This window comes from Spirosoma litoris (genome assembly GCF_054776755.1).
This window is the reverse complement of sequence record NZ_BAAHBI010000020.1, coordinates 529,000-586,670: the sequence shown is the minus strand read 5'-3', so window position 1 is coordinate 586,670 and position 57,671 is coordinate 529,000. Positions and strand designations below refer to the sequence as shown.

Sequence of the window (57,671 nt, the reverse complement as noted above, 5' to 3'; positions counted from 1 at the left end):
GGTGCAATACAGCGTTGTAAATATTTTTGGTCTTCCACATCATCGTGAATACATTTTTGGTGTGATGTGGTGAGTGAGGATCTTTTTCGGTATCGCTGAACGCGTGGTGCATCCGGTGCAACACCGCATACGCCCGTGGGCTCAGGTATGATGAACCTTGCGATACATACGTTAAGGCATAGAAAAAACGCTCCCAGAATTTGCTCATGGAGAACATTTTATGGGCAGAATAACGGTGTAGGAAGAATGTTTGGCAAAACAGGGACAAATACCAATGTCCAAGAAATGCGGCTAGTACAATCACAAGCGTAACAAATTAAAAGGTGAACTAGACAAGTCACTAAGAATATTACTACAAAACTAACGATTTTTCGACCGATTTGGGTTTATATCCCCAAATAATACTTTAATTAATTTGTGGTCGTCGCATATTGTAACAGATTGGCGCCCATGCGCAAAGCCTGCTGACGAACGGGTTCGGGGTCATTATAAACACTCTGATCTTCCCAGCCATTGCCCAAATCGCACTCATAGCTGTAAAAACAGACTAATCTTCCCTGATAAATCAGGCCGAAGCCCTGTGGGGCTTTACCATCATGCTCATGCACTTTAGGCAAACCGCTCGCAAATTTGAACTTCTGCTGATAAACGGGATGGTTGAAAGGAAGCTCAACAAAATTGAGTTCGGGAAACACTTTCTTCATTTCCCGACGAATGAACTTATCCAGACCATAGTTATCGTCGATGTGTAAAAAACCACCCGACATCAGATAACGACGCATGTTCTGTACATCGGCATCGCTAAATGTAATATTGCCGTGGCCCGTCATATGAACAAACGGATAGCCAAAAAGATCGGGGCTAGCAGGCTCAACAATGTCTTCTTCCGGGAAGATATTCATCCGCAAATTGGCATTGACAAACTTTATCAGGTTCGGCAACGAGGTTTTGTTGGCATACCAGTCTCCTCCACCATTGTATTTCAACTTGGCAATTTTATAGGCGTATTGGCCCTGGGCAATGCATAATGAATAGTGAATAATGAATACTGTCAGCAATAGCTTTTTCATGCGTTTATAAAGTTCAATAGTTGGCAAGCCGTTAAAGCGGCTGTTTCGGTACGCAGTCGATTAGGGCCAAGCGTTACCATCTTAAAATTAGCCTCAATAGCCTGTTGAATCTCTTTTTCCGAAAAATCACCCTCAGGGCCAACCAACACGGTGTACTTCCCACCTACCGTTGCCACCTTAGCCAAATGCACAGGTGGTTCGTTAGCTGGCAAATGAGCAATAAATCGTTGCTCCTCCGAGATGGTTTTCAACAGCTCGCCAAATGGAATCGCTTCATCTAATATAGGCAAAAACGATTGCAATGACTGTTTCATAGCCGATATGGCAATCTTTTCAATTCGTTCCAGTTTCAGTACTCGCCGTTCAGAATGTTGCCCAAAAAAGAAACTAATTCGTTCAATGCCAATCTCAACGGCCTTTTCCACAAACCATTCGATACGATCCAGGTTTTTGGTCGGAGCCACACAAATTCGGATAGAAAATGGTCGCGGTGCTGTTGTTTGCGTTTCGGTTATTCGAAAGGCGCACCGTCGAGCATCGGCTTTTGTAATAACGGCCGCATAACGGTTTCCTTGTCCGTCAGTTACAGCAATTAGCTCGCCAATTCCAAGTCGAAGCGTTTTAATAGCATGACGCGAATCATCTTCGCTTAAGTACTCAGGCGGATTGGGGCCCTCTAACCCAGATTGATAGAATAAGTGCATACGTAGCACAAAAATACATACTCAATGGATGACAGCCGTTATTTACTGACAACATCGCTCCATAACCAACGCAATGATTCGGGCAGTATCGAACCGCCATGTTTACCGGTATGCCCACCAGTACCACCCACAAATTTGTAGTCGTACTTACTAAACTTCAGAGCGGCTTCCATTTGCAGGTTACTCAGCCACCAGTTGCCGTGGGCATTATCGAGATCATTACTCCCATCCTGTAAGAACACTTTGATATTTCGCTTTGGTGCCTTCCGAATCCAGGATGGATAGACATAGCCGCCTTTAATATTGGTAAAGCTACCGATCTGGCTTAGTACTTTATGGAAATAATCGGGACGTAACCAGGCTGCGGTAAACGCACAGATTCCCCCCGACGAAAGCCCACAAATAGCCCGCATGGTCGGCGAATCGGTTAGTTTATAGGTTTTGCTAAGTTCAGGAATCAGTTCGTCTATCAGCATCCGGGCATACTGATTCGTGATTGTATCGTACTCAAAGCTGCGGTTATCGGCTTTAAAAGGCTCTTTGGGTACCTCATCGCCGTGCTGGCCGGGATTAATAAACAAGCCAATAGTAACAGGCATGGCTTTTTGCTGAATCAGGTTATCGAATACGATCGGAACCCTAAAATCGCCGTCTTCTTTTACGTAGGTATGTCCATCCTGAAACACCATTAAAGCCGCTGGCGTCTTGCCATCGTACTGAGCAGGCACGTATATATAGTACTCGCGAATGGTATTGGGAAACACTTTACTTTTCCAGACATACTTTGTCACAACTCCTTTAGGAACGCCTTGCTGACGTTGCGAATCGGGCCCATACGTGACAGTTTCGCTAACGGGTTGCTGAGCCCAAACTGGCCTCGCCATTAAACCCATAATACTGCAAATCAGGATGATCGGTAGACTATGTTTCATACTAAAAGAAGCACTAAACCCATTAAACCTACCGACTCCCAATTTGAGTAAGGGAACGTAGCCCACCTTTTTTTTGTAATTTTGCAGGATATATTACTAGCTGTGAAAAAAGTCGCTTTCTATACACTCGGTTGTAAATTGAACTTCTCCGAAACCTCGACCCTGGCCCGCCTGATGGAGCAGCACGGTTACGAGCGCGTGGAATTCAACCAGCAACCCGACATCTTCATCATCAATACTTGTTCTGTGACCGACAATGCCGATAAAAAATGCCGGAAGATTGTCCGAGAAGCACAGAAAATAAATCCCGATGGCTATGTGGCTATTCTGGGATGTTATGCTCAGTTGAAGCCCAAAGAAATTTCGGAAATTCCAGGCGTTGATGCGGTTTTGGGTGCATCGGAGAAATTCCGGTTGCACGAACTCATGCCTACGTTTGAGAAAGTGCCGAGCGGTCAACCAGCGCAAGTATTCAACTCACCCATTGAAGAAGCGATTGAATACCATGCCTCCTACTCGCTCAACGACCGGACACGTACGTTCCTGAAAGTTCAGGATGGTTGCGATTACCCTTGCGCCTACTGTACCATTCCACTGGCTCGTGGCAAAAGCCGTTCCGATACGGTTGCCAACGTGGTTCGCGCGGCACAGGAAATTGCCGAACGAGGGGTCAAGGAGATTGTTTTAACCGGCGTAAACATTGGTGATTTTGGACTGGTCGATGGCCAACGGCAGGAAACTTTTTTTGATCTGGTACGGGCATTAGACGAGGTCGAAGGCATTGAACGATTCCGTATTTCAAGCATCGAGCCAAACCTGCTTACCGACGAGATTATTGAGTTTGTTGCCCAATCGAAGCGATTTGTGCCCCATTTTCATGTGCCACTCCAGTCGGGTAGTAACCGTGTATTGGGCCTAATGCGCCGTCGGTATAAACGCGAACTGTATGCTGATCGGGTACAGAAAATAAAGGATTTGATGCCCCATGCCTGCATTGGTGTAGATGTTATTGTTGGACACCCTGGCGAAACCGATACCGAGTTTAAAGAAACTTACCTGTTTCTGAACGAACTCCCCATTTCATACCTGCATGTGTTTACCTATTCTGAGCGGCCTAATACAACGGCAATCGGTATTAAGCCAGTAGTACCCGGTCATGTACGGGCCGAGCGATCAAAAATGCTTCATATCTTGTCCGACAAAAAACGTCGGGCCTTTTATGAATCGCAGGTTGGTCGGGACGCTACGGTACTCTTTGAGGAAGACATCGAAGACGGGAAAATGCAGGGATTCACCGAAAACTACGTTCGGGTAGTTGCGCAATACGATCCGTTACGCATTAACGAAACGCTGCCCGTACGGCTAACGGCCATCAACGCCGAAGGGCTAATGGAGGTAGAAGAGCCCGCTATGATATTGGAAAGCCACTGATTTTTAAGCAACTTGGGCCGGTATAACTACCGGCCTTTTTTGTTTCTCTAGACTCGAGTAAACCAACACTTCCTTTACCTCATGAAACTAGTTGCTGAAATTCTGATTGGCGTAGTTGCCATAGAACACATCTATATCTTATGGCTCGAGATGTTTGCCTGGACAACCCGAGGGCGCAAAACCTTTCGGTCGCTTCCCCAAGACTTGTTTGAACCCACCAAAGCGCTTGCGGCCAATCAGGGGCTGTACAATGGTTTTTTAGCTGCTGGCCTTATCTGGTCTTTATTGATTGACGATAGCGCCTGGCGTGTGAATGTTGCCTATTTCTTCCTGGGTTGTGTTATTGTTGCTGGTATCTATGGGGCGCTAACAGCTCAGAAATCCATCTTTTTCGTACAGGCGCTGCCTGCTATTCTGGCGTTAGTTGTTACGATTTTAGCTTAAATAGTACTTTTTTGGTGATTGCTTGGTATGACCCCGATGGGGTCATATGCTTATAGAAAGGTTATATTAGCTATAAACATTTGACCCCATCGGGGTCACACCCTATCTTACATTCTTATAGCTATTAAAGCTTGCTCTTTTATTTTCTCCGGGTTTTAACCCGGAGAAAAAACATCTTCCATCCATACTCACTTGACGAAGCCAAGCGAGTACAGAAGAACAAAGATCAAGGTCGCACAAGGCAAATATTCTTCATTTCTCGAATTCACTCCTCTATAAAATAGGAAACCGCTCCCAGGCGGGAACGGCTCCATGAGTACAACAAAACCACAGATAAAGCTGCCAGACATAGGCCAGACAGGTGCCTGTGGCTCTGTTGAAGTATCATTTACGATGTACGACTACGAGTTTTGATTTAGGCTGACGCATAGTAGATCAAAATTCGTAAGTCGTACATCGTAATTCTTTCTATGCTTCGATGAGGAATTCGTCGTGCTGGCTTACGTCCAGACCCGACTTCTCGTCTTCTTCAGTTACACGCAGTGGCAGAATCATATCGGTCACTTTCAACAGTGCATACGATAAGACGAAGGCGAATACCGATACACCTACCAGTGCAATCATGTGGTTTACGAACAGAGTTGTTTGGCCAAATGCCAGACCTTCATCAACAACAGCCGAGTTAACACCTTTGCTAGCGAAGATACCCGTCATAACCATACCAACCATACCGCCTACACCGTGGCAAGGGAATACGTCAAGCGTATCGTCCAAAGTTGATTTAGAACGCAGGTGAGCAATGTAGTTCGAAATTATAGAAGCAACCGTACCAATGAAGATCGATGTTGGGATCGTTACGAAACCAGCAGCAGGCGTAATTGCCACCAGACCAACTACGGCACCGATACAGAAACCAAGTGCAGATACTTTTTTGCCTTTAGCAGCATCGAACAGTACCCAGCCCAGACCAGCAGCAGCGGCAGCTGTGTTTGTTGTAGCGAAAGCAGAAGCAGCAAGCGGAGTAGCACCAACTGCCGAACCAGCGTTGAAACCGAACCAGCCGAACCACAGCAGACCTGTTCCTAACAATACGAATGGAATGTTTGCTGGTGGGAAATAGCTAGCTTCGAGGTGCGACTTCCGACGCTTCAGATACAAAGCACCTGCCAGAGCAGCCCAACCAGCCGACATGTGAACAACCGTTCCACCGGCAAAGTCAAGCACACCTAATTTGAACAGGATACCATCTGGATGCCAGGTCATATGCGCTAACGGTGCGTATACGAATAGGCTAAACAAGATCATGAACAGAACGTACGACCGGAAGTTGATCCGCTCAGCCATCGACCCCGTTACCAGAGCAGGTGTGATAACCGCAAACTTCAGTTGGAAGAAAGCGAATACAACCAGCGGGATCGAAGCGGCTAGCGACCATGGCTTACCGTCCAGAACACCTTTGAACATGAAGTGGTCCATTGGGTTACCAACAAAGCCACCGATATCTGAACCAAACGCCAGGCTGAAACCAACTACAACCCATAGAACGCTAATAACACCCATTGCTACGAAGCTCTGAAGCATCGTTGAAATAACGTTTTTGTTATTAACCATACCGCCGTAGAAATACGCCAGACCGGGTGTCATCAACAGAACCAGAGCAGTAGCGACAAGCATCCAGGCCGTATCGCCTGAGTTGATGCCTTCCGTTACGATTTGGGTCGGAACACCGTTGAAACCGGGGATTATGCCGAGCACGGCAACAATTCCCAACAGAATAAGAGGAATGTAATTGGGCTTTTGCATTGTAATCGAGGTTTTTTGTTGTACTGAAATAGTTAAAAATTAAATTAGGTTAAGAAAACGTGGTACGCGTATTAGAATTTAAAGATGGCAGCCATACCGAGGGTAGCTTGTGATTTTGACAGCGATCCGTCGTTTTTCTCGAATTTGTTAGCCGAATAGCTGTCAATTCGTAGTTCAGGCTTGAGGAGGACGTGACCATCTGCAGCTGTGATATTGCCCGTAACCGTGATCGAGTTAACGCTAGCACCGTTACCAGCAGCATCTGTCAGGGCACGCGCGCCGTTTTTGTTGTCGAATGTTTCGTAACGAACGCCTAAGCCAAACTTGTCGGTGAATGCATAGTTAGCATAACCAGCAACACCACCCCAGCTTTTCGACGTAACTGGACCACCTACACCTTGATAATCACCCTTTTGCGAACCAGCGGCAGCATTCAGGCCCAAGAAGAATTTCGAGGTAATCTGATACGTGGTTGTCAGGTCGAAGAGTTGATACATAGCATCATCAGCCGAAACAGCCACAGTGCCATTTGCGTTGGTAATGTCTTTCGATGCTTCGTTTGAGATAATACCGTTCAGGTAAACATTCCAGCCCGAAACTGGGGAGAAGAAGAACTGACCGATCAGACCTTTCTTTTTGTTGTTATCAACCAGATTATCAACGTTGTTAACCAAACCTAACATTAACGAAGCCTTATCACTGAATGCATATTGAGCTTTCAAGCCGATGTGATAGAAGGGACCGTTGTTGAAGAGGTTAGAGAGCGAGTAGTTATAGTTAATCGGAGCATCAATCACCTCATAACCGATATGCGTACCAAACTGACCAGCTGTGAACGACAGTTTATCGGTTGCTTTAAACACGATGTATGCCTGCTTAACGGCTAAAGCCGTTGAACCAGGAGTTCCAAGTAAACCTATGTTGTTACCATAGTTTCCCAGATCAGCGAATGTTCCGAATGTCAGGTCCATTACAGCATCAACTTTACTAGCCGAGTAAACTGCTTTAGCCTGAATCAAGCCAATTCCGAATTGACCAGCTTTCTGATCAAACGCCCGAGCATTTCCAACGCCTGAACCATTCAACCCTAAGTTCGACTGGCTCTTAGGATTATTAAAGTTCCCGAAATAATAGGTGTCCATGTAACCAGAGAAGGTGAACTTTCCAGGAGTGGCACTTGTAGAATCCTGCGCTTGAGCGGCAAAACCAAGAAACAAACAGTTAATAAGTAAAATTGCTTTTTTCATACTAATAATTTGGCGGGGTAAAGATCCGATGTAGGTTATATTTCTGAGCAAATGTTGTCATAGAAATTATTCTATGCAAGTTATAGTGCAAAAAAAACACCCATTTTTGTGTTTTTTAGTCAATATTATTGAAATTAGACTATTAATTCTATTAGAAATGCTGAAAATGACTTAAAATAAAATTTTTTAATTTATTTGGCTTATAAATCAATTTACCAAATATTATTCTTGTAGAAAATTATCAGATTTCGGGGCTATTATCCACGATTTGGAGCCAATAAACGCGTATAAAGCAGCAAAGCCCGATCAGCGGACTGATCGGGCTTTGCCAGATTTTTCTTAATCGACTATACTATTAAGCTTCGGCGTGTAACCATGCTTTTTTAGCTAGTAAGGTTTCTTCTTCCTCAACAACATCTGGATCGGGTACACAGCAATCTACCGGACAAACGGCTGCACATTGAGGCTCTTCATGAAAGCCTACACATTCGGTACACTTATCCGATACAATATAGTAGAATTCGTTTGAGACAGGCGTTTGGGGAGCTTTGCCGCTCACAACTGTACCATCGCCAAAATCGACTTCGGTTAATTCGGTTCCTCCACCCCAGGTCCATTCAACCCCGCCTTCGTAAATAGCCGTGTTTGGGCATTCGGGTTCGCAGGCACCACAGTTGATGCACTCGTCGGTGATCATGATTGCCATGAGCAGTCTGATTTATATACGCTAAAAATATGACTTCCTAAATTGAACAACAAATATAACTATTTAAAGGTTGGCGGCAAACTAATATTTCATTACATTAGTTGATGGTGTATTCCATTTGTTTATCTAATTCATGCTTCAATCAGAACGCCTGCAAACGTTCGTGGCTTTGGGCGACTTTCTTCGCTCAGCCAGTTCACAGCCCGAACTGGACGAAATTGCCCAACGGGCCTATCACAAAAATAATTTTTTCACGCCTGCCAACTCGTTAAATGCGCTGCGGGCTATTGCAGACCAGTTCTTGTCGGTGGATAAACTCACTGCCTGGATTGACCAGTATCCGTCGCTCAAAACAGAGACTTTAAATACGTCCGCCCGCACGGTCGGGGTTGTTATGGCGGGTAATATCCCGGCTGTTGGCTTTCATGATCTACTTTGTGTACTCATGAGTGGTAACCGGCTTTTAGCGAAGCTTAGCTCACAGGATTTTGTATTAATTCATTATTTAATACAAAAAATAAAGGAGATCAACCCAGCGTTCGACCCGTGGATTGAAGAAGCCGAACGGTTAAATGCCGCCGATGTCTACATTGCCACTGGTAGTAACAATACAGCCCGCTATTTCGAATACTATTTTGCCAAGAAGCCGCATCTGATCCGAAAAAATCGCACATCGGTCGGTCTGTTAATGGGTGAAGAGAATGAAGAAGAGTTTCTGAAACTTGGTCGCGACGTTTTAGATTATTATGGGCTTGGCTGTCGTAATGTATCCACCCTATTAGTTCCGGATGGTTACGACTTTGTCCCTCTTTTACGCGCGTTGGAACCGCAGGTATCTTTTTACCTCAATAATCATAAGTATCAGAATAACTACGATTACAATAAATCGATTTATCTGATCAATGCAGTTCCTCACTTCGATAATGGCTTTCTGCTAATAACTGAAAATCCGGGTTTGGTATCGCCTATATCTGTTCTTTATTTTCAGACTTACCAAACTCAGGACGATGCATCAGCCTGGTTAGCTGACCATGCCAGCCAGATTCAGGTCGTAGCTTCGGCAAAGGGATGGTATCCTAACAGCGTTGCTTTTGGGCAAACTCAACGCCCTGGCTTAAGTGATTATGCCGATGGTGTAGATACAATGGCCTTTTTATCAACGTTGTAAAGAAGGTTATCGAGTTGTGAAGTTTAAGTAAGCGTAACTTCACAACTCGATAACCTTATAACTTTATGAAAGGCATTTAATATCGCCAGCTTCTCAAATCAGCTCCTTTGGGGGCCGATGTTTCAATACGTTTCAGAATTTTATCCACATACATTGTATTGTAACGTAGACGACTAATATAATTTGGCTGAGTAGGGTCGCCATTCCAGCAGTGTTCAGCTCGGTCGCCATAGGCTACTTCGCTGTTGGCAGCAGGCTCTTTAACCGTTTTCAGGAAATCCTCCATCAAGTAAACTGCGTTGTTGAGATAGTAATTATCCATATCACCGCAGTAAATATGAATCTTACCGGCTACTTTGGGCCCAAGCGTTTTCCAGTCACGCTTCAAAATATGCATCAGGTCATACTGCTCACGCCAATAGACTGCCACAGTCGAATCAATTTCGCCCGTTAGTTTATTCCACACTCGTTTGGGGTATCCATCGTCGCCAACGGGTGAGTAAACGGCCTCCCAAATATCAAACTGATCGCCAGAGCGATTGTGCGTACCAATAGCCAACTCCCGATGGTTGGTTTCTTCCATCGTAACCTTTACCTGTCCAAGGTAATTACGCTGACTTGGTCGGGGTGTCCGGCGAAATGGCCCTTCCGAATAATAGGCGTTTTTATCTTTATAAAGGTTAAATACTGTATAAGCATCAAACGCGATGGGGTCTGGACAAGCGGCAAAACAACCATTGAACTCGTCGGGATAAAATACCTGTGCCGCTAGAGCCTCCCAACCACCCGTGCTACCGCCATACGTAAACCGAGCCCAACCTTGCCCTATTCCCCTGAATCGCTTTTCGATTTCGGGCAGGAGTTCATACATGATCGCATCGCCGTAGGGGCCAAGATTCTGAGAGTTTACGGCGTAAGAATCGTCATAATAAGGGTTGGCGTGTTGGATCTCTACAATTAACATCCGAGGAAAGTCTTTGCTTGTCCATTTTTTGTAGAAATCATAGGCTTCCTGAGCTACAATCTTTTTATAGCCATGGATATGAAACCGTTCGATGTAATCGGTAGTATCCATGTTGGCCGGTGGCGGGGTTTCGCTAAATCCGTCGAAATCAGCGGGAAAATGGCCATGAAACAAACAGAGCGGATACTTGCTTTCAGGGTGTTCATCAAAACCGGCGGGCAACAACACATTAGCCCCCAGATACATTGGGCGACCCCAAAATTCAGTCAGGCGTTTGCTCTGAATTTTGATATGCTTGATAAACTTTGTGTCTTTGGGTTCGGGGATGGCCGGATTTACCTGATCCATCACTACCGCAATACTTTGCTTAGTTTTCGCTTTTATACTGACTTTTAGCGGCTTACTAAATAAATTTCCGGGCGCTGTTCGCCAATTCTGGCCTTCTCCCCTATCCATTGGCAGTTTCACCGTGTGGCCATCGCTGCGCTTAAACGTTTCGTATTTATGTAAAACGGCCTGCACATAATAATCACCGGGCGCAAGGTCTTTCAAACTCCGCTTTGGATAACCAAAGGCACTGGCATCGACCACGGCTACCTGGCCGGGCTGTAAGCCATTCACATCCAGACCAAACAGTTGCGCCGTTTCCACTGCATCACTCACCTGAGACCGAGGTTCCGGCTTATTGGTTTTAGCCAGAATAAGCAATATACGCCCATCTAACGCGGCTTTACTCTGGGTATTCGGAAACGAAACAGAAAACGTTGTCGGGCCAGCGTTGGGTTGGGCATGGACGCCCGCACTGAGCAGCCCTAGTAAAAGAATAAGTAGCCGATAGCTCATGAGGAAGTTCAGGTTGATTTACAGCAGGTAAGATACTGAATTTGGCAATTCTTGACGCTGTTACCAAATGTATTTCCAGAAAATCAACTTGGACTTCCTTACTGATAAACCCGCACATAATCCACTTCCATACGCCGGGGCCAAATCGTCTCGTCAACGCCTTTTTGGCCACCCCAATTCCCGCCGACCGCCATGTTCAGAATCAAATAAAACGGTTGTTCGAAAGGCCACTGAGCCACATCACTGCCCAAAACAGATTTCTCAACCGTGTAGTATTTTTGATTGTCAACGAAGAAATCAATTTTATCGGCCGTCCATTCAATGGCGTATAGGTGAAAGGCACTTGTCGCATCTTTAATCGTTACCTGCTGTCCTTTTTGCGTACCTTTTACATGATTGTACGCTTCTGTATGTACTGTGCCATGCACAACGCCTTCGTCGAAACCCACATGTTCCATAATATCGATTTCGCCACCGAGCGGCCAGCCAGCCGTAGCAACCTTTTCACCTAGCATCCAGATAGCAGGCCAGGTACCACGACCGGAAGGCAATTTAGCCAGAGCTTCAATCCGGCCATGCTCCCATCTGGCTTTAGTCAGTAAGCGGGCCGATGTGTAGTTTTTTCCCTCGTAGGCTTCCTTACGGGCCTCAATAATGAGTTTACCATTTTCGATACGGGCGTTCTCAGGACGTCGGGCTGTATAATATTCCAGCTCATTATTTCCCCAACCATTTCCCCCTACTTCATAAGCCCACTTCGTTGAATCGGGTAGTCCCTCTTTCGTAAACTCATCCGACCAGATAAGTTTGTAACCAGCAGGTGTGGTGGTCGTACTAGTTGGAACAGCTAGCTCAGGACTTTTACACGCCAGCAAGGCAGCAATGACTAGTACCTTCATTATCAGCATGATTTTCATAGCAACATAACTACCAAATTTCTTTGATCGTGCGAACAAACCACTCTTTCACTCTTTCACTCTCTCGCTCATTGGAAATGCCCACGTCAGAAAATCAGGCATTATAGCACTCCATGTTTCTTGATTATGTTTGCCACCCTTGATTTCCACATAGCGAACATCAGACTGACGATCGTTATTAGTATCATAGCGATAGCCCTTTTTAACTAGTTCACTCATCAGGTCTAGCGTATCGTCGATGGCGTCGATAACACCGTTGTTATTGCGATCGCTGGTTTCATCTTCGGTGCCGGTCTCGAACCAAAACTTCAGTCCTTTGCTATAGTTTCCTTTCCGAACCAAATCGTGCATAATGCGGTCGGTTTCATCCCGATAGCCATCTGCTGTGCTTTTGCTACGCCACCAGAATGAACCCGAAAAAACGCCCGCCTTAGAAAACCGCTCGGGGTGATGAAAGACAATATCAAAGGCCGACAAACCACCCAACGAGAAGCCAGCCACTACAGACTGTGCAGGTTCAACGCTGATATGATACTGTTTTTTAATATACGGTATCAGTTCAGTTAATAGAAAATTGGTATACAAACCAGCTTTACTCCCCCGGTTCATATAATCAGCCTGTGCTGCTGTGCCGTACTCCTGAATTCGGTCGCCGGCATGGATCGCAATCAGCACAAATGGTTGAATAGCTTTTTTCTGATAAAGCGAGTCCAAGATAGTAATCATCCTCAGCCGTTCCAGATCCTGGCCGTCATTGAGGTATAAAACAGGATAGACTTTATTGGAAGCCTGATAATCAGGTGGCAAGACAATATCTAAATGAACGATTCGCTTGAGAGGAACAGAGAATAATGAATCGTCGTGCCGAACCGTTACGGTAGGTGGTTCAGTACAGGTTGAAGCTGGTATAAAGTCAGCCATAAGTACAAGAAATAACGAAATGATAATCTTCACAAACCACAAAGTAGGCATTTTTTTCGATTCATGAGCTTGTCTTTTTTGCCTGAGCCAGCTATTTGTTCTATTTTCAACCGAAATTTTCAACGTTTTCATCAACCAATTAACACCGTGCAGGAAGATTATCGCAAATGGTATTCGCATCACCTCGGCCGGGATATTGAGATGCTGGTTTACGGCAACTGGGGTTACCCTGTACTGCTGTTCCCGACCTCTATGGGCCATTATTATGAATACAAAGACTTTGGTTTAACCGAAACTGCACGTTGGTTTGTAGAGACGGGCAAAGTCAAATTGTATTGCATCGACAGCATTGATCGCGATAGCTGGTACGCCAAACACCTGCATCCCGGCACTCGTATCTGGAACCATGTTCTTTACGATCGTTTTTTACATGAGGAACTCGTTCCGGGTATTCAACGGGAGTGTAATGTGCAGAAGATTGGCGTTTCGGGCGCTTCGTTTGGTGGGTACCACGCGCTGAACTTTGCCTTCCGGCACCCAGAACAGGTTGGGCATCTGCTCACTATGGGCGCGGCCTTCAATATTCGATCATTTTTGGGTGGCTACTACGACGATAACGTTTATTTCAATAACCCACCCGATTTCCTGCCCAATGCGCATAACGATCAGTTCTACCACATGAATATCGTTTTGGGAACTTCGGAGTACGACTTCTGTAAAGACGACAATTATCAGATGTCGGGAATTCTGAGTCGTAAGGGAATCCGCCATCAGTTAGACGTTACGCCCTGGGGAAATCATGACTGGCCCGTTTGGAAGGATCAGTTCCCCCGCTATTTAAGCCAGATTTAGCTCTCCTTATAGTTTAGGCTAATTGGTTGACTACAAACCTATAAGGCCTCTAAAACCTTATAGGTTTTACTTGCACAATTGCTTACGCGGTTTCCATTTCTCATGCCTCCAACAGACACTCTAAGTAGCGCTCTCGATCGCCTGCGCGCTTACATTTACGAAGTGCCAGACCAGCTGAGCGCTTTATCCGAAAGCGAGTTAACCCAACATGCTCCAGGCAAATGGTCTCGAAAGGAGATTCTCGGTCATTTAATTGATTCGGCGATCAATAACCTGAAGCGGTTTACGGATGCCCAATTTGCGGATGGGCCCTACTTTATTCTACCCTACAACCAGAACAAATTAGTTGTTGTTAACCAATACCAACAGCTTCCTGTAACGCACTTGTTAACACTTTGGGTCAGCCTTAACACACAGATTTTGTATATTGTTGATGCAATACCTTCCGACACCTTAACAAATCCGGTTCAGATAAACAGCAACACTGTCAATAAGTCATTAGCATGGCTTATCGAGGATTATATTTTACACCTGGAACATCACCTAAAGACATTATTTTAAGCAATTTATATAGTAAAATACCTGATTTTAATTTATTTTTAATCTATTTGTATCAATAAACCGGTATAATAGTTGCTTGTTAGTCAAAAGACTTATGCATATTTTTTCCTCTATGTTAACTTTTTCACTTGTTCGAGCCAATTTTCGTACAACCCCTCAAGGGTTACACATGTACATCCAACACAGTAATGAACAAGGCTTCATATTAAGTCAATATGTATGCTCGGCATTTTACAATTGATTTATGTTCCAGATCATCACCCAGCCTCGTTAGTCATAAACGAGGCTTTTTGTTTTTCTGCCTTAACAACTGCAACTTGCCTTAGTTAAGTAATCAACTTGCTATCTTATTGTTTTACCAGCATCACTTTATTCAGCACTTAACTAATTCACTATGAGCACCAAAGCCAAAATAGGTATTTTATTCGGTCAAGAGAATACATTCCCACAGGCCTTTGTCGATCGAGTCAACGAAAAACAAAGTGCCTTTCCGGCCGAATTTGTCAGCATTGATCAGGTTGAACAAAGCGTGCCAACTGATTACGCCGTTATCATCGACCGGATTTCGCAGGATGTACCTTTTTATAAGGCATTCTTAAAAAACGCAGCGTTGACCGGTACAGCTGTTGTCAATAACCCATTCTGGTGGAGTGCCGACGAGAAATTTTTCAATAATGCCCTCGCCGTTCAACTCGGGGTTCCGGTTCCAAAAACCATTTTGCTCCCTTCTAAAGAACGACCAGACGACACCAATCACAATTCATTTCGGAATCTGAAACACATGGATTGGGATCGCATTTTTCAACATATTGGCTTCCCTGCCTTCATGAAACCTCATGCGGGCGGTGGCTGGAAAAGCGTCTATAAAGTCGATAATCCAGATGAGATGTTTAAAGCCTATGACGAAACAGGTCAGCTAGTTATGCTGTACCAGGAAGCCATAGACTTTACCGATTATTTCCGATGCTATTGCATTGGAGGCAAAGATGTACGCATTATGCCTTACGAACCTCGTAACCCGCATCACCTACGGTATGCTGCCGAAATGAAAACCACGGGCGACGCGGGTAAGAAACTCCTCGCCACCATGACCGACTACGTATTGAAACTAAACCACGGTCTCGGGTACGATTTCAATACAGTTGAGTTTGCCGTGCGCGACGGTATCCCCATCGCGATTGATTTCTGCAATCCGGCTCCTGATGCCGATATCCACTCGGTCGGGCAGGAGAATTTCGATTGGGTAGTCGAAGCTGCTGCGAATATGGCCATTGAGCGAGCTAAAAAACTACAAAAAGGCAAAGACAACCTGACCTGGGGAACATTTGTACGTGGATCGGTAATGAGCCAGGAGCCAGTAGCACCAGCTAAAGAAGCCAAGTCATCAAAAGGCCCTAAAACAACCGAAGCACCAAAAGCGGAGAAAGCCACAAAGGCAGCAAAAGTAAAAGAAGAGAAGCCAAAGAAAGCCACAAAGTAGGCCTCTCTCATTAACCATAGTATGCCGTGACTGAATAACGATCAGTCACGGCATTGTTATTTATCATCCAATCGATTTTAGATCAATGCCACTGTCACGCGTCGATGCTCGCAGGATAGCCAGCATCTCGATATAGCTAAATAACCGCCCGTCGATGTAATCTTGCTCCTTAGGGCGGTCCGACGTTTCGGCCTGCGAAGGTTTTCTTCTCTTCCAGGTCACGAATGTTGGCTTGAATTGAAATTAAAATGTCCTGAAAGAATTCTTCTAACTGTTGAGTATAAATAGCCATAGCCAAGGTCAAATTCCTTTGTTTTTACTGGAAAATAATAAATTACGTATGAGCAATTTTACCGAATAATATTGGGAATATTAGCTTACTAATGGTTCACCGTTTGTCACAAAATAAAACTTCTATATTAATCAGTTCACGTTTTTTAGCCATATTCGTGCTTTTTCCGGGAGTATATTAAGCTCTCTCATCAACAATCATCTTCTTCTGAGTACATGCAAAGACGAGATTTTATCCAGTTGTCTGGCTTAGGCATTGGTGGCCTGCTAACAGCTGGTGTCCCTGTGTTCGGCAATTCTGTATCAGCCGAGTACCTGCGTGAAGCCAGCGGCCGGGGCGTAGGCATCGATACAGCCGCCAAGAAACGCTTAGCCGACATCGCTCTTAACGCAGCCAAAAGTAAAGGGGCCACCTACACCGACGTTCGAATTGGACGCTATCTGCAGCAATTCGTTTTCACCCGCGAAACCAAAGTACAGAACATCACCAGCGCCGAATCATTTGGCGTAGGTATCCGGGTTATTGCCAATGGAACCTGGGGTTTTGCCGCCACCAGCAATGTCACGCCCGACGCCATTGCTAAATGTGCCGAAACAGCCGTTGCCATTGCTAAAGCGAATGCCAAACTCCAAACGGAGCCGGTTGTTCTAGCACCGCAGAAGGGTGTTGGCGAAGTAAGCTGGAAGACGCCGATCAAGAAAAACGCCTTCGACATTCCGGTTCAGCAGAAGATTGACCTGCTGATGAATGTGAATGGAGAAGCAATGAAAAACGGAGCGGCTTTCGTTACCTCAAACCTGTTTTTCATCAACGAGCAAAAGTATTTTGCCTCGACCGATGGCTCCTACATTGATCAGGATGTTCACCGAATCTGGCCAACGTTCACGGTATCGGTAGTTGATCGGGCCGCCGGAAAGTTTAAAACCCGCGATGCTATCAGTTCACCGATGGGCATGGGTTATGAGTATCTGGACGGACTGGATTCGGAAAAAATCAAAGCGCCTAACGGACTGGTTGGTTACCGGAACTCCTACGACATGGTTGAAGATGCCATTATGGCGTCCAAACAGGCGAAGGAAAAATTAACCGCCAAAACCGTCCAGCCGGGCAAGTACGACCTCGTTTTAGATCCCAATCACCTCGGCCTTACCATCCACGAATCGGTTGGTCACCCAACCGAACTCGACCGGGTGTTAGGTTACGAAGCCAACTACGCCGGAACCAGTTTTGCGACGCTGGATAAGTGGAAGACAAAAACCTTCAACTACGGCAGCAAATTAGTCAACATTGTAGCCGACAAAACGCAACCTTACACGCTCGGAACCGTTGGCTACGACGATGAAGGCGTTCCCTGCAAAAAGTGGGATCTGATTAAAGATGGCATTCTGGTGAACTACCAGGCTATTCGTGATCAGGCGGCTATCCTGGGCGAAAAAGAATCGAACGGTTGCTGCTATGCCGACAATTGGGATTCGGTACAGTTCCAGCGCATGCCGAACGTATCGCTACAGCCGGGTACTGAAAAACGCTCCGTATTCGACATGATCAAAGGTGTCGACAAAGGCATTTACATCATTGGTCGGGGTTCGTATTCTATTGACCAGCAACGCTATAACTTCCAGTTCGGCGGTCAATTGTTCTACGAAATCAAGAATGGCGAAATCGTTGGTATGCTCGACGATGTGGCTTACCAGTCCAACACACAGGAATTCTGGAACTCCTGCGCCCAGCTTTGCGACAAAGATGACTACCGCACATTCGGTTCGTTCTTCGATGGTAAAGGGCAACCCTCTCAAGTCAGCGCCGTGTCGCACGGTAGTGCAACCACCCGGTTCAACGGCGTCAACGTAATCAATACTGGACGGAAAATATAACTAATAGAAATTAGGAGAGAGTAATGAGGAGAGAGAATGGCTGGCGCAAGCCAATGGCTACCGGATGGATTCTCGCTCCTCACTCCTAACTTCTATCTACTCAAAAAAATGGCTACCATTTTAACCAAAGAAGAAGCAAAAAAGATAATTGACAAGGTACTCTCTTTCTCGAAATCTGACGAGATGAGTGTCAACTTGTCGGGAGGGCGTACGGGGAATATCCGGTATGCCCGCAACTCGGTTTCGACCAGTGGCGAAAGCACGAACTTGTCACTGGGCGTCACCGCCGTTTATGGTAAGCGTTCGGGTACAGCAACTATCAATGAATTTGACGACGCATCGCTGGAAAAGACTGTTCGGCGGGCCGAAGAAATTGCTAAGCTAGCCCCCGAAAACCCCGAGTACATGCCCATGTTGGGGCCTCAGACGTATTTGAAGACCGATCCGTATTCCGAAAATACGGCTAAAATGGACCCCGATTATCGGGCGCAGGCTACTTTCGAAAGCCTTGATCCTTGCCGGAAAAAGAATCTGACGGCTGCGGGTTATATGGAAGACTCAACTCGGTTCAACGCTATCGGAAATACCAAAGGGCTTTTTGCGTACAACCGGGAAACATCGGTAGAATTTTCGATTACCGTACGCACAGCCGACGGTATGGGCTCTGGCTACGCTACGCAGGACGTAACCGACGTATCGAAGCTCAGTACGAAAAACATGACCGAAATTGCCATGCAAAAGGCAATGGCATCGTCGAGCGCACGAGCATTGGAACCTGGCAAATACACCGTCATTCTGGAGCCCGCAGCCCTCGTATCGAACGTCGATGCATCGCTGATGGTGGCATTGGTTCGGTCGATGGATGCGCGGAATGCCGATGAAGGCCGTTCGTTTTTGAGCAAGAAAGGGGGCGGCACTCGGCTGGGCGAAAAACTTTTCGATGAACGCGTTACGATCTATTCTGACCCAACCAATCTCGAAGTACCGAATGGTGCGTTCAGCGGAGATGGTCGTCCGCAGGAAAAAGTAATCTGGATTGAAAAAGGCGTTGTCAAAAACATGCCTTACTCGCGCTACTGGGCGGAGAAAAAAGGCGTACACGCGACTCCTCCGGGCGGCAACTTCATCATGGAAGGTGGTACGCAATCGCTGGCCGATATGATCAAAAGCACGGAGAAAGGGATTCTGGTTACCCGACTATGGTACATCCGCCCAGTTGACCCACAAACGTTACTTTACACAGGCCTTACCCGCGACGGGACGTTCTACATCGAAAATGGCCAGATCAAGTTTCCGGTCAAGAATTTCCGTTTCAACGAAAGCCCGGTTATCATGCTCAACAATCTCGAAGCCTTGGGCAAGCCCGTTCGGATCGGCGGCAACTTAGTACCACCACTAAAAATCAGAGACTTTACCTTCACCAGCTTATCAGATGCGGTATAGGATACTGGTCAGGTATAGTCAAGATTTGTCAAAGGGTCAAGAAATTGTCTATCCATACTTGACAACTATTGGCTATATCTGACTACTTCTGACTATCTAACACTCTCTATTACCTCTGTGTTTAAAACACTTTTTCAATGAATCGTCGCGATTTTAATCAATTACTAGGTATGGGAGCCGCAGGCATTATGATGCCTTCTCTGCCTGCTTTTTCCCGTACAGTATCTGCCGAGGCTCTGCTGGAACCCGGTCTGGATGTGTCGGTAAAGAAACGCCTGGCCGATGCAGCCCTGAACGCAGCTAAATCGATGGGAGCCACTTACGCCGACGTGCGTATCGGTCGCTACCTGAATCAGTTTGTTCTGACCCGTGAAAACAAGGTGCAGGGCATTATCAATTCCGAATCATTCGGCGTTGGGATTCGTGTTATTGTCAACGGCTGTTGGGGTTTTGCGTCGGTAGGCGATGCCCGCGATGAAGCTGTCGTCGCGAAAGCCGCCAAAACAGCGGTATCTATCGCCAAAGCGAACGCCCGACTGTTAACCGAGCCGGTGCAGTTAGCCCCACAGAAAGGCTTTGGCGAGGTAAGCTGGAAAGCGCCTATCAAGCGAAACGCCTTTGAAGTTCCAGTCAAGGAAAAAGTCGATTTGTTGCTCTCCTGCAACGCTGCGGCTATGCAGAATGGTGCCAACTTCGTAAACAACGTACTGTTCCAGGTAAACGAGCAGAAGTATTTTGCCTCAACCGATGGTACCTATGCCGATCAGGATATTCACCGGATTGGACCAAGCTTCACCGTAACGGCGGTTGATCCTCAGAACGGAAAATTCTCGACTCGCAATTCGTTGAGTTCCCCAATGGGCATGGGCTATGATTACTTACAAGTAAACCCTGCCGACAAGCAAACTGGTGTTACAACCCGCTACAACAAGGGGTATGATATGCTCGAAGACATTACCGCAGCCGCCAAACAAGCCAAAGAAAAACTGTCGGCGAAGTCGGTTGAAGCCGGTAAATATGATCTCGTGCTAGATCCATCGCACTTGTGGTTGACCATTCACGAATCAGTAGGTCACCCCCTCGAACTCGACCGCGTATTAGGCTACGAAGCCAACTATGCCGGAACCAGCTTCGCTACCCTCGATAAGTGGCAGTCGAAAAACTTCAACTACGGCAGTAAAGAGGTAAATCTGGTGGCCGACAAAACACAGGAATACTCGCTGGGAGCCGTTGGCTGGGACGATGAGGGTGTAAAAACCAAAAAATGGGATCTGGTCAGAGATGGCATATTGGTCAACTACCAGGCTATTCGAGATCAGGTGCACATCATTGGCGAGAAAGAATCACAGGGTTGCTGCTACGCCGATAACTGGAGTTCGGTGCAATTCCAGCGCATGGCCAACGTATCGCTGGAAGCGGGTAAGAAAAAGCTTTCGGTCGATGAGATGATTAAGGATGTTAAAAAAGGCATTTACATCATCGGCGACGGTTCGTTCTCCATTGACCAGCAACGCTATAACTTCCAGTTCGGCGGTCAATTATTCTACGAAATCAAAGATGGTCAGATCGTTGGTATGCTGAAAGATGTGGCCTATCAGGCGAACACACGTGAATTCTGGAATTCCTGCGTAGCCGTCTGCGATCAAAGCGACTACCGGCTCGGTGGTGCCTTTAACGATGGAAAAGGTCAGCCACCACAATCGAGCGCGGTATCGCACGGCAGTGCAACAGCGCGTTTCAACGGTGTTAACGTGATCAATACAGCTAGAAAAATCTAACTATTCAGTAGTTAGGAGCGAGTAGTGAGAATTCTTCCGGTAGCCATTGGCTTGCGCCAGCCATTCCCACTACTCGCTCCTAACTTCTATCTACTCAAAGACATGGCCATCTTAACGAAAGAAGAAGCAAAAAAGATAGTAGATAAAGTACTCTCCTATTCGAAAGCCGACGAAATGAGTGTCAGCCTGAACGGGAATCGTACGGGTAATATTCGTTACGCACGTAACTCGGTTTCGACCAGTGGCGAATCGGACAATTTATCGCTGGCAGTAACCGCCGTATATGGCAAGCGTTCAGGTACGGCGACCATCAACGAGTTTGATGATGCCTCGCTGGAAAAGACCGTTCGGCGGGCCGAAGAAATTGCCAAACTTGCACCCGAAAACCCAGAGTACATGCCTATGCTGGGGCCTCAGACGTATCTGGAAACGGGAACGTACTCGGAAAACACGGCTAAAATTGATCCGGAGTTCCGGGCCAAAGCTGCCTTCGATAGCATTGATCCTTGTAAAAAGAAAAATCTGACGGCTGCGGGTTATATGGAAGACACCACTGGCTTCGCCTGCATCGGCAACAGCAAGGGGTTATTCGGGTATAATCGGTCTACCGGAGTTGATTTTTCCATTACCGTCCGTACCGCCGACGGCCTGGGTTCAGGTTATGCTAACCCAGATGTAAACGACGTTAGCAAGCTCAATACCAAAGCAACCACCGAAATTGCCATGCAAAAAGCATTGGCATCGGCAAGTGCGCGAGCGCTGGAGCCGGGTAAATACACGGTTATTCTGGAACCAACCGCTTCGGTGGAATTACTCCAGAATATGATGCGGAGCATGGATGCCCGGAATGCCGACGAAGGCCGGAGCTTCCTGAGCAAGAAAGGGGGCGGCACTCGTCTGGGTGAAAAACTCTTCGATGAGCGTGTTACCTTCATCTCCGATCCCATGAATCCCGAATTGCCGCTCTCGCCATTTGGCGGAGGAGGTGGTGGCGGTGGCCAGGGTCGCTTCGGTGGCGGTGGTGGCGATGGCGTACCGCAGGAAAAACGGACATGGATCGAGAATGGTGTTGTGAAAAATATGTACTATTCTCGTTACTGGGCTGACAAAAAAGGTGTTAAGCCAATTCCTGCTCCGGGCGGTTTCATCATGCTGGGTGGTACCCAATCACTGGCCGACCTGATCAAGAGCACGGACAAAGGTATTCTGGTAACCCGATTCTGGTACATCCGCGCTGTTGACCCACAAACGCAATTGTATACGGGCCTTACCCGCGACGGGACGTTCTACATCGAAAACGGACAGATCAAGTTTCCGATCAAAAATTTCCGGTTCAACGAGAGTCCGGTTATCATGCTCAACAACGTAGAAGCGTTGGGAAAACCCGTTCGGGCAGGTGGTAATTTGATCCCACCAATGAAGATTCGGGACTTTACGTTCACGAGCTTATCGGACGCCGTATAGACTTCGTTGATTCATTTTGTAAAAAAGTAAAGGCCATTATCGGGAGATAACGGCCTTTACTTTGGTTTTTTGTTTGGACTAAACTCTGGTCGTATCCTCAGTCTGTGAGAACACAGACTGAAGATACAGGCTCTAAGTAATTACCTATACACAAACACGTTACGTTAGATAACCTTTAATTCGAGCGGACATAAATTGCCGTTCAATTGAGTTTTACAATTAATTTCCCCTATTTTATCAATTAACAAATAATTAGTTGACTATATACATTAAATCAAAATTAATTATATGAAATTCATTTTTTATAGGTATTTAATTTCATAATTTAAATCGATTTTAAAATAAATCGATCTACATCTCTCCACTTCCATTGCTACTAAAGTCGACTACTCGTTTTTGCTCAATTTAACCATATAGGAGGATTACAACTTGAATCGTCGAGACTTTACTCAAACATTGGGGCTGGGTGCTGCCGGGCTTTTTTTGCCCAAAATGCCCGCCCTCGCCCGAACCGTCACCGCCGAAGAACTACTGGAACCCGGCTTGGATATCGCCATTAAAAAACGACTCGCCGATGCTGGTTTACACGCTGCCACCGCGAAAGGAGCCACTTACGCCGATGTCCGTATTGGTCGCTATCTGAATCAGTACGTTATGACCCGTGAAGACAAAGTGCAGAACATCATTAACACAGAGTCGTTCGGCGTGGGCGTTCGGGTAATTGCCAATGGGTGCTGGGGTTTTGCTGCTATTGGCGATACGCAAAGTGAGGAAGATGTAGCCCGAACCGCCGAAAAAGCGGTCGCTTTTGCTAAAGCTCATTCCAGGCTTATGAAAAAGCCTGTGCAATTGGCCCCTCAGAAAGGCTTTGGCGAAGTCTCCTGGAAGACGAAAGTGGAGAAGAATTCGTTTGAAATTCCGGTTAAAGAAAAGGTGGAGTTGTTGTTGACAGCCAATGGTATTGCCATGCAAAATGGGGCTAGCTTTATCAATAACACCTTGTTCATGATTAATGAACAGAAGTATTTTGCTTCGACCGATGGCTCCTACATCGATCAGGATGTTCATCGAATCTGGCCCAATTTCACCGTCACAGCGGTCGACAAGGCAAGCGGTCTCATGGCAACCCGCGATTCGCTGAGCGCGCCAATGGGTCGAAGCTACGATTACCTCCAAACAGCCCCTCCCGATCGGTTAACAGGCGTGACCACTCGCTACAATCAGGGTTACGATATGCTTGAAGATGCCGAAGCGGCCGCCAAACAGGCTCGTCTGAAGCTAAAAGCCAAGACTGTAGAACCTGGCAAATGGGATTTAGTACTTGACCCATCGCATACCTATCTAACTATCCATGAGTCGGTTGGGCACGCGACCGAGCTGGATCGGGTATTGGGCTATGAAGCGAATTTAGCTGGTACATCTTTCGCCACTATCGATAAATGGAAGTCCAAAAACTTCAACTATGGTAGTCCGGTCGTCAACTTCTTTGCCGACAAAACGCAGCCAGGTTCGCTGGGCGATGTAGGTTGGGATGACGAAGGTGTGAAAACCAAGAAATGGGATATTATTAAGGACGGCATTCTGGTCAACTATCAAGCCATCCGCGACCAGGTTCATATGCTGGGTGAAACCGAGTCGCAGGGGTGTTGCTATGCCGATAGCTGGAGCACTGTGCAGTTTCAGCGCATGGCGAATATTTCGTTGGCACCGGGTAAAGAGCGTCTGACGGTCGATGAGATGATCAAGGATGTCAAAAAAGGCATTTACATCATCGGCGACGGCTCGTACTCCATTGATCAGCAACGCTATAACTTCCAGTTTGGCGGTCAGCTATTCTACGAGATTAAAGATGGTCAGATTGTCGGGATGCTTCGAGATGTGGCTTACCAGTCCAATACACAGGAATTCTGGAACTCCTGTGTAAAAGTATGCGACGAACGCGATTACCGTATGGGCGGTACGTTCTTCGACGGCAAAGGCCAGCCCGCGCAAATCAACTCCGTGTCGCACGGCAGCTCAACGGCACGCTTCAACGGCGTAAACGTACTTAATACAGGACGAAAAATATAACTAACAGTAGTTAGGAGCGAGGAGTGAGAATACTTCTAAAGCCATTGGCTTGCGCCAGCCATTCTCACTACTCGCTCCTAACTACTATCGACTCTCAAAAACATGGCCATCATATCTAAAGAAGAAGCAAAGAAAATTCTGGATAAAGCGTTGTCTTTTTCGAAAGCCGACGAAATGAGTGTGAGCCTGGGCGGAGGCCGAACGAGTAATATTCGCTATGCCCTGAATAGCGTCTCCTCCGGTGGTGAATTCGACAACATGTCGCTGTTAATCACGGCTGGAATCGGCAAACGAATGGGTTCGGCAACGATCAATGAGTTCAACGACAAGGCTATTGAACGAACTGTTCGGCGGGCCGAGGAAATTGCCCGTCTGGCGCCCGAAAACCCCGAATATATGCCCATGATTGGGCCGCAGACCTATCTTGAAACACCCATGTATTCCGAAAATACGGCCAAGATGGATGCTGAATATCGGGCTCAGGTCGCTTTCGACAGTGTTGATGCCTGCGAACAAAAGAATCTGAGTGCCGCCGGCTTTATGCAAGACTCAGCGGGCTTTTCGGCTATTGCGAATAGCAAGGGGTTGTTTGGATACAATAAAGCCACGTCGGTCGACTTTTCGGTTACCGTCCGAACAGCCGATGCCACTGGCTCGGGCTATGTCACCCGCGATTTCAACGACATCTCAAAACTAAAGACCCGCTCGGTAACAGGTATTGCCATGCAGAAAGCATTGGCCTCGACAAACGCACGAGCCTTAGAACCAGGTAAGTACACTGTTATTCTGGAGCCTACGGCTATGGGCACTTTATTGCAGAGTATGATGGGTGGTATGGATACACGGCTGGCCGACGAAGGCCGGAGTTTCCTTAGCAAAAAAGGGGGCGGTACTCGTCTGGGCGAAAAAATGCTGGATGAACGTGTCACCATTTATTCTGATCCAATGAATCTGGAAGCCCCCAGTGAACCCTTTGCTGGCGAAGGCCGGAATCGTACAGGTTCCTTTCTCGGTGGAGGGGGTGCCGTTAGTGACGGACGTCCACAAGAGAAAATAACGTGGTTTGAAAATGGGGTAGTCAAAAATATGAGCTATTCCCGTTTCTGGGCCGATAAGAAGGGCGTTAAAGCGGTACCTCCGCCTACAGGTTTCATTATGGCAGGTGGTAATCAATCGCTGGCCGATTTGATCAAAAGCACGGATAAGGGTATTCTGGTAACCCGTTTGTGGTACGTTCGGATGGTCGACCCCAAAACGTTGTTACAAACAGGCCTCACTCGCGACGGGACGTTTTACATCGAAAATGGGCAAATCAAGTTCCCCATCAAAAACTTCCGCTTCAACGAAAGTGCGGTCATTGTCCTGAACAACGTGGAAGCCTTAGGTGCCCCAATACGAGTGGGGGGCAACCTGATTCCGCCCGTAAAAGCCCGCGACTTTACGTTTACAAGTTTATCGGACGCTGTTTAAATTTAACTACAGAGGTACGGAGAACAACTAGTAGAAAGATATCTGTGTTCTCTGTGCCTCTGTAGTTAATCTTTTCAAGGACAAGGGAGACATACTACTGGTGTGGCTCCTTTATTTTTTGCCTTGGATTACCGTTTAAATTAATCTTTTACCATCCAAAAATTAAGTCGGGCAACTTTTAATGATTTGGCTTTTATTCGCAATTCATCAATAACTATTGGTGATTGGCGTGAATTATGATGTTAAATTCTAGATTTCAGGCGTTAACCTGTATCTTGGCCGTGCTTTTAATTACGCTTCACTTAATTCAATAAATAGGAGAACCAAACATTGAATCGTCGAGATTTCAACCAACTTATTGGCATGGGAACCGCTGGTATCCTGTTGCCTAAACCGCCCGCTTTTTCTCGTACCGTCAGTCCCGAAGTACTGTTGGAACCGGGCCTGGATGTAGCCGTAAAAAAACGCTTGGCCGATGCGGCCATGAATGCGGCCAAAAGTAAAGGTGCCAGCTACGCCGATGTTCGGATTGGGCGCTATCTGAACCAGTACGTTATCACGCGTGAAGACAAGGTGCAGAACATCGTAAACACTGAGTCATACGGAGTTGGCGTTCGCGTCATTGCCGATGGCTGTTGGGGGTTTGCTGCCGTAGTTGACGCCAAAAGTGAAGCCGACACCGCTCAGGCGGCCGAAAAAGCAGTGGCTATTGCGAAAGCAAATGCCAAACTGATGAAGCAACCCGTTCAACTCGCTGCTCAAAAAGGCTATGGCGAAGTAAGCTGGAAAGCACCCATCAAACGCAATGCGTTCGAAGTGCCCATCAAAGAAAAGGTTGATTTACTGCTTTCGGTCAATGATGCCGCGCTAAAAAACGGGGCTAACTACGTCAATTCCGTTCTGTTCATGGTTAACGAGCAGAAATACTTTGCCTCGACCGATGGCACTTATGCCGATCAGGATATTCACCGGATCTGGCCAATTTTTAACGTGACAGCCATTGATCCGAAAAGCGGAAAATTTGAAACCCGAAATGCCCTGAGTGCGCCCATGGGCATGGGCTATGATTATCTGCAAGTAAATCCCGCCGACAAAGTAACGGGTATCACTACTCGCTACAACAAGGGCTATGACATGCTCGAAGATGTGACCGCAGCCGCCAAACAAGCGCGGGCCAAACATACGGCGAAGTCGGTAGAAGCCGGCAAATATGACCTTGTACTCGATCCCTCACATCTCTGGCTCACCATCCACGAATCAGTTGGTCACCCCCTTGAACTCGACCGCGTATTAGGCTACGAAGCCAATTTTGCCGGAACCAGCTTCGCTACGCTGGATAAATGGCAATCGAAGAATTTCAACTACGGCAGTAAACAAGTGAACCTGATTGCCGACAAAACTCAAGTTGGTTCATTGGGTGCGGTTGGTTATGACGATGAAGGCGTTGCCACTAAAAAATGGGATTTGGTTAAAGATGGCACGCTGGTGAACTACCAGGCTATTCGGGATCAGGTGCACATCATTGGTGAGAAAGAATCACAAGGCTGCTGCTATGCCGATAGCTGGAGTTCGGTGCAGTTTCAACGCATGGCCAACGTATCGCTGGCCGCTGGCAAAACGCCCTTATCGGTTCAGGATATGATTAAGGATGTCAAAAAAGGCATTTACATCATTGGTGATGGTTCGTTCTCGATCGACCAGCAGCGTTACAACTTCCAGTTCGGCGGTCAGTTGTTCTATGAAATCAAAGACGGTCAGATTGCGGGCATGCTCAAAGACGTAGCCTACCAATCGAACACCCAGGAGTTCTGGAACTCATGCGTTGCCGTCTGCGACGAGAACGATTACCGGCTCGGCGGGTCCTTCTTCGACGGAAAAGGTCAGCCTCCGCAATCGAGCGCCGTTTCGCACGGTAGCAGCACCGCCCGCTTCAATGGTGTCAATGTGATCAATACAGCCCGGAAAATCTAATTCATTTACGATGTGCGAATTACGATTTACGAATCATAAATGAGCCTCAGCAATTCATTTTATCATTCGTCACAAATCGTAATTCGTAAACCGTAATTCGTAAATCAATATGGCCATCATCCTTACTGAAGCAGAAGCGAAAGCACTGCTCACCAAAGTTCTCAGCTACTCGAAAGCCGACGAGTGCGAAGTGAACCTCCTGGGCGAAGAACGGGGAAACCTCCGCTACGCCCGTAACGAAGTCTCAACCAGCGGCTCGCTTATCAATAAAAATTTAGTCGTACAATCGGCCTACGGCAAACGCGTTGGCACCGCAACCATCGATGAATTCGATGATGCATCGCTCGAAAAAGTGGTACGCCGGTCCGAAGAGTTAGCCAAACTCGCGCCCGAAAACCCTGAATATGTAGGCATCTTAGGACCCCAGCAATATGTAAAATCGAGTGGTTTCTTTGATTCAACCGCCAAAATTACACCCGATACCCGTGCCACTGCAGTTGATAAAAGTCTGCAACTCTCGCGGGAAAAGAACTTAACGGCTGCTGGCTTTTTGCAGGACAATTATGGCTACAATGCCATGATGAATTCCAAAGGCCTGTTTGCTTACTACCCAAGTACCAGCGTCAATTTCTCGTTAACCGTCCGTACACCTGATGGAAAAGGGTCGGGTTATGTAGCAAGGGGCTATAGCGATTTTTCCAAACTGGATACCGCAGCCGCAACCCGTATTGCTATCCAGAAGGCGCAGGGTTCTGCCGAAGCGCGGGCCATTGAGCCTGGTAAATACACGGTAATTCTGGAACCAACAGCCGCTGTTGTCTTGCTCGAAAACATCTATTTCAACATGGATGCCCGCTCCGCCGACGAAGGACGGTCGTATTTCAGCAAGGCAGGAGGCAAATCTCGAATCGGGGACAAGATTGTGGATGAACGGGTTACAATCTACTCCGATCCAACGAATCCTGAGTTGCCCGCATCGCCCTGGTCAGGGGATGGCCGTCCACAGGAAAAGATGATGTGGATTGAAAAAGGCGTTGTCAAAAATCTGTCTTACGAACGGTATTGGGCGCAGAAACAGGGCAAAAAAGCCATTCCTTACCCGAACAACATGATCATGATGGGGGGCAATTCATCCTTAGAAGACATGATCAAGAGTACCCAACGCGGCATTCTCGTCACGAAACTCTGGTACATTCGGGAAGTTGACCCACAAACGATTCTGCTCACAGGCCTCACTCGCGACGGGACATTCTACATCGAAAACGGAAAGATCAAGCACCCAATCAAGAATTTCCGGTTCAACGAAAGCCCGATCATCATGCTCAACAACCTCGAATCATTGGGCAAACCGGAGCGGGTAGTCAGTACCGAAACCGATCGCAACTACCTGGTACCACCCATGAAAATCCGGGAGTTTACGTTTACAAGTTTGTCGGACGCAGTGTAAATCAGGGGCCAACTTACATTGGCCCCCTGATTTATGTTATCTTTACAAGAGTCCTAATAACAAGTAGCTATGGTTTCGCATACATACCATATTCATCTGGAAAGTGCCACCATTCGATTACCAGATATAGATGATTTGCTGGGAAAAGATGTTGAAGTGATCATTCGGGAGTTGGAACCAAGTAAGCCTTCATCAAATTTCGAAGCGATCAATCAGCTATTGACTGATCAGGCATCTACTGATTTTTTCAAACAGATCGAAGATCCATCTGAGTGGCAAAAGCAAGTACGTGATGAGTGGGAGTAAATTACTACTTGATAGCAATATTGCTATTTACCTGTCGAAACGGGTTCTAACTATAAGTCAATTTGCTCAACCAGGCGATATGTTGTATGTTTCTTTGGTAACATACATGGAAGTGGTTGGCTACAAATTTACTAACGTAAACGAAGAGTCATTTACCAACACGTTGTTCAGTAACCTACAACATCTCCCTGTTACGCAGGCCGTAGCTGACCGAGTCATAACGTATCGAAAGCTTCGTAAAATTAAGCTACCCGATGCCATAATTCTAGCCACAGCACGCGAATACAATTGTCAGTTAGTAACCCGAAATGTAGACGATTTTATCGGCTTAGATAATGAAGTGATGATCACAAATCCATTCAATTAGCATTCATAAAAAATCGGCCGATGAAAATTTAGGAGTTTACCTTACGAGTTTGTCGGACGCGGTGTAAATTAGAACGCTGATGACGCAGATTGAAAAGGGTTTACGTTGATAAAGATTTTTTATTAGCGTAAATCCTTTTCAATCTGCGTCATCAGCGTTCTATTCATTTTCATTACTCTCCTAATGATCACCATTATCCAAGCCACCGAACAAGACTTACCCCTCATTCGCGACATTGCCTATCAGACCTGGCCCAATACGTTTGGGGAAATTTTGTCGCCCGATCAGATCAGCTACATGCTCGAAATGATGTACAGCCAGGATGCACTAACTACCCAGATCAACGAAAAAAAGCACGTTTTCCTGATCGCGAAAAACACCCATAGCAATGAGTATCTTGGCTACGTTTCCTACGAGCTAGATTATACTGGCAAGCCCCTCACTAAAATCCACAAAATTTATTTACTCCCAGCCAGCCAGGGCAAGGGCGTTGGCCGATTATTGATTGATCAGGTTGGCGACATTGCTACGGCTCACCATAACACCCATCTGGGCTTAAACGTCAATCGGTATAATAAGGCCATTCAGTTCTACGAACGAATGGGATTTTCAGTAGTTGGTACCGAAGATATCGATATTGGCGATGGCTTCCTTATGGAAGATTTTGTGATGGAAAAACCGCTAAATCCTTAGTTATTTAACGGCAAAACATGTATTTTTAAGCATAAAATGTAGGTTTTGAGCTGTTTATATACGTTTTATAAACAGCCCCTAAAATGAATATAATATTAACTGCTAATAGTAATATCGACAGATTGATTAACAACTGACGGTATTTATACTGACCTAATTTCTTCATCAACAAACGCGCTTGAAACCTTTTTTTTTCACTCGAATCCAATACACTTCTGGTGACTGGGAAACAGACCAACGGATGCCATCGAACCTGATGCACTCGCTGGTAGAGTACACAACGTTGCCGGTTGATCAGAAAGAAAAAGTGGTGCAGTTGAGCAGTCCTGACCTGTTCAAAAGCCCGTTTTGCTACCTCAGCGGACACAAGTTGGTTGAGTTTTCGGCACAAGAACGTGACCACTTTAAGCGCTATGTACAGAACGGTGGCTTCGTCTTTGTCGACGACTGCAACCACGATGTTGACGGCCTGTTTGCCAAGTCATTTGAGCAGGAAATGGCCCGTACATTTGGGCCAAAGGCCTTGCAGAAAATACCTAATTCACACCCCATCTATACCTGCTTTTTTAAATTTCCCGAAGGCCCGCCTACAACCTCATTCGAGTTGAATGGCTGGGGCGATGATTTGGTGCATGACTACCTGAAAGCCATCATGATCAATGGTCGAATTGGAGTTCTGTATAGCAACAAAGATTACGGTTGCGAGTGGGATTACGACTTCCGAAACAAGCGTTTTCTGGCCGAAGACAACACTAAATTCGGAGTCAATATTGTGACATACGCATTAACAGCATGAGTTTATATAGGATGTACGATATATGATGTATTGACAGTCATACTTCATACATCTTATATCATACATCACTTCATACAACCTGATACACATAGCAAGTTGGAATCAACAGACTTAACTCACTACAAAGCGCTGGTGGCAAAGCTGCCTCAGCTACGAAAAGAAATTGGAAAGGTCATTATTGGACAGGAGGATGCCATTGGCGAGGTCCTGATCTCGCTTCTGGCGGGTGGACATTGCTTGCTCGAGGGTGTTCCTGGGCTTGCGAAGACCTTGATGGTAAAAACCATGTCGGATGCACTGGCTATGCGTTTCAAGCGCATTCAGTTTACACCCGATCTGATGCCCGGCGACATTGTCGGGACGGAGATTCTGGAAGACGATCTGGAAACAGGCCATAAAGTATTTGTCTTTAATCAGGGGCCAATTTTTGCGAATGTTGTGCTGGCCGATGAGATTAACCGGACTCCGCCTAAAACACAAGCGGCAATGCTCGAAGCCATGCAGGAGTATAAGGTTACCTACGGTGGTAAAAACTATCCATTGCCGAAACCTTTCCTGATTATTGCGACGCAAAACCCGATCGAACAGGCCGGTACGTATCCCCTACCCGAAGCCCAGTTAGACCGTTTTCTGCTGTACATCAAACTTAGCTATCCAGGTGAGCTGGAGGAGTTAAACGTCCTGAAAAGCACAACAGGAACTGCCCGTCCTGAGTTGAAAACGGTGCTCTCGGATGAGGATATTATCCAGTTGCAAAAACTAACTCGCGAAGTGCATATTAGCGATGAACTGGTTAGCTACATCAATAAACTCGTACGAGCTACCCGTCCCGATGGTTCACCTTCATCGTACGTAAAACAGTGGTGTCAGTGGGGAGCTGGCCCTCGTGCCGGCCAGGCCCTAGTTTTGTGCGCGAAAGCCCGTGCTGTTCTCAACGAACGTTTTTCGGTTATTCCCGAAGATATCCAGTCGTTGGCTTATCCCATTCTACGTCACCGCATTGCCCTTAATTTCCGTGCTGAAGCCGAAGGCATTACGACTGATCGGGTCATTAAGCAACTGTTAACGGAGCTTCGATTAGTGTAAAGATTTACGGTTTACAGTATTTGGTTTACGGTAGCTGACGCGAGAAAGTGCTGGCATCTTTACCCTATACCATATACCACAAACCCAAAACCGTATAGTTATGCTCACAACTGATCTCATCAAGCTCAATAATCTGCAACTGGCTGGAAAATTAGTCAGCGATGAGTCGTTATTGGGTATTCAGGCCAGCCAGCGATCGGGTATTGGAACTGAGTTCGAACAATTTCGGCATTATACACCCGGCGATGATCCGAAACGGATAGACTGGAAATTATTTGCGAAGTCGAATCAATACCTGGTTCGTGAATCCGCAACGGAGAGTAACCAGCAGATCCGCTTTGTGATCGATTTGTCGGGCTCGATGAACTACACTGAAGCGGGCATCAGTCGATTGCAATACGCTAAAATCCTACTGGCTTCGCTGGCCTATCTGGCCAATCGCCAGAGCGATCAGATAAGCCTGTACAGTTTAAAGGATAGCGCTATACAAACGCTGGTTCCGGCGGGCAAACAGGCTTTTCTAAAACTCGTAGCGACGCTTGAAGCCGCCCAGGCAAACGGCCCGTGGACGAGCACGGCCACTTCATTCCCGGAGTTCAGTCGTAAGCAAAGTGAAATGCTCGTTATTGTTTCCGACTTTCTTCAGGTAAATGATGAATGGGTGAATCTGATTCAAAAAGTGGCTGGCCCCCGACGGGAGATTGTCATTTTTCAACTCCTGGGTGATCAGGAGGTCGACTTCTCGATCAGTGGATTTTATCGGTTTCAGGATCTGGAATCAGGAAAAGAAATTGAACTACAAGCCGATGCCATTCGGGATACCGTTCGCCAGCGAGCAACAGAGTATCTGAACAACTTAGACGTAAGCCTGCGAATACCACATGTTCGGCTCATCCGCATCCGTTTAAGCGAGCCGATAGCCTTAGTATTAAAACAGTTTTTGACAAGTTGACACTCGTTTGAAGTTTGTAGTTTGAGGTCTGTAGATGCTGATGTGTCATTAACTTCAAACTACAAACTTTAAACTTCAAACCACAAACACTAATGCCCTTTGTTGAGCCACTTTTCCTGTGGGGTGCGTTGGCCGTTGTCATTCCGGTCATCATCCACTTCTGGCATCAGAAGCATGGCAAACCCTTGCCTTGGGCGGCTACGCAATGGCTTGTCGAAAAGCAACAGCAACAAAGTAGAGGTCTTCAGCTTGACAATATTCTGCTGCTGATTATTCGGTGTTTATTGCTGATTCTGCTGGCTATTTTACTCGCCCAACCGCTACTGAATTGGTTTAGTAAATCACCAGAAGTAAAGAAAATCCATTTAGTACAACCTAGCTCAGCAGTTGCAGATAACTTCAAATTTGAGCTAACGGAAGCGGTCAAGAAAGGCGAAAAGGTTGTTTGGGCAGACGAGCATCTGGAAAAGATGGAGGGCAAGTCGTACAACTTTCCAAACGCCCCCGAACTTGGCCCATTACGATTGCAAACAGCTATTAATCAACTGGATGTACAGCACAACGAACTGCATCTTTATATCGGCAATAATCAGGCACTTGCTGAGGTTCCGGCCATTTCGGTTCCGGCGCGGTTTCAATTGCACAGTATATCTGATTCGACAAGTCAGCCCCGTGCTTACCTACTTCTAAAAGACGGCAAAAAACTGTTTATCAATCGAACAGGCAAATTAACGAGCAGTCCTTCGCTAGAGCCTTCGTTAAAATTCCAATCGGAACCTACGCATTCAGGGCCCATTCGAACGCTACTGAGCTATCGTAACGCACACGAAAAACAAACGGTTGCAGCTGCTCTTGCTGCCCTGACAGATGTATATGGCCTGGATTTAGTAATTGACGACAAACAAAGCCCTAATCAGGTATACGACTGGGTACTCAGCGATCAAGTGCCCGCAAAGTCATCGCCCCAAACGTTGTTTATCGTCTCCGGGAACGTGCAACCTACCGCGTTTTCTAACCTCATTTTGACGAACGAAACCCTAACACCTCAAACATCTGAGCGTGTTGAAAATGGGCAGTTACCCGAATGGCTGGGCGAACAGTTACTACAGCACTATAATGTGATAGTAACTACACAGCCACTGACTCACAGTGACTTGAAAACATTATTTATACCCTCAACCAAACCAACAACGGAACAACATGCGAGCCTTCAAAACGCACTACTCCTGTTGTTTATCGTTTTAGTATTACTCGAACGCTGGCTTGCCTTGACTAAAAACGCATGAACGAACTGAAACGCCTTATCTCGTCGGTCACATACCAGTTGTATGCCAACGCCCTGCTGCGTTGTCTTCTGCTGGCCACTTCGGCCTATTTGCTGACAGTCACGTTTACCGGACCGTCTATTTGGCCTATTGCAGCAGGTCTGGTTGGGTTTGGGATTGGGGCCGTCCTCAACAAACTCTATCAGGACAAAAAGCCCGTTGCCATTCGGCTTATTCACCAGACGGTTGGCGATACCGAATACAGTCTGCCCCTGTTAACCAAGCCTCAGCTCAATCTGGCCGAGCAACTCCAGCTTGACCGTTTGAATCAGCAAATCCAACACGTTCAGGTACCAGTTGTTGTGTTATCGAAAGCAGGGGTATATGGTTTGTTTCTCTTGGGTGCGTTGGCTGTTTATATCGGTTTCCCGATGTTGAAAAACGGGCCAAAATCGAACCCTAAAAGGAGCGGATTTCTAGCGACCATTATGCCAGAAAGTAAACCTGCTCCGCCCGCCTTCGAGTCGGCAAGTCTACGAATTCAGCCACCAGCTTATACACGGTTGCCCGAAACAAACTCAACAAATCTAAACGCATCGTCGATTGTTGGTTCAAACCTGACCTGGCAAGTAGCATTCAGTCATAATCAGCACGTATCCGTTCGGCTTGTTGGTAGTCGCGGGCAGGAGTTAGCCTTTAAACAAGCGGGTGATGGGTTCACATATCAGGATCGACTCATTAGCTCGGGGTTATACGCAATCAAAGCCTACTGGCGAACGGCTGACAACAAAGATTCCGTCATTTATCAATCTGATTTTTATCGACTTGAAGCCAAGCCAGACCTGGCTCCTAAGATTGAACCCGATTCAAAAGTATTGTATCAGTTCCACTATCTTAAAGACCCGAAAGTAATGAACATCGGAGCCAAATTTTCCGATGATTTCAGCATTTCGCAAGCCTTTATTGTAGCCACCGTGGCGCGAGGTTCCGGCGAAAATGTAAAGTTTCGCGAAATGAAATTCCCGCTTAGTCCAACAAACTTCAAGGAAGCCCGGCTCACGAAAGCCATTGATCTGAAAGCGCTCAATTTCACGCCCGGCGATGAACTCTATTATTACTGGGCCGCTTTCGACAATCGTCAGCCCGAACCAAATTTCACCAAGTCAGATACTTATTTTGTCGTTTATAAAGACACAACCAAGGTTGAAGAAAGTGAACTGGCAACGATGGCGGTGAATATTATGCCGGAGTATTTCCGGAGTCAGCGGCAGATTATTATCGATACCGAAAAATTGATTGCCACGCGCAAGAAAATGGCGGATAAGTCGAATCCGACGCACGCGTTCAAAAGCCAGTCGAATGAAATTGGCTTCGATCAAAAAGCCTTGCGATTACGTTATGGCCAGTTTCTGGGCGAAGAATTTGAGAAGTCCATTGGTGGGGATAGTCATGCGCACAGCGATGCGGCTCCTGTATCAGGCATGGCATCCATCGACGCGTACATGCACAAACACGATGAGGGCGAAGGCGATCACGGCGGTCCGGCCCAGGCGCATCATGATGATGACGATGATCACGATCATGGCCATAGTCATGGAGCGGCTGATGATAGTAAAGACCCGCTAGCCGCGTTAATGGAGCAATACGTGCACAACCACGACGATGCAGAAACGAACACGTTCCACGAACAATCGACGCGGGCATTGCTCAAAACGGCACTCGAAAATATGTGGCAGTCGGAATTACATCTGCGTATGTATGAGCCCGAAAAAGCCTTGCCATATGAGCAGGAAGCCCTTAAATTCCTGAAACTGTCGCAGCAAAAAGCCCGGACGTACGTGAAGAAAACAGGATTCGATCCTCCGCAAACGAAGGAAAAAGAAACTCGCTTAACGGGTGAGTTCAAAAACGTTACGGACGCGTTCAAGCAGGAGCGTAACTACAGCCAGCAACGAATTGAATCGCTGGTAGCCACCGTTCTGGGCTATCTGGATTTACCAACGCTCAACAATCAACAGCGGCTAACAACACAGCAGCTTAGCAATGCCCTGTCTGATCCTACTATAAACGGGAATCTGCAAAACTGGTCGATGCTGGCTACACTCCAGAAATTGGCAGGTGGCAAGTCGATTTCTTCAGCAGAGAAAACAGGACTAAAAACAAAGCTATACGCCTTAACAGGGGCGTCGGAACGAACCGGCGCATCGTATGTAAGCGACCGTAAATTGCAACAAGCTTTCTGGCGGCATTTGAAATAATGAGTACTATAAAATGGGTAATGGATAATGCAGGGCCTTCCCCATTGTCCATTTTATAGTACTCATTATCCATTACCCATTATTCATTAATTAGAATGCATACTACCATCAACTGGACTACACCTATTTCCTGGCTTATTGCGGTAGCCTTGCTGGCATTACTTGTTGTTCAGCTTTGGCTCGTTAGTCGCAATGATTCTCTTTCCAGTAATCGAAAGTGGATTCGGGCGGGGTTGAATGGTTTGCTATGGCTGGTTCTGGTTGCCTATTTTCTGCAAATTCAATGGCCTATTTCCCGAGCAACAACGCACGCTTTGCTAGTTGGCGACGATGTTCCGGCTTCAGTTGCCCGACACGTGAAAGACAGTCTTCATATTGACGAGAGTTTTAGCAGTCGGACCCTAAAAGCGAACTATGATTCGATCACGTTGATTGGTCAGCAATTCCCGACCGAAACCTTGACTCAGCTGAGTAACGCCCAAATCCAGTGGATTCCCTATAATCAACCCGATCAGCTTGAGGCTCTTCATTGGAAAGGTATCGTTCGACTGGGCGAAATGCAGCAGGTAAGGGGTCGGCTTCAATCCTCAAAAAAGCAATCACTCCAAGTCCGGTTTGGCAACAAGACACTGGATAGTGTGGCACTGCACGAAGGAGCAAACGCCTTTACATTTCAATTTCCAGCATTTACCAAAGGCCATAGTCAGGCAGAAATCGTACTCGGAACCAGCACGCTCGACACGCTTCATTTCTTTACTCGGCCAACCGATCCACTTACAGTCCAGATTTTGCTCAATAATCCGGATTTTGAGAGCAAGACTTTAGCCGATTGGTTGGGTAAGCAAGGATACACGGTAACGGTATCGGCCGCGCTTTCGAAAGCTATTAGTAGCCAGGTAAGTATTAACAAGGCGGGGAAATCAGGAAGTAAAACGACGCCCGATCTTATCATCACCGAACCCATCAACGCGGCCAGCACAGTAGTCAAAAAAGCCATTGCCGATGGAAAAGCGGTTCTTTTTATTAATCTGACAAATCCGGAAGTCGATTGTCGCACCATTAACCTGGCCCTGGGAAGCCGTTGGCAGGTACGTAAAATCAACAACGAACCACTCATTCCATTGGGCAACGGCCTGAACGCCCTCCCCTATCGATTTGCCGATAGCCCCAATCAGTTTTCAGTAGCAGGCTACCCGATTGCGGCTCAGCAAACAACCGGACGAGTGGGTGTTAGCCTATTGAGCGAAACTTACCCCCTGTCGCTGAGCGGTGATAGTGCCACTTACAATCGGGTTTGGACAGCCGTATTGGCTCGCTTATCGGAGTCGGACCAAAATACAGTTCAGGTAGATGCGCCTGTATACAGCGGTATTCGGCACACGATTTCCGTCAATAATCCCACCAACCGATTAATGAGCCTTCGTGTTGGGCAGGATACGCTTCGTCTACGTTATTCTCCAATGAATGACCGCTCAGCAACGGGAACCTCATCGTTCCGTAAATCGGGTTGGCAGCCTGTGCAGGACTCCTTAGCGTTGTATGTCAATCGGCTGACGACCAACGATCCAATTGCGAATCGGACACTTGTCGGTCAGTTTATGCAAGCTCATTCACTGTCTTCGTCCCTCGAAGGACCTACTACCCGAACAAGCACTGCTCAGCTCCCCAACTGGGTCTGGCTGGTATTGCTAGTAGGCTGTTTTACGGCTCTATGGGTAGAGCCGAAGCTAGGTTAATTATTGATTTTGTTCGATCTTAAAATGGGGTCACGGTAGGCCATATCCTGGATATATGTATACCGTGACCCCATTTTAAGATCACCTTATTGCATCAGGCTGTTTATCGGTATGATGCCCTTTGCAGTCACCATGATTGTGCCAATCGTGATGATTCTGATAACTATAATAGCCCCAACCTCGATGGCTATAGGCATGAGGACCGATGAATGTCATCAGGCTCCCGAAGGTAAGCCCGGCCGTAACGATCACGGCCCAGGGATTTAAGCGTTGTCTCATTTGTTGCGATTAGTTATACGTTTGTTGAGGTGTCATTCGTCGGATTTTCAGTGCTTTTCTGGTTGAAATAATCACCACAGCGACCACCTCGCCCGAAACGTTGCTTGAACTGATTGTATTCTTCGTCACTCATCTGGCGAATCCGGTCGGCAAAGGCGGGCATATAGCCATAGCCTCTACCTTGTCCCCATCCGCCCCTCCTGAAACGCCTACCCCCAAAAAGGCGGAACAGAGCCCCGATAATCAGAAAAAAAACCACCAGTCGAATCAGAAAGAACGGCATGATGAATAAAGCGGCTCCCAGCAGTACACCGGCAGCAATTGATTTTACAAGGTTATTGTTCATGGTTGTTGTCTAGTTATTTGTTGTTGTACTAAGGATGACGGATCAGGGAAGAAATTACTTTACCAAGGCTAAAAAAACTTGTAGAGTGATGTCAGTTTTGAGAAACTTCACCAAGTCGGGTTTTAGAACCCGACTTCACGATAAATCCTGTAAACTAAAAACCCCCACCAAAAACATCTGATGAGGGCTTACTACTAGGTTTATGTACCAACAGCTACGAGCGATCTTCGCCCCGTCGTCGCCATTCATTTTTGAATTTCGCTCGGTCTTCGTCGCTCATTTGGCGCCACTTCTCGCGCCAGGCAGGACCTCCGCCATCAAACGAGCGCCCACCCGATGGTCCCGCTTTAAATCCTCCCAGCAAGATTCGACTCAAAACCAGTAATCCCATTGCCTGCCAATAGGTAACGGCTTTCACGGGAACAACCGCAACCAGTACTCTATTCCAGAGCCAATAGACCACAAACGAAAAAAAGAATAAGGCCATCAGGATGAACACCGGAAAGAAGAAACGAAGTCGTCTTCGGCCAGGGTAATTTCTCATTGTCTTACAGGTTATTGAGTTCGTTATACAGGGATTGTAACCGCTTCCGCAAGTGTTGCACAGCGTATCGTTTTCGCGAAATTATCGTTTTCAGGTTTTCGCCGGTTTCATCCGCAATATCCTGCAAGGTGCGATCTTCCAGTTCATTTTGAACAAACACGCTCCGCTGATTTTCGGGCAGCTCATCCAGTGCCCGCATTAATTCGTCCCAGAAAATATCTTTAAAGAACTGATCTTCGGGCGTTTGTGCATCAGCTAACAGAATTTCCCGAAAACTGATCTCCCCTTCGTCATCCTCAATTATCAACTCCGATAAGGGATCTTCTTTTTTCTTCCGATACGTGTCTGTTATTCGATTGCGAGCCACCTGAAACAACCAACCGCTAATGCTTTCGATTCCATCGAGATCAACTACTTTGCTGAGTTGATACCAGACATCCTGCAAAATATCTTCCGCGTCCTCATCGGATTTCACCTGTCCACGAATAAAGCGCGACAGCCGATTTCCGTACTGCTTCACGGTTTCGATAATATTTCGTTTAGGTGGGTCTGCCATCTTACTACTAAGCGCGGTATAGATTAATGAACGAGTTGTCATGTAGCGCTACTTGAATTCTACAGGCTATATGTACCGCGTTTTAGATCATGTGTCCAGTCTTCGTGGTTAATACCTGTCATTAATCGATTGACGTTGCCAGAGAAACCCAATGTCGATTTAATTAGTGCAAAAACCAGCGGCCCTGATAACCACAAAATCAATGGAAGGTCGTAGATAAAGATGGCCGGTTGTAGAACAAGTTTATGTAGCACAGGCTGTGTCTCTTTTTTCGACAGGACTACAGGAATAGACAGGATATTGTTGACCAACATCTTGTCTACTAGTACTCGTCCAATTTAGTTTCTATAGACTCTTTGGATTCTATCGCCTTTGATTATCAGCACAATAGAACCAAAAGAATCTATAGAACCCCCTGGAATCTATTTTGCCAAAGCACTAGTCCTGTCGAAAATTAACCGTTTAATTCCAGTAACAAAGCCGTACTTTACCTGACCTACGATTAGTTTCGCAGTCTAAAACAGCAACCATGAGATATATTTCCCCTGTCTGTTTCCTCTTTTTATTAGCTGCCTGTGCGCCTAGTAAAGAGAAAATTTGCGGTAAAATGGACGACAGCATCCGCCGTTATCTTGAAAAGTCAACCAAAGACCTGACCATCCATGAATTAAAAACAACCGATTTTGTCATGATTGGCGCGGGGCGTCTGGATACTCTTAGTAAGGAAAACTATGGCAATAAAATGGCCTATTTTTCAAAACGCTACACGGCCTCTGGTAATACCGCCAAAGCGGATCTGGACTCGATCAATTACTATTCGAAACTGGATTCGCTAACAACCCTACAAATTGCGAACAGATGGCAGGACCCACAGGTCTATTATTATTCAAAAACCTATCTGAGTGCTACAATGGGTACAAAAAAAACAGCCGATACAGTGCATTATGCGCTTGATCGAACCTTTAAGCTGATTCCAATTCAATGATATTGGGGCTATCGACGATATGTTGCGCACATTATCTGCTGGCCGCCAGCGTTTATAATTGGTTAATAAAAAAAATGAATTGTCGTTGCAGGCCATAGCGCCCCAATCGAAAAACTATTATCTTACCTCTTCGTTTCTCAACTAATACGAAACTGCATTTTTCTAACCCACGACACTAATGCCCGTATTCACCCTTGGTATTGAAGAAGAGTTTCAGACAATTGACCCCAACACGGGCGAGCTTCGTTCGCACATGTCGAAGATCGTTGACGGTGGTCAAATAGTTCTCCAGGAGCGCGTAAAGGCCGAAATGCACCAGGCGGTGGTTGAAGTAGGCACTAATATCTGCACCAATATTCAGGAAGCACGCCAGGAAGTTACGTATCTCCGCAAGATGATTATCGAACTGGCCGAAAAACAGAATCTGAAAATAGCGGCTGCTGGAACGCACCCGTTTTCAGATTGGCAGGAGCAGCTTATTACTCCCAACGAACGCTACGATCGACTAATTGAAGAAATGCGCGATGTGGCCCGCTCAAACCTCATTTTTGGTTTACACGTCCACGTTGGCATCGAAAGTCGGAATGAGGGTATTCAGATCATGAATGCCGTACGGTATTTTCTGCCCCACATTTACGCGCTCTCCACCAATTCACCATTCTGGAGAGGTCGGAATACTGGTTTCAAGTCGTATCGCTCCAAAGTATTCGACAAGTTTCCACGTACAGGTATTCCTGACTTTTTCTCGTCGGCGGCTGAGTATGACGAATACATCAACCTGCTGATAAAAACGGGTTGTATCGACAACGGGAAGAAAATCTGGTGGGATATTCGCTTACACCCCTTCTTCGATACCATTGAGTTCCGCATTTGTGACGTGCCGATGCGTATCGATGAAACCATTTGTTTGGCGGCTATCATGCAGGCGCTGGTGGCCAAGATTTATAAGCTTCACAAGCAAAATCTGAACTTCCGCCCCTACCGGCGCATCCTGATCAACGAAAACAAATGGCGGGCTGCGCGATATGGTATCGAAGGAAAACTGATTGATTTTGGCAAGCAGGAAGAGGTTCCCACCCACCAGTTGATTCACGAATTACTAAGTTTTATCGACGACGTTGTAGACGAGCTTGGCAGCCGCGAAGAATGCGAATACGTGCTCAGAATCCTCGAAATGGGTACTGGTGCCGACCGTCAACTGGCTGTTTTTCAAGAGACAAATAGCTTTAAGAGCGTTATGGATTATATTATCGAAGAAACTTCTTTGGGTATCTGACAGTTATTTTTCGAACGACTATCATCAACAATTAGCCGTAACTACAACCTATGAATTTAGTAAAAATTGCCGTTCTGGATATGAATAACAATCATGCCAACGAAGGTATGCGTTGTATTCTACAACAGATTCGGAACATGCAGGGGCATACGCAGGATGAACTCAGTTATGATATATTCGATGTCCGATCAAAAAACGAAATTCCTGATTTAGAGTACGATATCTACATTTCGTCGGGGGGGCCAGGTAGTCCATTAGCGTCATCAGAAGAATGGGAAGCTCGTTATTTCGATCTGATTGACCAGATTCTGGATTGGAACAAGCATAACGATCGCAAAAAGTTTGTTTTCCTGATTTGCCACTCGTTCCAATTAGTAGTTCGCCATCTTGACTTAGGCTTACTAAGTCGGCGCCGGTCTACTTCGTTTGGTATTTTCCCGGTTCATAAAACCGATGAGGGAGCAGAAGAGCCGCTTTTTGAGGGTTTACCTGATCCATTTTATGCGGTTGATTCACGAGACTACCAGATTACAGAACCAAATACTGAACGTCTGGACGAAATGGGAGCCACAATTTTGTGTCTCGAAAAAATCCGCCCGCACGTTCTGCTTGATCGCGCGGTAATGGCTATTCGTTTTTCGACTGAAATTATTGGTACGCAATTTCACCCCGAAGCCGATAATCAGGGGATGTTACGGTATTTTCTACAAGACGAAAAGCGTAATCATATCATCTCGAATTTCGGTCAGGAGAAGTACAACGACATGGTGGCCTATTTACAGGACCCCGATAAAATTGCGCTCACCGAGTCGGTTATTCTACCCAGCTTTTTAAGTCAAGCCATTCAGGCATTGGACCTGACCGAACAGTTTATAGAACAGAATTAAGCCTGTCATAAAAAATCTATGATACAATCCGTTCGAGAAACTTTCAACCAAGCTTTTAGCCCGGAAACTTACCGGGCTTTTTTGGATAAAATAAATGCTGATCTGCCCGACCAGCTCGATTTTCGCGTAGCAGAAACGCCTGTTTTTGTCCCAAAAGTACTGACAGACAAACTACTGCAAGCTTGTGATGATATTGTCAGTGTTATTACCCGCGATGACTTCAAAAAGCTGACTGAAAAAGCCATCCCAGCTGGTCAGGAAGTACCGAACGAAGATGAACATACCCAGTTTCTGGCGGTCGATTTTGCCGTTTGTAAAGATGAACAGGGTGAGCTGACGCCCCAACTTATTGAACTACAGGGCTTCCCGTCACTCTATGGGTTTCAGCCTTATGTAGCTAATCTGTTCCGTACGATTTACCCAATTCCTGATAATTTATCACATTTGTTCACTATTGATACGAATGCGGAATATCTGGAACAACTCCGTCAAATGATCGTGGGTGATTGCCTGCCCGAAGAAGTCATTTTGCTGGAAATTTATCCCGAAAAGCAAAAAACACGCATTGACTTTGTCCTGACCGAACAGGCGCTGGGCGTTGCACCTGTCTGCCTGACTAAGATTCGTAAGGAAGGTTGTGCGCTGTTTTACGAAAAAGACGGTCGGCAAATACGAATCAAACGCATTTACAACCGCCTGATTTTTGATGATTTACAAAATTTCCCGGATTTAAATACTGATTTTCACCTCACCGACGACGTTGATGTTGAGTGGGTTGGCCATCCGAACTGGTTTTTCCGTATAAGCAAGTACACATTGCCCTTGCTGAAAAGTCCGTATGTTCCAGCCAGTTATTATCTGTCGGATTTGAGTGAATATCCGGCCGATTTAGAAAATTACGTACTAAAACCGCTGTTCTCTTTTGCTGGTAGCGGGGTTAAACTAACCATCACCACGGCCGATCTCGATGCCATTCCAGCCGATCAGCGCGATGGGTATCTGCTTCAGCGGAAGGTGAAATACGAACCCGTTATTCAGTCGCCGGATGGTTTGGTGAAGTGTGAGATTCGAATGCTGTTTATCTGGCCTAAAGAAGACCCAAAACCAACGCTGATTACAAACCTTAGTCGCCTGAGCCGGGGCGAAATGATTGGCGTTAACTTCAACAAAAACAAAGACTGGGTCGGTGGCTCGGTTTGCTTCTTTGAAAAGTAAAAATGGTATTTGGTTTGAGGTATTCGGTTTACGGTGGTTTGTCGCTAGCCGGGTCACCGTAAACCGAATACCTCAAACCTAAACCTTTATGAAAGACATACCCTCTACCGAAAAATCCTTTTTTGACCTAACAGGAAAGGTTGCCATCATTACCGGAGCCAGCAAAGGCATTGGTGAAGACATAGCCCGTGTGTTTGCCCGGTTTGGGGCTAAGGTTGTGATCAGCAGTCGTAAACAAGATGCCTGTGATGCCCTCGCCAACGACATCAAATCACAAGGGGGCGAGGCAACCGGCATTGCGGCCCACGTAGGTGATATGGTCCAGCTTCAGCAGCTAGTCGACAAGACGATTGCAACCTATGGCGGCATTGATATTCTGGTCAACAACGCAGCGTCAAACCCTGTTTTCGGTCCTTCGCTCGATTGCGACGGCGCGGCTTTCGATAAAATCATGCAGGCCAACGTAAAGGCTCCTTTTGAACTGAGCAAACTCTGCTATCCAAGCATGAAAGCCCGTGGCGGTGGCAGTATTATCATGATCAGCAGTATTGCAGGTCACACACCCGACCCAGGCCTGGGCATGTACAGCGTCAGCAAAGCGTCCTTGAATATGCTTACCAAAGTGCTGGCGAAGGAATGGGGCACTGACGGGATTCGCGTAAATGCCATTTGTCCCGGACTGATTAAAACCAAGTTCAGTCAGGCACTCTGGCAGGACGAAAAAACGCTGGCTCGCTTCACCAAACATATTCCCATTGCTCGTATGGGGACCACCGACGAAATCAGCCCATTGGCGCTCTTTCTAGCCTCAGATGCTTCATCGTATAGCACCGGGAGCCTGTTCTATGCCGACGGCGGAACGGTGATTTAAGTAAGACATTCTCTTTTCATTCTAAGCGATACTACTAATTGGGTCTGAAACGTAAGCGTGTGTTTACATTTCAGACCCAATTCTACTTTTGCGACCTAAAACTTAGTAGGTTTCGTATTCATATTCCGTTGTGGCTTTGGTTGTAACAACCTTCGTCAACAAGCCATTCGAGTCGTAAGTGTATTGCTTATCGCTTGTAACGGCATTATTCTTACTGAAAATACGGATGTCAGGCTCGCCAGTAATTAACCCGTAATAAGGATTGGGCTTGTCGTCATATTGAAAGGTCGACGTGCCATTCGCAGATTGGTTTCCACTTTTTTCTACTTTGACAATATTTCCTCCCGCATAGGTGTATTGCTCTAACGACTGCCCCAATTTAAATCCGCCAATGTCCCAAAAATCACTTATTACTTTAACGGGAAATTTAGTACCGTCATACGCTAACTGAAACTTCTTCACCAATGATGGGGAATTCGGCGGAACGTTAATGAAGTATTCGTTTACGGTACTGATATTCCCGCTCACGTCATACTCATAGGAATAGCTTACGGAGGGATTCCATATTTTTTTATAAGCACTCCAACCTGCATGCACGATGGTTGCTATTCTTCCCTGTGCATCATAGTTTATGCTTGTCGAGTCATTAGGAAGTGTAGGATTGCCGTAGTAACCAACATAGCTAACTAACCGACCACTACCATCATAATTGTACGTAGTTGTTGTTCCTATCGCGTTGGCATCCACGTATGTTGTTCTAACTTTCTTGATTCGGAACTGTTGGGTTGCCGGAACCCGATGATCTATGCAGGAAGTTAGTGTCACAAAGAGCGCTAATGCACTAAGCCAAAAACTAAAGTTGAGTCGCATATAATAGGCGTTTAATTGGTGAGACTATCAGACGTTGTTTAGCTATATAGGCGTACCTACGAAAAGGAAAGTCGTCGTAAATAAATTTTTTGCCCCTATTTTGCTAACTGTTGCTCTATTCGTAGACCCGCTTAAGTAAGTACACCTATGCAACCTCCAATTGAAACGCGTGAAGTCTGGCTCCGTGGCCCCCTACTCGATATACCACCACTGGTTCAGCCCATAGCGCATGCGTTAATGCAAGCTCGCGAAGAAGTAAACGCATTGATGCAGAATTTTCCAGAACATTTACTTTGGGAACGACCTGCGAACGTAGCGTCGGTTGGTTTTCATCTGCAACATCTGACAGGCGTACTGGATCGGCTCTTCACGTATGCGCGACAAGAAACTCTTTCAGCTGATCAGCTGGCCTTCTTAGCTTCAGAAGGCAAACCCGAGAACACATCGCTTTCTGTCCAGGAATTAGTTGATTTGTTTAGTAAGCAGATTGAAAAAGCCATTGATCAACTTCGAAGTACCGACGAACAAACCCTGACTGATGTACGCGGGGTTGGGAGAGCGCAATTGCCCTCAACCGTAATTGGCCTACTAACACACTCCGCCGAACACACGATGCGGCATGTAGGGCAGCTATCAGTTACGGTGCGTGTGATAACAGTTTAACTCCCTTTTAAGTTATCATTCATCGGCTCTTCAGACTAGGAGTCGAACTTTCATTCAGGAAGTTCACTCAAAAGGTGCGCTTTGTACTAAAACCATTCGTAAGCTCATGAAAAAATCCATCTTGGCTGCTTTCGTAGTAGCCGCTCTTTGCCTCAATAGCACGTTTGCTAATACACCTTCGCAAGACAAACCCGTATCGAAAACCACAACGGTGAAGAAAACCACGACACCATCAATGAAGTCTAAAACCACGACGTCAGCGGTGCATAAGAAACATGTTAAACAATCGTAAGTGATTTTCTAAAAAAGTAAAAGCGGCCCGTTGAAAAACGGGCCGCTTTTACTTTTTTATTGATTATGTTTCTTACTGCACAGCTAAGACTTTAAACTCTGTCCGGCGATTTTGCTGGTGTTCGCTTTCCGTGCAATTCACCCCATCAACGCAGCCGTTCAAAATTTCTGACTCCCCATAGCCACGCGCCACTAATCGATTAGCCGGAATCCCTCTTGCTACTAAATAATCCATTGCAGCACGGGCACGGCTCTCCGACAGGCGAATATTGTACGCATCGGTAGCACGAGCATCGGTATGCGAACGTAACTCAATCTGCATTTGTGGATATTCTTTCAGAATTGCCAGTACGTGATCAAGCTCATGTGCCGCATCGGCCCGAATAAAGAACTTGTTCAGGTCGTAGTAAATGTTCTTGAGTTGGAACACATCGCCTACGCCATATAAACCCAGCGAATCGGTAACAACTTTCGACTTGCGCTTCGTTTTGCCATACTGGGCTCTTTTAGTTGCATAGCGATCTTTTTGAGCCGTAATCGTATAAGGCGCATTCGGCTTTACATCGAATTCGTAGCCACCATCAGGACCAGTCGTTACCGTTTGCTCCGATTTGTCTTTCTCGTTCCGCAGCGTAACTTTCACGCCATTTGCAGGCTGCTGGTTCACCTCGGTTTTGATAACGCCCTTCACCAACGTGTTTTCCGATCTCTCCAGATAAATCGATACATTCATCACGGGTTTTGGTGATTGGGTCAAAGTTGAGAAGCGAACGCTGTTCATGGCATAACCTTCCTTGATCGCTTTGAATTCATATTCGGTATTCGAATCCACACACAAATCCGTGCGGCCCTGTACATTAGTCAACCGAAGATCCTGATTGACACCATTCCGTAAAATCCGAACGTCAGCATTTTCGAGTGGCACATTGGTTTTGGCGTCATATACCAAAATGTTCAACTGTTTACAAGTCCGTCGGAACGAATAGATATCATCGTCGCTTACCCCTTTTTTACGGTTGCTACTCACAAAACCTGTTGTGCGGTTTTTATCTGTAATGAAGCCAAAGTCATCTTTTTCGGAGTTGATCGGTGCGCCTACATTTTGAACGCCTTTGTAGGCGATACCGTCTTTTAGTTCGGCCACAAATACATCCAAGCCACCCAGACCTTCATGTCCGTCGGATGAGAAGTACAAGTCATCACCCTCTGTAGCGTATGGGAACATTTCGTTACCTTCCGTATTGATTTCCTTGCCCATATTTACGGGCGTTCCCCACTGACCGTTGTTAAATTCGACTACGTAAATATCTGTGCCACCATAACCGCCAGGCATGTCCGAAGCAAAGTACATTTTCGTGTTGTCAGCCGAGAATGCGGGATGACCGACAGAGTATTCGCTACTGTTGAATGGTACCTCCTGGATATCAACCCACTTCCCATTCTTGTTCACGGAAGAGTACAATTTCAATTTTTTTACACCATCCGAGCTTTTACCGGCTTTTCCCTTACTTGTATTGTTTCGGGTAAAGACGATAAAGTTTTGATCCTTCGTGAAGGTCATTGGCCCCTCGTGGTATTTGGTATTGAGTGTACGGCTAAAAATTTCGGCTTTCGACAAGGGTTGTGCATCGGCAGCAACTTCTGTATTTCCTGCTTTTACATCGCTACCACCACCCAAAACGGAAGAGTTAACTGAGCGATTCAGATCGGCACCCGGCACTCGAAGCTGGTTTGTATCTGGATGAAAATAGAGATCCAGGAACGGAGTCTGGTTCCAGTTGAACACCCGCTTCACTACGCCCGACTCATCACGCGCGGACACGAAAACAATTCCACCCTTATAGTACATCGGGCTAAAATCGGCCTGACGAGAGTTGATTGGCAGGTTGTACATTCGGTACGATGATGAGTCCTGATAGAACCGGCTCATATCCATATAAGACACTGTAAATCGGCGTCCACGTAGATCCTGACCCTGTTTTTCGCCATACTGACTATACATTTTCTGCGACTCCCGGTACTTACCATTAGCCGCCAACGATTGTGCATAATAGAGGTAGACTTCGCTGTCTAAATCAGTATATGATTTAACCAGTTCGCCATACACACGCTCGGCATTTCGGGTATCCTGCAACTTACGATAGCTATAGCCAAGCTTAATCAGGGCATCGCGAGTTTCGGCGGGATCTTTCTTTTTATCGACCCGTAAAAACTCTTCGTATGCCCGTACTGCGCTTACATAGCTAAAATTATCAAATTGCTTATTAGCCGCTCGTAGCCGTGCACTTTGTGCCTGGGCATTCAGACTCCAGAAGGCTAGTCCTGTTAGTAGTAGGACTCGTACAATTCGGTTCATGGTATTAGTGAGTTAGTCTCGCCGGAAACATATCAAATAGGATGCCAATTTTATAAAATCCAGTTTAAGATCAGTTCTAAATGCACATGAGCCGCGTTTTATCACACTAAAATACAATTTTCCGAATAGCTATTCAAGCGTGGAATCAGCTTTTGAATTCAACAAAAATCGGCCTATTCGTTTAGTTTCTGCCTGCACCCGAAACCGATGGTCGATACGGTACCCAATGACCCACGCAATTTGATCGCCAGAGAGCAGTACTGCCGTTTGTTCACGCTCAGTCCGACTCAGTTTCAAATCGTTCAATAAATCACTGACTAATTTATGGCCATTCAACCCAAGCGGCCGAAAACGGTCACCCTGTCGCCAGGGGCGAATGGTCAGCGGAAGTTGTAATTTATCCGCATCCAGGCAAGCGATGGCGGAATCAGCAGGAGGACGAAAGTCGGGTGATTTTTCAATTTCGTCGATGGTCAGCGAAAAGGCGCGCCCTACTTCCACGAGGCCACTCGTTAAGTCAGTTAATGTAATCTCGGGATATAGCCGCGATGGCAATGGTTCGAGTAACAGCCCGTCGCGTTCGTGACTAATCCGATGCGTTGTTGATTGAAAAACTTGCCCAACGGGTCGATTTAAAGCGTTTGCGATCTGATTTGCCTGATCATCCGTAAAGCCAAATGGTTTCAGCCAATTTGCCAGTCGAAAATCAAGTTCCGGTAAAGCCTGTAACTTAGCTGTAGGCAAACTAATCTGCGGCCCCTTCACTACGGCCGTTTGCTGCCAGGATCGCTCAAGCTCAGCCTGCATTAATGTTTCGGCAGCTCTCAGGCGCTCAATAGTGCGGGGCAACGTTTGCCATAAACCGGGGTTCAGGCTCGTCAATACAGGAACAACATGATGCCGAATCCGATTACGTGCGTACTTATGGTCGCTGTTCGAACTATCTTCTCGGTAAAGCAACTCTCGTTCATCGGCGTAAGTAACTAACTGAGGGCGAGTCGCAAATAGCAATGGCCGCACAATGCCATTCTGATTGCTGGCAATACCATGTAGGCCAGCTAACCCCGTGCCTCGTGTCAGATTAAGCAGCAGGGTTTCCAGCGTATCGTTCAGATGATGGGCTGTGGCCAGACAAGCGTATTTATATTCGTCGAGAAGTTGCGCAAACCAGGTATACCGCAATTCACGAGCAGCCATTTGGATCGAAATACCACGTTCGGCAGCCACAGCTCTGGTGTCGAAACGAGTGCAATGAAACGGAACCCCATACTGTTCGGCCTTGTTCTGGACAAAAAGGGCATCAGCCTCAGATTCTGCCCCTCGTAATCCAAAATTAACGTGGGCTATTGCAACTGGTTGGTTAATTCGGTGAAACAATTCGGCCATCACCATCGAGTCAATACCACCACTAATTGCTAACAACACACGATCATTGGAGCCGAACAGCTGATTGTCGTTAATAAATGCTAAAAAACGCTGCTCTAACATCCGGTGTCGGCCCAAAGCCGTAGTTTTGTCTTATGATTCGTTTATTTTCTCGCATTTTATTCGCTTTTATCTGGCTTTTTTTAGTGGTCTCTTCTACCGATGCGCTCGCTCAGGTAGGCGGAGCGCCTGCGGCTGCCGGTCCTGGCGATAAAGTCGAGCTATTCCACGCAGATAGTCTGGTTGTGCTTAATATACCTGGTCAGGTCGTTCGAAAGTTGCATAATAACGTTCGGTTGCGGCACAAAGGTGTATTGATGTACTGCAACCTTGCGATCCAGAACGTGACGACTAACGTAATTGAAGCCTACGGCAACGTTCGGCTGGTTCAGGGCGACACGATCAATGTGCGGGGCGACACCATGTTTTATTACGGTAACACCCGCCAGGCAAATATGCGGGGGCACGTTGTCATGCGCGACCGCAAAATGACCTTAACCACCGCTCAACTCGATTACGATATGGTATCGGGTATTGCGCACTACCCTGTCCCCGGTCGTATTGTCGATAAAGAAAACGTATTGACCAGCCTCGAAGGCTACTATGATACCCGAACCAAGCTCTCTACATTTCGCCGGAATGTTCGTTTAGTAAATACCAAAGGTACGCTCACTGGCGATTCGCTGCTTTATAATTCGCTCACCCGACTGGCCACATTTCAGGGGCCAACCCGTATCAAGAACAAAGATGGTGTTCTGACAGCCATTGCAGGTCAATACAACACCATAACGGGCATCTCGAATTTCCAGCGCCGGGCAACTGTCGAAACACCTAAATATCGGCTCACTGGCGATTCCCTTTATTACGACAACGTATCTGAACTAGGCATTGCCAAAGGCAAGGTAATTATGGTTGCTAAAGACCGTAAAGCCGTCATTCTGGGCGATCATGTTCGCTATAATGGAAAAGCAGGCATCTCGCGGGTTACGGGCCATGCGGTTGCTAAAAGTCTCGCGAACGAAGCAACAAATGATACCCTCTATTTGCGAGCAGATACTTTATTTTCTTTCGATAATAAAGTAACCAACACCCGTAGGCTGTTGGGTCAAAAAAATGTTTTTGTCTATAAATCAGACATGCAAAGTAAATGCGATTCGCTCATTTATGACATGGCCGATTCGACAATTTATTTTTATAAAAAACCCATTCTCTGGAGCCAAAATAAGTACCAGATGGAGGCCGATTCGATGACCGTTTTGCTCAAAAACAATCGGATTCATACGATGTATTTGAAAGCAAAATCATTTGTCATTTCGCTCGATACGCTTAAAAATTTCAATCAGGTTAAGGGACGTACCATTACCGCTTATTTTGCTACAAAACTGGTAAATCCAGACACTATTTCGGTGGCTTCCAATGAAGTACAGCCAAACAAAAAACGAAACGCGCAGACAAATACAATCAAAAATGCAGTAGCATCTGCAACGAATACCCTACCAAAAGGCGTATCGACTAGAAAAAACGAATCAACAACACCCGATTCAGTTCGACTGCAGGAACAGACCACATTGGAACGGGTTATTGTTGATGGGAATGGGCAGAGTATCTATTATGCCCTGAATGAGAAAAATAAATTAATTGGGTTGAATCACGTTGAATGTAGTCGGATGAACATCGAATTCACCGATAACAAAGTTGGTCGAATTCGATTTTACGGTCACCCGGATTCTCAACTAATTCCACCCAAGGAAATAACTGGTGAGACGAAAGAGTTGGATGGTTTTCGGTGGCGCGAAGCAGAAAAGCCTACCAAGGGGCAGGTTTTATGGCTCGAAACTCCGCCAACAGAAAAACCAGCCGTGAAAAAACCATTAAAAAAGAAGGGCCAAAACAAACCTTTGGCTCAAAAATTGGTTCGAAAAGTTAATAATTAAGCTTTTTAACAATTTTTTAGACAATAGTGAGTTGACTTTGTCTTTTAAGCTGAATAGGTTTGTGGTGAATAGGTGTGTACCTGAATAGACTTACATGAAGAAATTTATACTTATTGGTGTATTGACGGGCTTGCTAACGGCAACTATCCCGCTCCGAGCGCAGGTCGCTCAGCGGGATACGGATGTCCGGAAAGGGAGCCGACTCGAACTGGGCCGAACGTCATCGCCACAAAAAACAAGTGCATCTCGACTACCGTCTCAACGGTTTTCGATCATGCCTAATCCGACGTTGTCGGGACTTGATCGGTCAATAACGCTCAATAAAAACTCGGCGATCAACGAACATTACCGATCCCTGTTGCTACCGAATGCAGGCTCTAAGCCAACTGCCCGTGCGTCGTCGGCAGAAGTGTCGGCTCAGGCTACCGAACTACGATCAGCCCCTGCTCAGGAAGGCAAAACCGATAATCGCCTGTTTTCCAACGATAAGCTATGGATTTCAAACGCCTACCCTAACCCAGCCGATGATGTAGCTGAGTTAGACTATCAGTTCAGCGGTTCGGCTACGGAAGCGAAGTTGGTTCTCCTGAATATATTGGGAACACCTGTAGCTGGGTATGAGCAGATAGAACTAGATCGTAATGATCGCAAAGTTCGGATTATTACCCGCCCGTTAGATACAGGGTATTATCTCTATCAGCTCACCGTTGATGGGAAGAAAGTAGCGACTAAACGCTTGCTTGTTCGCCATCAGTAAGAGCCCGGCCTGATTTGTTAAAATAGTTTAAACAGCCTTATTTACTGTTTATTTTCAGCACTATCACAGGCTGCGTCGTCGTTAAAACGGTGTAGCCTGTATTTTTTTTGTATCTTTGCAAGCATATGCAACAACGTCATTTGGGTAAGATTCTGCTGGGAATTGGGGTAGTATTTTTACTGGGTTCGTGTAGCCCATTCTCAAAATTGCAGAAAAGTGGTAGCGATGATGCTAAGTACAAAGGAGCTATTGCTTATTATAAAAAAGGAGACTGGTACCGCGCTGGACTCCTGTTTGAAGAACTAATTCCTGTACTGAAAGGCAGTAATGAGTCTGAAATGGCTCAGTTTTATTACGCCTATACACAGTTTCATCAAGGGCAATATTTATTAAGCTCAACGCTGTTTAAGAAGTTCTATGAAACGTTTGCCCGGTCAGATTATGCTCAGGAGGCTATGTATATGTATGCCTACTCGCTCTATCGCGATACGCCTTCCTTTAATCTTGATCAATCGAACACACTGACAGCAACCTCAGCCTTACAGGATTTCATCAACGCGTACCCTGATAGCAAATATCGTGACGATGCCACGAAGCAGATTCTGGAGTTGCGCGGTAAGTTGGAACGCAAAGCCTACGAAAAAGCCAAGCTTTATTATAAAACCAGCGGCTTTAACATTGCTTCGTATAAATCGTCGGTAATTGCCATTAACAATTTCCAGAAAGAATTTCCTGATTCTGAATACAATGAGGAGTTGGCGTTTTTGAAAGTCGATGCAGAATTCAGCCTGGCTCAAAATAGTTTGGAAAACAAGCAAAAGGAACGTTATCAGGAAGCAATTAGTTATCACCAGGCATTCATTGATAAGTATCCGAATAGCAAGTACCTGAAGCAGTCAGAGAAAATGTTCGAGACCAGCCAGAAAGAAATTGATCGGTTGGATAAGGCAGAACAGGCACGTGAAAAGGAAAAAGAAAAGCTTAAGAATCTTCCGGCAAAAGTGACAGCCGCAAATTGAATTACGGTTTGCGATTTACGAATTACGAATTATGGCTAGCCCAGGAATGTAATTTGAAATCGTACCGCTCCGGCGGCCCGGCTCGTAATTATTAAATCATAAATCAAAACATGGCCACAAATCAATCCATCATTACCCGAAATAACGATAAGATTGCCGCTCAAACGGGCAACTTATACGAATCGGTTTCGATCATCTCTAAACGTGCCCGGCAGATTGCCACCAAAAATAAAGAAGAGTTAAGCAACAAACTTTCCGAGTTTGTTTCGGCAGTAGACAACCTCGAAGAGGTTTTCGAAAACCGCGAACAAATTGAAATCTCGAAATTCTACGAGCGCATGCCGAAGCCAACTTCGATTGCTACGGATGAATTTCTGGAAGGCAAAGTTTACTGGCGTTCTAACGACGAAGCTCAGCAATAAGCTCGCTCCGTTTTCTATTTTCAGGACCGCACGGTGAATTTACCGTGCGGTTTTTAGTGTTTAAATTAGGCAATGCTCAATAGTAACTAGTGCTTTGACAGCATAGATTCTAGAGGATTCTATAGATTCTTTCGATTTAATCAATGGTGATTATCAGAGCAATAGAATCCCAAGAATCTCTAGAAACTAAATTGGACAAGTACTAGTCAATAACACGACACCCCTATTTTATTGGGAAGTTAATGACTAAGAGACTCTTGCCTATCGACTTCCTAAATCCATGTCAATAGCAGGGAAACATATCCTTGTCGGTGTAACAGGCAGTATTTCAGCCTATAAATCGGCCCTGTTAGTTCGCCTGCTTGTTAAGGCAGGAGCCGAAGTTCAGGTTGTTATGACCGAAGCAGCCCAAGCTTTTATTACCCCGTTGACTCTCGCTACCTTATCGAAGCGTCCGGCTTTGTCGACCTTTGTATCCTCCGAATCGGGTAACTCAGGTAATGGTAGCTGGAATAATCATGTCGAGCTGGGTTTGTGGGCAGATGCGATTGTTATCGCGCCCGCTTCGGCAAATACGTTGGCTCGTTGCGCAACAGGTTTATGCAATAACCTATTGTCAGCGGTTTACCTGTCTGCTCGATGCCCGGTATTTTTCGCGCCTGCTATGGATGTCGACATGTACCGTCACCCAACAACAGTCGAAAACCTGCGTCGACTCGAATCGTTTGGCAATCACATTATCCAGGCTGAACACGGCGAATTAGCCAGTGGCCTAATTGGAGAAGGCCGACTCGCTGAACCCGAAACGATTGTCCAATTGCTCCACGAGTTTTTTGAGAAAAAAGACAACCCTCAAGCAATAGGAAATTTAGCGGGGAAACGTGTTTTAATCACAGCGGGGCCTACCCAGGAGCCCATCGATCCCGTTCGCTACATTAGTAATCATTCGACCGGCAAAATGGGATATGCCATTGCCAATGCGTTTGCGAAGGCCGGAGCCATTGTTACGTTAGTCAGTGGACCTACTAGCTTATCAATCGCTCATCCAGGCATCCAGCGAATTCAGGTTCGATCAGCTCAGGAGATGTTTGAAGCCGCACAACTAGCGTTCGGTGAAGCCGACATCGTTGTGCTGAGCGCGGCTGTTGCCGATTATACACCAGCTCACCCTGCCGATCGGAAAATCAAGAAAAAAGAAACCTTCTTTTCCCTCGAACTCACTAAAACCACCGACATTGCTGCCACGCTCGGAAGCCAGAAACAACCCAATCAATTGATCATGGGATTCGCCCTGGAGACAGATAATGAGTATGAAAATGCAATAAAGAAACTTCAATCAAAGAATCTGGACTGGATTGTGTTAAATTCATTACGCGATGCCGGGGCTGGTTTTGGACACGATACGAATAAAATCACCGTTATTGACAAAGGGGGTCAAACACACGAATTTGCGCTAAAATCGAAAGATGACGTGGCACAGGATTTGGTGAACTTAGTTGTCAGAAAGCTCAACCCGCTGCAAAGCCTTACTTAAACATAATGCTATCTTTATCATTTGTTTATGACAGAGAAAAGGCATAATTTATATAGCAAATTATTACGGATGCGAACGGTACATACTCTATTTCTGCTACTCTTTTTTGCTGCCTTTTCTCAGGCACAAG

The 57,671-nt window shown here is 46.2% G+C and carries 55 protein-coding genes (2 of these 55 only partly in view); 36 read left to right on the top strand and 19 right to left on the bottom strand.

Annotated elements, in window-relative coordinates; all coding sequences use genetic code 11:
• The 4 genes from ACYVGR_RS14495 to ACYVGR_RS14480 form a co-directional block, all read right to left on the bottom strand.
• Positions 1–304: the start of an acyl-CoA desaturase gene (locus tag ACYVGR_RS14495; RefSeq protein WP_460957793.1), read on the bottom strand. 518 nt of this gene lie to the left of the window's left edge; 304 of the gene's 822 nt are visible here — the first part of the coding sequence; it begins with the start codon at positions 302–304; its stop codon lies off the left edge, out of view.
• Between the two features lie 106 nt (positions 305–410).
• On the bottom strand, positions 411–1,070 hold the full coding sequence (locus ACYVGR_RS14490; protein ID WP_460957791.1) for a DUF4159 domain-containing protein: 660 nt from the start codon (positions 1,068–1,070) through the stop codon (positions 411–413).
• Complete coding sequence (locus ACYVGR_RS14485; RefSeq protein WP_460957789.1) at positions 1,067–1,774, bottom strand: 16S rRNA (uracil(1498)-N(3))-methyltransferase; 708 nt, start codon at positions 1,772–1,774, stop codon at positions 1,067–1,069. Before ACYVGR_RS14485 ends, ACYVGR_RS14490 begins: the two co-directional genes overlap by 4 nt.
• 38 nt (positions 1,775–1,812) lie before the next feature.
• Complete coding sequence (locus ACYVGR_RS14480; protein ID WP_460957787.1) at positions 1,813–2,706, bottom strand: alpha/beta hydrolase; 894 nt, start codon at positions 2,704–2,706, stop codon at positions 1,813–1,815.
• Between the two features lie 102 nt (positions 2,707–2,808).
• On the opposite strand from ACYVGR_RS14480, the gene mtaB reads away from it, so the two are divergent.
• Positions 2,809–4,137 carry a tRNA (N(6)-L-threonylcarbamoyladenosine(37)-C(2))-methylthiotransferase MtaB gene (gene mtaB, locus ACYVGR_RS14475; RefSeq protein ID WP_460957785.1) on the top strand — a complete coding sequence of 443 codons (1,329 nt, stop codon included), beginning with the start codon at positions 2,809–2,811 and terminating at the stop codon, positions 4,135–4,137.
• Between the two features lie 81 nt (positions 4,138–4,218).
• Positions 4,219–4,581 (top strand): DUF1304 domain-containing protein, encoded by a 363-nt coding sequence (locus ACYVGR_RS14470; protein WP_460957783.1) that lies wholly within the window; start codon positions 4,219–4,221, stop codon positions 4,579–4,581.
• A gap of 468 nt (positions 4,582–5,049) precedes the next feature.
• On the opposite strand, the gene ACYVGR_RS14465 is transcribed toward ACYVGR_RS14470, so the two are convergent.
• The 3 genes from ACYVGR_RS14465 to ACYVGR_RS14455 all read right to left on the bottom strand — a co-directional run bounded on the left by ACYVGR_RS14465 (position 5,050) and on the right by ACYVGR_RS14455 (position 8,337).
• Entirely contained in the window at positions 5,050–6,384 is a 1,335-nt protein-coding gene (locus tag ACYVGR_RS14465) for an ammonium transporter (protein WP_460957781.1), read from the bottom strand.
• 71 nt (positions 6,385–6,455) lie between these two features.
• Entirely contained in the window at positions 6,456–7,631 is a 1,176-nt protein-coding gene (locus tag ACYVGR_RS14460; RefSeq protein ID WP_460957779.1) for an outer membrane beta-barrel protein, read from the bottom strand.
• A 355-nt stretch (positions 7,632–7,986) separates the two neighbouring features.
• Positions 7,987–8,337: a 4Fe-4S dicluster domain-containing protein gene (locus ACYVGR_RS14455; RefSeq protein WP_182463904.1), complete on the bottom strand. Its 351-nt coding sequence runs from the start codon at positions 8,335–8,337 to the stop codon at positions 7,987–7,989.
• A 133-nt stretch (positions 8,338–8,470) separates the two neighbouring features.
• Between ACYVGR_RS14455 and ACYVGR_RS14450 the strand changes: the two genes are divergently transcribed.
• Positions 8,471–9,505 (top strand): acyl-CoA reductase, encoded by a 1,035-nt coding sequence (locus tag ACYVGR_RS14450; RefSeq protein WP_460957777.1) that lies wholly within the window; start codon positions 8,471–8,473, stop codon positions 9,503–9,505.
• A gap of 76 nt (positions 9,506–9,581) precedes the next feature.
• Here ACYVGR_RS14450 and ACYVGR_RS14445 read toward each other — a convergent pair whose 3' ends face one another.
• The 3 genes from ACYVGR_RS14445 to ACYVGR_RS14435 form a co-directional block, all read right to left on the bottom strand.
• The gene (locus ACYVGR_RS14445) at positions 9,582–11,312 is read right to left on the bottom strand and encodes an alpha/beta hydrolase (RefSeq protein WP_460957775.1); all 1,731 of its coding nucleotides are present in this window, start codon (positions 11,310–11,312) and stop codon (positions 9,582–9,584) included.
• A 98-nt stretch (positions 11,313–11,410) separates the two neighbouring features.
• Entirely contained in the window at positions 11,411–12,229 is an 819-nt protein-coding gene (locus ACYVGR_RS14440) for a glycoside hydrolase family 16 protein (RefSeq protein ID WP_460957773.1), read from the bottom strand.
• Between the two features lie 48 nt (positions 12,230–12,277).
• Positions 12,278–13,150, bottom strand: coding sequence for an alpha/beta hydrolase (locus ACYVGR_RS14435; RefSeq protein WP_460957771.1), 873 nt, complete (start codon positions 13,148–13,150; stop codon positions 12,278–12,280).
• Between the two features lie 147 nt (positions 13,151–13,297).
• Here ACYVGR_RS14435 and ACYVGR_RS14430 point away from each other — a divergent pair, with 147 nt between their 5' ends.
• From ACYVGR_RS14430 to ACYVGR_RS14420, 3 genes are all read left to right on the top strand, one after another.
• Positions 13,298–14,002, top strand: a complete 705-nt coding sequence (locus tag ACYVGR_RS14430; RefSeq protein WP_460957809.1) for an esterase family protein — start codon at positions 13,298–13,300, stop codon at positions 14,000–14,002.
• A gap of 102 nt (positions 14,003–14,104) precedes the next feature.
• Positions 14,105–14,563: a DinB family protein gene (locus ACYVGR_RS14425; protein WP_460957769.1), complete on the top strand. Its 459-nt coding sequence runs from the start codon at positions 14,105–14,107 to the stop codon at positions 14,561–14,563.
• Between the two features lie 394 nt (positions 14,564–14,957).
• Positions 14,958–16,043 carry an ATP-grasp domain-containing protein gene (locus tag ACYVGR_RS14420; protein WP_460957767.1) on the top strand — a complete coding sequence of 362 codons (1,086 nt, stop codon included), beginning with the start codon at positions 14,958–14,960 and terminating at the stop codon, positions 16,041–16,043.
• Between the two features lie 63 nt (positions 16,044–16,106).
• On the opposite strand, the gene ACYVGR_RS14415 is transcribed toward ACYVGR_RS14420, so the two are convergent.
• Complete coding sequence (locus ACYVGR_RS14415; RefSeq protein WP_460957765.1) at positions 16,107–16,265, bottom strand: hypothetical protein; 159 nt, start codon at positions 16,263–16,265, stop codon at positions 16,107–16,109.
• 285 nt (positions 16,266–16,550) lie between these two features.
• On the opposite strand from ACYVGR_RS14415, the gene ACYVGR_RS14410 reads away from it, so the two are divergent.
• The 17 genes from ACYVGR_RS14410 to ACYVGR_RS14330 all read left to right on the top strand — a co-directional run bounded on the left by ACYVGR_RS14410 (position 16,551) and on the right by ACYVGR_RS14330 (position 39,311).
• The gene (locus tag ACYVGR_RS14410; protein WP_460957763.1) at positions 16,551–18,209 is read left to right on the top strand and encodes a TldD/PmbA family protein; all 1,659 of its coding nucleotides are present in this window, start codon (positions 16,551–16,553) and stop codon (positions 18,207–18,209) included.
• Positions 18,210–18,317: 108 nt separating this feature from the next.
• Complete coding sequence (locus ACYVGR_RS14405) at positions 18,318–19,652, top strand: TldD/PmbA family protein (RefSeq protein WP_460957761.1); 1,335 nt, start codon at positions 18,318–18,320, stop codon at positions 19,650–19,652.
• A 137-nt stretch (positions 19,653–19,789) separates the two neighbouring features.
• The gene (locus ACYVGR_RS14400; protein ID WP_460957759.1) at positions 19,790–21,430 is read left to right on the top strand and encodes a TldD/PmbA family protein; all 1,641 of its coding nucleotides are present in this window, start codon (positions 19,790–19,792) and stop codon (positions 21,428–21,430) included.
• 102 nt (positions 21,431–21,532) lie between these two features.
• Positions 21,533–22,894, top strand: coding sequence for a TldD/PmbA family protein (locus ACYVGR_RS14395; protein ID WP_460957807.1), 1,362 nt, complete (start codon positions 21,533–21,535; stop codon positions 22,892–22,894).
• A gap of 429 nt (positions 22,895–23,323) precedes the next feature.
• The gene (locus tag ACYVGR_RS14390) at positions 23,324–24,964 is read left to right on the top strand and encodes a TldD/PmbA family protein (RefSeq protein WP_460957757.1); all 1,641 of its coding nucleotides are present in this window, start codon (positions 23,324–23,326) and stop codon (positions 24,962–24,964) included.
• A gap of 102 nt (positions 24,965–25,066) precedes the next feature.
• Entirely contained in the window at positions 25,067–26,434 is a 1,368-nt protein-coding gene (locus ACYVGR_RS14385; protein ID WP_460957755.1) for a TldD/PmbA family protein, read from the top strand.
• Positions 26,435–26,764: 330 nt separating this feature from the next.
• The gene (locus tag ACYVGR_RS14380; RefSeq protein WP_182463919.1) at positions 26,765–28,405 is read left to right on the top strand and encodes a TldD/PmbA family protein; all 1,641 of its coding nucleotides are present in this window, start codon (positions 26,765–26,767) and stop codon (positions 28,403–28,405) included.
• Between the two features lie 109 nt (positions 28,406–28,514).
• Positions 28,515–29,852: a TldD/PmbA family protein gene (locus ACYVGR_RS14375; protein ID WP_182463920.1), complete on the top strand. Its 1,338-nt coding sequence runs from the start codon at positions 28,515–28,517 to the stop codon at positions 29,850–29,852.
• A gap of 69 nt (positions 29,853–29,921) precedes the next feature.
• Positions 29,922–30,158 (top strand): hypothetical protein, encoded by a 237-nt coding sequence (locus ACYVGR_RS14370; RefSeq protein WP_460957752.1) that lies wholly within the window; start codon positions 29,922–29,924, stop codon positions 30,156–30,158.
• The gene (locus ACYVGR_RS14365) at positions 30,145–30,525 is read left to right on the top strand and encodes a type II toxin-antitoxin system VapC family toxin (protein ID WP_460957750.1); all 381 of its coding nucleotides are present in this window, start codon (positions 30,145–30,147) and stop codon (positions 30,523–30,525) included. Before ACYVGR_RS14370 ends, ACYVGR_RS14365 begins: the two co-directional genes overlap by 14 nt.
• Positions 30,526–30,708: 183 nt before the next feature.
• Positions 30,709–31,218 carry a GNAT family N-acetyltransferase gene (locus ACYVGR_RS14360; RefSeq protein WP_460957749.1) on the top strand — a complete coding sequence of 170 codons (510 nt, stop codon included), beginning with the start codon at positions 30,709–30,711 and terminating at the stop codon, positions 31,216–31,218.
• Between the two features lie 178 nt (positions 31,219–31,396).
• The gene (locus ACYVGR_RS14355) at positions 31,397–32,014 is read left to right on the top strand and encodes a DUF4159 domain-containing protein (RefSeq protein WP_111349998.1); all 618 of its coding nucleotides are present in this window, start codon (positions 31,397–31,399) and stop codon (positions 32,012–32,014) included.
• A 96-nt stretch (positions 32,015–32,110) separates the two neighbouring features.
• Positions 32,111–33,100, top strand: coding sequence for an AAA family ATPase (locus ACYVGR_RS14350; protein WP_460957747.1), 990 nt, complete (start codon positions 32,111–32,113; stop codon positions 33,098–33,100).
• 100 nt (positions 33,101–33,200) lie between these two features.
• Positions 33,201–34,052 (top strand): DUF58 domain-containing protein, encoded by an 852-nt coding sequence (locus tag ACYVGR_RS14345; protein WP_460957745.1) that lies wholly within the window; start codon positions 33,201–33,203, stop codon positions 34,050–34,052.
• 92 nt (positions 34,053–34,144) lie between these two features.
• Entirely contained in the window at positions 34,145–35,338 is a 1,194-nt protein-coding gene (locus tag ACYVGR_RS14340) for a BatA domain-containing protein (protein ID WP_460957743.1), read from the top strand.
• The gene (locus ACYVGR_RS14335; protein ID WP_460957741.1) at positions 35,335–37,575 is read left to right on the top strand and encodes a hypothetical protein; all 2,241 of its coding nucleotides are present in this window, start codon (positions 35,335–35,337) and stop codon (positions 37,573–37,575) included. The genes ACYVGR_RS14340 and ACYVGR_RS14335 overlap by 4 nt, the downstream gene beginning before the upstream one ends.
• A 95-nt stretch (positions 37,576–37,670) precedes the next feature.
• The gene (locus ACYVGR_RS14330; RefSeq protein ID WP_460957739.1) at positions 37,671–39,311 is read left to right on the top strand and encodes a hypothetical protein; all 1,641 of its coding nucleotides are present in this window, start codon (positions 37,671–37,673) and stop codon (positions 39,309–39,311) included.
• Positions 39,312–39,392: 81 nt separating this feature from the next.
• On the opposite strand, the gene ACYVGR_RS14325 is transcribed toward ACYVGR_RS14330, so the two are convergent.
• The 5 genes from ACYVGR_RS14325 to ACYVGR_RS14305 all read right to left on the bottom strand — a co-directional run bounded on the left by ACYVGR_RS14325 (position 39,393) and on the right by ACYVGR_RS14305 (position 41,350).
• Positions 39,393–39,590 (bottom strand): hypothetical protein, encoded by a 198-nt coding sequence (locus ACYVGR_RS14325; protein ID WP_460957737.1) that lies wholly within the window; start codon positions 39,588–39,590, stop codon positions 39,393–39,395.
• A 13-nt stretch (positions 39,591–39,603) separates the two neighbouring features.
• Positions 39,604–39,936 (bottom strand): hypothetical protein, encoded by a 333-nt coding sequence (locus ACYVGR_RS14320; RefSeq protein WP_460957735.1) that lies wholly within the window; start codon positions 39,934–39,936, stop codon positions 39,604–39,606.
• A gap of 214 nt (positions 39,937–40,150) precedes the next feature.
• Entirely contained in the window at positions 40,151–40,480 is a 330-nt protein-coding gene (locus tag ACYVGR_RS14315; protein WP_460957733.1) for a hypothetical protein, read from the bottom strand.
• 4 nt (positions 40,481–40,484) lie between these two features.
• The gene (locus tag ACYVGR_RS14310) at positions 40,485–41,036 is read right to left on the bottom strand and encodes an RNA polymerase sigma factor (protein ID WP_460957805.1); all 552 of its coding nucleotides are present in this window, start codon (positions 41,034–41,036) and stop codon (positions 40,485–40,487) included.
• A 59-nt stretch (positions 41,037–41,095) separates the two neighbouring features.
• The gene (locus ACYVGR_RS14305; protein ID WP_460957731.1) at positions 41,096–41,350 is read right to left on the bottom strand and encodes a hypothetical protein; all 255 of its coding nucleotides are present in this window, start codon (positions 41,348–41,350) and stop codon (positions 41,096–41,098) included.
• Positions 41,351–41,565: 215 nt separating this feature from the next.
• Between ACYVGR_RS14305 and ACYVGR_RS14300 the strand changes: the two genes are divergently transcribed.
• The 5 genes from ACYVGR_RS14300 to ACYVGR_RS14280 all read left to right on the top strand — a co-directional run bounded on the left by ACYVGR_RS14300 (position 41,566) and on the right by ACYVGR_RS14280 (position 46,270).
• Positions 41,566–42,021: a hypothetical protein gene (locus tag ACYVGR_RS14300; RefSeq protein ID WP_460957729.1), complete on the top strand. Its 456-nt coding sequence runs from the start codon at positions 41,566–41,568 to the stop codon at positions 42,019–42,021.
• 178 nt (positions 42,022–42,199) lie between these two features.
• Entirely contained in the window at positions 42,200–43,297 is a 1,098-nt protein-coding gene (locus ACYVGR_RS14295; protein WP_460957727.1) for a carboxylate-amine ligase, read from the top strand.
• Positions 43,298–43,347: 50 nt separating this feature from the next.
• Complete coding sequence (locus ACYVGR_RS14290; RefSeq protein ID WP_460957725.1) at positions 43,348–44,184, top strand: type 1 glutamine amidotransferase; 837 nt, start codon at positions 43,348–43,350, stop codon at positions 44,182–44,184.
• An 18-nt stretch (positions 44,185–44,202) separates the two neighbouring features.
• On the top strand, positions 44,203–45,399 hold the full coding sequence (locus tag ACYVGR_RS14285) for a hypothetical protein (protein WP_460957723.1): 1,197 nt from the start codon (positions 44,203–44,205) through the stop codon (positions 45,397–45,399).
• A gap of 88 nt (positions 45,400–45,487) precedes the next feature.
• A complete protein-coding gene (locus ACYVGR_RS14280) occupies positions 45,488–46,270 on the top strand; it encodes an SDR family NAD(P)-dependent oxidoreductase (protein ID WP_460957721.1) in 783 nt (260 codons plus the stop codon).
• Between the two features lie 102 nt (positions 46,271–46,372).
• On the opposite strand, the gene ACYVGR_RS14275 is transcribed toward ACYVGR_RS14280, so the two are convergent.
• Entirely contained in the window at positions 46,373–47,140 is a 768-nt protein-coding gene (locus ACYVGR_RS14275; RefSeq protein WP_460957719.1) for a hypothetical protein, read from the bottom strand.
• 147 nt (positions 47,141–47,287) lie between these two features.
• Here ACYVGR_RS14275 and ACYVGR_RS14270 point away from each other — a divergent pair, with 147 nt between their 5' ends.
• Positions 47,288–47,803: a DinB family protein gene (locus ACYVGR_RS14270; RefSeq protein ID WP_460957717.1), complete on the top strand. Its 516-nt coding sequence runs from the start codon at positions 47,288–47,290 to the stop codon at positions 47,801–47,803.
• A 106-nt stretch (positions 47,804–47,909) separates the two neighbouring features.
• Positions 47,910–48,095 carry a hypothetical protein gene (locus tag ACYVGR_RS14265; protein WP_460957715.1) on the top strand — a complete coding sequence of 62 codons (186 nt, stop codon included), beginning with the start codon at positions 47,910–47,912 and terminating at the stop codon, positions 48,093–48,095.
• A 72-nt stretch (positions 48,096–48,167) separates the two neighbouring features.
• On the opposite strand, the gene ACYVGR_RS14260 is transcribed toward ACYVGR_RS14265, so the two are convergent.
• Together ACYVGR_RS14260 and tilS are read right to left on the bottom strand one after the other, a co-directional pair.
• Positions 48,168–50,450, bottom strand: a complete 2,283-nt coding sequence (locus ACYVGR_RS14260; protein WP_460957713.1) for an OmpA family protein — start codon at positions 50,448–50,450, stop codon at positions 48,168–48,170.
• Between the two features lie 129 nt (positions 50,451–50,579).
• Positions 50,580–51,953 (bottom strand): tRNA lysidine(34) synthetase TilS, encoded by a 1,374-nt coding sequence (gene tilS, locus ACYVGR_RS14255; RefSeq protein WP_460957711.1) that lies wholly within the window; start codon positions 51,951–51,953, stop codon positions 50,580–50,582.
• Between the two features lie 17 nt (positions 51,954–51,970).
• Between tilS and ACYVGR_RS14250 the strand changes: the two genes are divergently transcribed.
• From ACYVGR_RS14250 to porD, 6 genes are all read left to right on the top strand, one after another.
• On the top strand, positions 51,971–53,809 hold the full coding sequence (locus tag ACYVGR_RS14250) for an OstA-like protein (protein ID WP_460957709.1): 1,839 nt from the start codon (positions 51,971–51,973) through the stop codon (positions 53,807–53,809).
• A gap of 94 nt (positions 53,810–53,903) precedes the next feature.
• Positions 53,904–54,566, top strand: a complete 663-nt coding sequence (locus tag ACYVGR_RS14245) for a T9SS type A sorting domain-containing protein (protein ID WP_460957707.1) — start codon at positions 53,904–53,906, stop codon at positions 54,564–54,566.
• 125 nt (positions 54,567–54,691) lie between these two features.
• Entirely contained in the window at positions 54,692–55,585 is an 894-nt protein-coding gene (locus ACYVGR_RS14240; RefSeq protein WP_460957704.1) for an outer membrane protein assembly factor BamD, read from the top strand.
• Between the two features lie 110 nt (positions 55,586–55,695).
• Positions 55,696–56,007, top strand: coding sequence for a DNA-directed RNA polymerase subunit omega (locus ACYVGR_RS14235; RefSeq protein ID WP_460957702.1), 312 nt, complete (start codon positions 55,696–55,698; stop codon positions 56,005–56,007).
• A 280-nt stretch (positions 56,008–56,287) separates the two neighbouring features.
• Positions 56,288–57,541, top strand: a complete 1,254-nt coding sequence (gene coaBC / locus ACYVGR_RS14230; RefSeq protein ID WP_460957700.1) for a bifunctional phosphopantothenoylcysteine decarboxylase/phosphopantothenate--cysteine ligase CoaBC — start codon at positions 56,288–56,290, stop codon at positions 57,539–57,541.
• Positions 57,542–57,610: 69 nt separating this feature from the next.
• On the top strand, positions 57,611–57,671 hold the 5' portion of the coding sequence (gene porD / locus ACYVGR_RS14225) for a type IX secretion system protein PorD (RefSeq protein WP_460957698.1). Its footprint extends 845 nt past the window's final position; only the first 61 of its 906 coding nucleotides appear in the window; the start codon lies at positions 57,611–57,613; its stop codon lies beyond the right edge, outside the window.

Coding starts and splice junctions, on each gene's coding strand:
- ACYVGR_RS14490 (WP_460957791.1), bottom strand. CDS start 1,070: ATGAAAAAGCTATTGCTGACAGTATTCATTATTCACTATTCATTATGC.
- ACYVGR_RS14485 (WP_460957789.1), bottom strand. CDS start 1,774: ATGCACTTATTCTATCAATCTGGGTTAGAGGGCCCCAATCCGCCTGAG.
- ACYVGR_RS14480 (WP_460957787.1), bottom strand. CDS start 2,706: ATGAAACATAGTCTACCGATCATCCTGATTTGCAGTATTATGGGTTTA.
- ACYVGR_RS14470 (WP_460957783.1), top strand. CDS start 4,219: ATGAAACTAGTTGCTGAAATTCTGATTGGCGTAGTTGCCATAGAACAC.
- ACYVGR_RS14465 (WP_460957781.1), bottom strand. CDS start 6,384: ATGCAAAAGCCCAATTACATTCCTCTTATTCTGTTGGGAATTGTTGCC.
- ACYVGR_RS14460 (WP_460957779.1), bottom strand. CDS start 7,631: ATGAAAAAAGCAATTTTACTTATTAACTGTTTGTTTCTTGGTTTTGCC.
- ACYVGR_RS14455 (WP_182463904.1), bottom strand. CDS start 8,337: ATGGCAATCATGATCACCGACGAGTGCATCAACTGTGGTGCCTGCGAA.
- ACYVGR_RS14450 (WP_460957777.1), top strand. CDS start 8,471: ATGCTTCAATCAGAACGCCTGCAAACGTTCGTGGCTTTGGGCGACTTT.
- ACYVGR_RS14445 (WP_460957775.1), bottom strand. CDS start 11,312: ATGAGCTATCGGCTACTTATTCTTTTACTAGGGCTGCTCAGTGCGGGC.
- ACYVGR_RS14440 (WP_460957773.1), bottom strand. CDS start 12,229: ATGAAAATCATGCTGATAATGAAGGTACTAGTCATTGCTGCCTTGCTG.
- ACYVGR_RS14435 (WP_460957771.1), bottom strand. CDS start 13,150: ATGGCTGACTTTATACCAGCTTCAACCTGTACTGAACCACCTACCGTA.
- ACYVGR_RS14425 (WP_460957769.1), top strand. CDS start 14,105: ATGCCTCCAACAGACACTCTAAGTAGCGCTCTCGATCGCCTGCGCGCT.
- ACYVGR_RS14420 (WP_460957767.1), top strand. CDS start 14,958: ATGAGCACCAAAGCCAAAATAGGTATTTTATTCGGTCAAGAGAATACA.
- ACYVGR_RS14410 (WP_460957763.1), top strand. CDS start 16,551: ATGCAAAGACGAGATTTTATCCAGTTGTCTGGCTTAGGCATTGGTGGC.
- ACYVGR_RS14405 (WP_460957761.1), top strand. CDS start 18,318: ATGGCTACCATTTTAACCAAAGAAGAAGCAAAAAAGATAATTGACAAG.
- ACYVGR_RS14400 (WP_460957759.1), top strand. CDS start 19,790: ATGAATCGTCGCGATTTTAATCAATTACTAGGTATGGGAGCCGCAGGC.
- ACYVGR_RS14395 (WP_460957807.1), top strand. CDS start 21,533: ATGGCCATCTTAACGAAAGAAGAAGCAAAAAAGATAGTAGATAAAGTA.
- ACYVGR_RS14385 (WP_460957755.1), top strand. CDS start 25,067: ATGGCCATCATATCTAAAGAAGAAGCAAAGAAAATTCTGGATAAAGCG.
- ACYVGR_RS14375 (WP_182463920.1), top strand. CDS start 28,515: ATGGCCATCATCCTTACTGAAGCAGAAGCGAAAGCACTGCTCACCAAA.
- ACYVGR_RS14370 (WP_460957752.1), top strand. CDS start 29,922: ATGGTTTCGCATACATACCATATTCATCTGGAAAGTGCCACCATTCGA.
- ACYVGR_RS14365 (WP_460957750.1), top strand. CDS start 30,145: ATGAGTGGGAGTAAATTACTACTTGATAGCAATATTGCTATTTACCTG.
- ACYVGR_RS14360 (WP_460957749.1), top strand. CDS start 30,709: ATGATCACCATTATCCAAGCCACCGAACAAGACTTACCCCTCATTCGC.
- ACYVGR_RS14345 (WP_460957745.1), top strand. CDS start 33,201: ATGCTCACAACTGATCTCATCAAGCTCAATAATCTGCAACTGGCTGGA.
- ACYVGR_RS14340 (WP_460957743.1), top strand. CDS start 34,145: ATGCCCTTTGTTGAGCCACTTTTCCTGTGGGGTGCGTTGGCCGTTGTC.
- ACYVGR_RS14335 (WP_460957741.1), top strand. CDS start 35,335: ATGAACGAACTGAAACGCCTTATCTCGTCGGTCACATACCAGTTGTAT.
- ACYVGR_RS14330 (WP_460957739.1), top strand. CDS start 37,671: ATGCATACTACCATCAACTGGACTACACCTATTTCCTGGCTTATTGCG.
- ACYVGR_RS14325 (WP_460957737.1), bottom strand. CDS start 39,590: ATGAGACAACGCTTAAATCCCTGGGCCGTGATCGTTACGGCCGGGCTT.
- ACYVGR_RS14320 (WP_460957735.1), bottom strand. CDS start 39,936: ATGAACAATAACCTTGTAAAATCAATTGCTGCCGGTGTACTGCTGGGA.
- ACYVGR_RS14315 (WP_460957733.1), bottom strand. CDS start 40,480: ATGAGAAATTACCCTGGCCGAAGACGACTTCGTTTCTTCTTTCCGGTG.
- ACYVGR_RS14310 (WP_460957805.1), bottom strand. CDS start 41,036: ATGGCAGACCCACCTAAACGAAATATTATCGAAACCGTGAAGCAGTAC.
- ACYVGR_RS14305 (WP_460957731.1), bottom strand. CDS start 41,350: ATGTTGGTCAACAATATCCTGTCTATTCCTGTAGTCCTGTCGAAAAAA.
- ACYVGR_RS14300 (WP_460957729.1), top strand. CDS start 41,566: ATGAGATATATTTCCCCTGTCTGTTTCCTCTTTTTATTAGCTGCCTGT.
- ACYVGR_RS14295 (WP_460957727.1), top strand. CDS start 42,200: ATGCCCGTATTCACCCTTGGTATTGAAGAAGAGTTTCAGACAATTGAC.
- ACYVGR_RS14290 (WP_460957725.1), top strand. CDS start 43,348: ATGAATTTAGTAAAAATTGCCGTTCTGGATATGAATAACAATCATGCC.
- ACYVGR_RS14285 (WP_460957723.1), top strand. CDS start 44,203: ATGATACAATCCGTTCGAGAAACTTTCAACCAAGCTTTTAGCCCGGAA.
- ACYVGR_RS14280 (WP_460957721.1), top strand. CDS start 45,488: ATGAAAGACATACCCTCTACCGAAAAATCCTTTTTTGACCTAACAGGA.
- ACYVGR_RS14275 (WP_460957719.1), bottom strand. CDS start 47,140: ATGCGACTCAACTTTAGTTTTTGGCTTAGTGCATTAGCGCTCTTTGTG.
- ACYVGR_RS14270 (WP_460957717.1), top strand. CDS start 47,288: ATGCAACCTCCAATTGAAACGCGTGAAGTCTGGCTCCGTGGCCCCCTA.
- ACYVGR_RS14265 (WP_460957715.1), top strand. CDS start 47,910: ATGAAAAAATCCATCTTGGCTGCTTTCGTAGTAGCCGCTCTTTGCCTC.
- ACYVGR_RS14260 (WP_460957713.1), bottom strand. CDS start 50,450: ATGAACCGAATTGTACGAGTCCTACTACTAACAGGACTAGCCTTCTGG.
- ACYVGR_RS14250 (WP_460957709.1), top strand. CDS start 51,971: ATGATTCGTTTATTTTCTCGCATTTTATTCGCTTTTATCTGGCTTTTT.
- ACYVGR_RS14245 (WP_460957707.1), top strand. CDS start 53,904: ATGAAGAAATTTATACTTATTGGTGTATTGACGGGCTTGCTAACGGCA.
- ACYVGR_RS14240 (WP_460957704.1), top strand. CDS start 54,692: ATGCAACAACGTCATTTGGGTAAGATTCTGCTGGGAATTGGGGTAGTA.
- ACYVGR_RS14235 (WP_460957702.1), top strand. CDS start 55,696: ATGGCCACAAATCAATCCATCATTACCCGAAATAACGATAAGATTGCC.
- coaBC (WP_460957700.1), top strand. CDS start 56,288: ATGTCAATAGCAGGGAAACATATCCTTGTCGGTGTAACAGGCAGTATT.